Raw genomic sequence first — 57,671 nt, forward strand, 5'->3', positions numbered from 1 at the left:
ATAAAGTTGAAAACGTCGTGACGCTTGGCGGCGCCAACCGTTTGACGACAGGCAAGGCGCTTCCGGGAACAGATCCAAATCAAAAGATTTTATACACATCTATTTACAGCAGTGCCGATATGATTGTCATGAATTATTTATCAAGATTAGATGGTGCGAGAAACGTTCAAATCCATGGCGTTGGACACATCGGCCTTCTGTACAGCAGCCAAGTCAACAGCCTGATTAAAGAAGGGCTGAACGGCGGGGGCCAGAATACAAACTAATGAGATAAATAACCTTGAAGAGTCCTATTCTTCAAGGTTATTCTGCTTTTAGCACAATGGTTTTCGCCGCCATATCATGAACGGTTTGTTTTTTCTTCGTAAATGCGGCTGTCAAATAGATCAGGCGGGAGAATACATGCACCCACGCTATGATGTAACGGACAATCGCCTGTAGGAAAGAAATTTTCTCGTGTGTTTCGTCCCTCACGATTTGCAGCCCGATGATTTTTTTGCCCAGTGTGCCCTTCCAATTTGTCAGCGGCATCAGCAAAGGATACACAATCAGCATCAATATGGCGACAATAATGACACCGGCGGACCCATCGCCAAACGTAAATCCGGCTGCCAAAATCACTGCTGCGGCAATGATTACATCAAGTACAAGAGCGCAGGCGCGCAGCATGAAACCAGCTAGTTCCAATAGAAACACTCCTTAAAATGTTAAATAAATACCTAATGATTGTAAAAAAGAAGGGCCTAAAGTGGGAATAGGTGATAAGCCTTAAATCACAAAAGTTGGTGAAAATGTCATAGGTAAATTGGCATAATCAGCCAGCTTATCACATTACCAAATTCTTTTTTAGCCCGAAACCAAGCCCTCAGAAGTTATTTTTGTTAAAATAGAAAAGTTACAACAGAATTCGGAGGGTTTATTGTGGGAAAAGTGAAACGAAATGCCCCTTGCCCATGCGGCAGCGGCAAGAAATATAAAAAATGCTGCGGAAGTAAAGTTGTCGACTTCCCGGCGGAACTAGCGGCAAAAGAAGCGAAACAAATTCAGGAAGACTTAGTGGAGTATGCCTTCACAGTACATAGAGAAAGCATTTCAGGCTTTATCAACCAGCATGATTTTCTTTCTGCTATGGACAGACAGACGAAAGACATCAGCGTATTTAACTTAGGAATCTGGGGAATCTTCTTCCACCCGCTTGCTGGTGAGAAGACAATCTTCGAAGAGTACCTTCAGAAAAAAGGCGATTCGATCACTCGTCCGAAAACGCGTGAGATCGTAGAATCATGGCAGAGCATGACGCCTGCTTTATTGCTGCTGAAGGACCTGAAGGAAGGCATCATTCACTTTGAAGATGTCATTACGGCAAAACAATTCGAAGTGGAAATGGACGCCAGCAATCAAGACCTTCCTCCAGTGGGAAGCCTGATTCTTGGATACCCAATCCACGAAGCGGAAAAAGCAGAATTCTTCATGCAGTTCACGATCTTCCCGGTGAAGAGAACAGAAGCGCTGATCAGCAAGGTGAAGAAATATGCGGATGCCGCTGTGAAGGAAGGCAAAACGCCGGAGGACTTCATGAAGCAGGAATTCAACAACGTTCTGTTCGCGTTGTTAGCTGAGAAAGATGAAGAGCCACAAGCAGAGAAAGCGGAAGTAAGCACTGTTGAGTGGGCAAACGACTTGGAGAAAGAAACCGCTGCGGCTATTGAAGAAGGCATGAGCGGGGAAGAGTATCCGACTGAATTGATCCCAGCTGTTATTGACATCTGGAAAACATTCTGCGAGAAAAAATCACCTGTCATCAGAAAGCCGGAAGCTTTTGCTGCGGCAGTTGAATATTATGTAAACGCGATTTCTCTTAACGGCGCGTCTGTTTCCCAGGCTAAACTGGCGAAAAAATACGGCGTCAGCGCATCAACGATTTCCAGCCGTTACAAAGAAATTGAAAGCACGCTGCAAGATGAAGCAGATCGTTTTGCACAAGCGTTATCCTCATAATGAAAAAAACCTTGAAAAGCCGGGCTTTTCAAGGTTTTTTTATTTCTGAAACGGAATTTTGATTTCTAACCGGAAGATGGGGTGGCGGTAGGTAAAATCCAGCCTGCCAAAAGCGCTCTTCACCAGTTTTTGAATGATATATGTGCCCATGCCTTCATGAGCGCCGTTTTTCGTTGAGCGGCCAAACGATTGATAAATTGTATCGAGCACTTTTGGGTCCATCCCGGGAGTGCTGTTTTCACAAGTCAGTACATAAAGCCCGCTGCGCAGTGAAGTCTCCAGTTTAATCTCTGCTTTTTCTCGGGTCTCCGCCGCGCTGTCGAGCGCGTTTTCTAATATGTTGCCGACCAAGCTGACCTGATCAGCAGGCGAAAACGGAAGGGAAGAAAGCGGTGTATGTATATGCAGCGAAACACTCACATTCGAGGCGCGGGCTTTTTCTAAAAAATCATAAAGCACCCCTGCAACGTACGCGTTCTCTCCTTTCAAAAAACGGTCATATTGACTGTATTGATCCGCCCAGTTTTGAATATATGCTTGTGTATCTGCCTTGGGCTGAGCTGATTTGATTGCAGTGATATGTTTCATTGTGTCATGATTCCGGCTTCTGACATCAATCAGCATTTGATTGGCGTGCTGTTCAGCCTGAGTCAGCTTATCAATTTGATCAGAAAGCCTTGCCTGCAAAGCAGACTGTCCGATACGGAGCCCTTCACACCCTGCAAATATCGCGATTACACATAATGCCGGCATGATGGTTGTGCCGATCAGCACCACTCCCGCCGACATCACTTGAATCACGGCAATCCATGCACAAAGCCCTGAGGAACAGTGTTTCCACACCCGCTTCGTTTTCCAAATGTACAATCCTGCAGCAGCTGCGCCTAAAACAGCGGTGAGCCAAGAGACGGCTGTGCTGTGTGAAAGAGCAGCAGCTACCTGATAACATATGAAACTAAATAAAATCAGATAAAGACATTGAAAAAGGGTAATCACGTTCTGAACTCCTCAAAAGTAGTAGTTTTGAAAATAATCAAGCTGCTGCTTAGTGATCATCGCTTTTTTAGACGTTCCCTCAAAGGAAACTGTGAATGAATGCTTAGTATAAGCGGAAAAATGCTTTATGTAATGAATGTTGATAATAAAGGAACGATGCGAACGAAGAAAATCTTTTTCGGGCAGGTCGCCTTTAATATCATTTAATGTTTGATACGTTTGCACCTCTTCGGCGGTTGTCACAATCGTCGTCGAACGTCCCGTCCGTTCTGCGAAAATAATATCCTTCTTTTGCAGGACGTGCATTTCAGACTTTTGCTTTATCAATATACGCCCATTCAAACTCGTTTCCGTTTTCTTTTTCAAGTACCGGTCGAAGGAAGCGGCCAGACGGTCGGCATAGTACGGCTTCATAATATAATCATGGACGTTCAGGTCAAAGGCGTGAACCGCATAACCGCCGTGGCCGGTCACAAAAATCACATCCACATCAAGTGAATGGGATTTGATCAAATCAGCAAGCTCGTAGCCAGACATATGGGGCATCTCGATATCGGCAAGAAGCAGATCAATGTCTCCGTTCTTTACCCGCCTGTAGGCTTCCTTCGCTGAATCGGTGGAAAAGACAATTTCGACGTCCTGCATTCTGGACACGATCGCTTCCAGCTTCTCTAAATCTACTCGATAATCATCTACAAGTCCGACTTTTACCATTATCATTCCCCTAGTTACATAGAATCATCTTTATTCTATCCCATTTCGCGACATAAAAAGAACTCTTCGCGACAACTTTATCCAACTAATCCAGCTTTTCGTATATAGTCATTACTAGAAATAAAGATAAGGGAGATTGTGACATGATTACACTGACCGATTGCAGCCGCAGGTTTCAGGATAAGAAAAAAGTAGTCAAAGCGGTGCGAGATGTAAGTTTAACAATTGAAAAAGGAGAAGTCGTCGGCATTCTCGGAGAAAACGGTGCCGGCAAAACCACGATGCTGAGAATGATTGCTTCCTTGCTTGAACCATCACAGGGTGTAATCACAGTAGACGGCTTTGACACGGTCAAGCAGCCGGCTGAAGTCAAAAAAAGAATCGGTGTCTTATTCGGAGGAGAAACCGGGCTTTACGACAGGATGACCGCTAAAGAAAATCTCCAATACTTCGGCAGGCTGTATGGGCTGAACCGCCACGAGATCAAAGCAAGAATAGAAGATTTATCGAAACGGTTCGGCATGCGCGATTATATGAACCGGAGAGTGGGCGGGTTTTCGAAAGGCATGAGGCAGAAAGTCGCCATTGCCAGAGCGCTGATTCACGATCCGGACATCATTTTATTTGATGAGCCGACAACTGGGCTTGATATTACGTCAAGCAACATCTTCCGCGAATTTATACAGCAGCTGAAAAGAGAACAAAAAACGATTCTTTTCTCCAGCCACATTATGGAGGAAGTGCAGGCGCTCTGTGACAGTGTCATCATGATTCACAGCGGAGAGGTGATTTACCGGGGAGCGCTTGAATCATTATACGAGAGCGAGCGCAGTGAGGATTTGAATTACATCTTTATGTCTAAGCTTGTCAGGGGGATTTCTTAAATGCTGGGCCATATTTATAAAAAAGAAATGATCGACGCTTTGCGCGACAGAAAAACGATTTTACTCACAATCTTAGTGCCGATGATTATGATGCTTGGACTTGTCTTCTTTTATGAAAGCATGCTGTCCGACAAAGGGGAGCAGTACACGCTGGCTGTCGGCCATTCGCTTCCGCCCGCACTGGAAAGCAAGATTAATGAGATTGACGAAATCAGCGTAAAAACATTTGCAAAGCCTGAAGAGGCAGTTGATGAAGGAAAAGCAGATGCCTATCTGAACGTCCCGAAAGAGTTCGACTCATATGTCAACAGCATGACACCTTTTAAGGTTGATGTTTACGGCAATTCAATCGATCAAGGGTCGTCAAACGCCATGCAGCTTGTGCAGTCTGCCTTAGATCAGTACAAAAATGAAATTGTGCAGCAACGTTTAACAAATAAGCATATTGATCAATCGGTGATCCAGCCGTTTACGATTCAGCAAAAGGAAGCGGATGAGGAGAAAGGGACTTCCGCTATTATGCTTTCCGCCATTCTGCCCATGCTGATTCTGACTTCCATTGTTTCCGGCGCAATGCCGATCGCTCTTGATATCATGGCCGGTGAAAAGGACCGGAAGTCAATCGAGGCGCTGCTATTAACGCCAGTCAGCAGAAACAAAATGCTGGTCGGCAAGTGGCTTGCGGTTTCCACTTTTGGCGTGGCTTCAGGTGTATTGGCTTTGGTGTTTTTGATTTTGTCCACCGTGTTATTTACCGAAAATTTAAAAACGGCCTTCCAGCTGGGAGATCATATGTGGAGTGTAATCGGCGCTTCAGCCTTAATCATTGTGCTCTCTGCATTGCTGATATCTGCGATGGAGCTTTTCATCAGCATCATGTCCAGCTCGGTAAAAGAAGCGCAAAGTTATATGTCTCTCGTCGTCTTTTTGCCTGTATTCCCGATGTTTTTCATCTTCAGCAAGGCACCGAACCAATTTGACTTATCATACTTTCTCATCCCGTTTCTGAACCTGCATGCGTTATTTAAACAGCTTTTATTCGGGATGGTTGACCCGGCTGCCATTTTGTCTACGTCAGGAACCATCGCCGTGCTTATCGCCATCTTCTTTTTACTAGCCAGAGCCTGCTTCCTGAAAGACAAATGGGTTCTTCCAAAATAAACTTGCGAAAGGAGAAATACACTTTCTCCTTTTTGTATATCCTGAAAAAAGAAGGAAAATAGAAAAAGGATATCTAATACAAAAAGTGACCCTGCACTATTTTTCATCAAAATTGGTTTCAAAGGAGACGGAACAATGGATCAAACACGTACACTCGGCAAAACGAAGCTGAAGGTGAAGCGGATCGGATTCGGCGCGAATGCGGTCGGCGGGCATAATCTATTTCCAAATCTACATGATGAAACAGGGAAGGATTTAGTGCGCACGGCATTGGATGGCGGCGTCAATTTTATCGATACCGCTTTTATATATGGATTGGGGCGATCTGAAGAATTAATCGGCGAAGTCGTACAGGAACGCGGCGTGCGGAATGAGCTCATCATCGCCACCAAAGGAGCTCATAAAGAAGTGGACGGCAGCATTGAATTAGACAATAGCCGGGAGTTTCTTCGCAGCGAGGTCGAGAAGAGCCTGAAGCGGCTGAAAACAGATTACATTGATTTGTATTATGTTCACTTTCCGGATGGAAAAACACCTCTCGCTGAAGTGGCGGGCACTTTGAAAGAGCTGAAGGATGAGGGGAAAATCAAAGCAATCGGCGCTTCGAACCTCGATTATCAGCAATTGCAGGATTTTAATGCTGATGGCTATTTGGAGGTCTTTCAGGCCGAATATTCTCTCATACAGCGTGATGCTGAGAAAGAGCTTCTTCCATACTGTGAAAAACAAGGCATCTCCTTTATTCCTTACTTTCCGCTTGCGTCCGGACTGCTGACAGGAAAATTCACGCAAGACACAGTCTTTGATGATTTCAGAAAGGATAAACCTCAATTTCAGGGTGAAACGTTTATCCACAATCTAAAAAAAGTAGATAAGCTGAAAGCAGTAGCGGAGGAAAAACAAGCGGATACGGCACATGTCGCCTTGGCGTGGCTGTTAACGAGACCGGCGATTGATGCCATTATTCCAGGAGCTAAGCGACCTGAGCAATTACAGGATAACCTGAAAACCTTGAACATTGAACTCACCGAAGATGAAGTGAATTTCATCAGCGACATTTTTAAATAAAAAGGAAATAGCCGTCAAGGCTATTTCCTTTTAGTGTTTTATTCTTTGATGAATGCTTCGACTAATTCTGCTGCTCTGTAATCATCCATATCAAGCTGCCATTGGTCGATGTCATTTTTCTTCATTTTCACTTCAACTGTTTTTTCAGATGAAGCAGGTCCAAGCTTTTTGAATTCCTCAGGATAGACTTGAAGCGCGTATTTCACTGCCTCTTCATAGCTGGCACTAGAGTTTTTACTGTAGTAGTCTTTCACTTTGTCTTCGATACGGTCTGAAAGAGAAGATGCATCTACAGGTTTAACTGTGGCTTCAACAATGGCTTCGTCTTTAGAGATTGAAGTCGTTTTTGCCTGAATGGAAGAGTTTTTGCTTAATCCCTCTTTAATGCCGTTCACGATATTATCAAGCGCTTTGCTGTCCGCATATGTGCTGGAAAGGCCGGAAGCTGAGAGATAACCGTCTTTGGCTGATTCATTGAAATCATTTACAATTTCATTTTTGTTAGCACCAGTGATTTTTTCGAAATCGGCGTTATCTTTGCCGAAAAGAAGGACATCAACATAAGCTGATAACGCTTTTGCAGAATCTTGGAGCTTATCTGCCGTCGCCAGAATTTTTTTGTCTTTTCCGTCAATTTTAAAAGTAACTGATTTTGGCTTTTTATCACCGTAAGATTCCGGCGTATAGTTGAGCTCGTATTGCTTGCCTTTATCTACAACGAAGAAAAGATTTCCTTCAACGGATTTGTCAGCGTTAATCGTGCTGCCTTGAAGTTTTTCGCTATAGTCTTCAGGGTCTGTGTCAGACATTTTGGTATCACCTTGATACAGTGTGAAATCCATACTGTCTACATTCAGCGGGTCTTTTCCTGTGTTTTTCACCGCGACATTGACTTTTAACACAAGCTGGTCATCTGAAGTGGACTTATCATATTTAGACGGAAGCGTATAAGAGACATCCTTGATTTTGACTTGAGCTATATCTGAGCTTTTTTCTGTTTCTGATTCTTTCTTCTCCGCGCTTGTTTTGCTGCCGGAACAAGCAGCTGTAAACATCATCAGCAGAAGAATTAGGAAAACAGCGTACGTTTTTTTCTGAAACATTCATTTTTCCTCCTCAAATGGTTTAGGAAAGGGGAGTCTTTTGTCTTTGAGAAATGGATCTTTTTGAATGGATTAGCATCATATAACCAAAAAAATCAGTTCTTTTCTCACGGTTTTCACCGGATTTTCTGGAAACTCCGCCCTCCTTTGTCATGAATGGACCTATAAAAAGTTACAACGGAATTAATTTTAAGATTATTAGCTTTTATATTGAATAGGTTCATCATCCTATTTTTGGTGAAAAATGTTCTGGTAAAACTGGTAAACTCAGAAAACTGTGTATTTTAGACTATTACTTTTTGATTAGTTGAAGGAACATAAGAAGGATGAAAGGGGCTGCCTTTGTGAAGAAAGAGGGACTGAAACAAAAAGCACTGGAAATCGGCCGGGTGCCGACACACTTAAAACTGGAAATTGAAGATTATGGCGGTGATGATAAAAGAGCTCATTTTTGTTGGGCAGATCCTCAGGATGAGAATACCGGCATTATCGTGGAGCTTGGACCGGACGGGGAGCTGGAATCCCTTTCCCGTGATATTGAACCTGAAAACGGAGAAAGGCTGTCTGAGGAGAAACTAGAGGATATCATGCGCCAATTTGTCGAGACTCATCATCCGGGGGCACTCTCTTCATTTGTTCGTGAAGAAAATGACCGTGCATACGGCGATAAAGTGAGATTTTCATATGTTCAAATGGAGGCTGGGCTTCCTCTCCCCATGAGCGGATTTATGGCTGATGTTTCCTTATCAGGTGAGATCGTCTACTTCCGCTATTACGGCGAAGCGGGCAGCATCATCAAGCCAAAGAGGATCGCGGATGTTGAAGAGGCACTTGCCTTTATCAAGAAGGACGTGGAGTTCGACCTTTTGTTTGAGGTTCTCCATCGTTCTATTTACAAAAATGGAGATGATCAGCCGCATTTGGTGTATGAGCCTGAATGTAGGGCGATTACCGTACCTGCGGATTTGGTTCAAGAAGAACAAGGAGGAGTTGATGATGACGATAATTACAGGGAGCCTGAGAGCTTTCCTCTCCCTTTATTCGAGGGCATTTACGAAAAGGCCGATCCTGACAGCATGATTGGTATTGAAAATGGGTTTGTCAAAGAGCGGGAAGCGGATTTGGGAGATGGGAGAATCGGAATCGTTTGGCGGAATCCGGATGACCCTGTGTATCAGCCGGCGGATAAAAGCATGGACAGCTGGTTTAAGGGACGGACTCATCAAGTGCTGAAAACCATCTATAACAAAGAAACCGGAAAACTCGAAGGCGTCATGTCATTTATGGAGGAAAAAGGGCCGCTGACAGTAACTTTGGCAGAGTGCGAAAAAATCGCGTTTCGCTTTCTGTTTGCTTTATTTGCGAATACCGATCAATATTTTAGGATCAGATACGACGAAAAGGATGAAGAGGAAAACGCAGTCGCTGTTTTTACATTTGAAGCGCATTGTCACGGAGTTCCGATCCGATTTGGGCAGATCAAAATTTGTGTCAGCCGCCAGACAGGGTATATCACCGTTTATATGGGACCGGATATTGACCCAAATGAGCTGGCAACCATTGATCCTGTGCCGGCCATTTCAGTTGAACAAGCCAAGTCTATCTTTTGGCAGCATTTTAAAGTTGAGCTTGGCTGGGAAAGAGAGTACGGGGATAATGAAGAACACAGCTACCGGCTCGTCTATAGGCCGGTGTATCCGCATTTTATCGATGCACATACAGGAGAGGCTGTCTTCAGCATATGGTGAAACAGCCAAAAGTCACGCAATTGCCTCGGATATAGAAGAGAGTATGTGATGAAAGTAACAGAAAGAATCTCGAAAAACAATGACAATAATAGAAAAGGACCTTTCTTCACTTTAAATGAAGAAAGGTCTTTTTATATAATAAACAGGATTCTCTTTGTCGTAGACTCTTTGAAAGGGATGACTTCATTGGTTAATAAACAGCTGAAAAAGAAGGCGCAGGAGATCGGAAATGTACCGACGCATTATGAGCTTGAGATAGAAGATTACGACCAAAAGCAAAAGAAGAACGGGCAGGCATATTTTATCTGGAAGGACCCTAAAGATCCGGAAAAGCACATTACAGTTGAACTTAGAAATGACGGCGCTTTGCTCACCTTTTCAACAACTGTCCGCTCCGAGACAGACAAAAAACTTCCAGATGCCGAGCTGAAGCTGACGGCTCTTCAGTTTGCCGCTGCCAACCATCCCGGCACCTTTATGAATTTTCATTTTCAAGGCAAGGAAGAACGGGGGCAGCACATCCGGTTTGTCTATACCAAAATGGAGCTGGGGCTTCCTATTCCCAATTCAGGCTTTTTAATTGATATGACACGAAGCGGTCAGATTGTCCACTTTCTATATTACGGGGAAGGGCATAAAGCCGAAGTTCCGACAGAATTTGTAGCAAAAGAGAAGGTTGTGTCCCATTACTTAAACACAATGTCTTTTGAGCTGATGTACGATGTCATTGATGGCGAACAGGAACCAAGGCTCGTATATGAACCGATTCTTCCGGGATACAGCTATCCCGCAGATGTAGACGAAATTGTGCCCGACCAGCATATCGCAGATGAAAGAATAGAAAACACGGCGCCACTGCCGCCGCTTCAGAACAAGGAAGAACTTGATATATTTGCCTTGCTGGGTTTTACCTCTGATATGCAGAAAGTCAGTGAAAGAGACTTTGGAGAACAAATTGGAAGCACGTGGCGCAGGGGCGCTGCGCCGGAGCGTAAGGATTTAAGCATAGGAAGCTATTTTGAAACGAGAAATAAAAACACAATCAAAATGAAGACGGATAAAAGAACTGGAAAATTAAAAGCAGCGCTTTCTTTTATGGAGCGGCCGAACAACCGCCAATGCTCCACGGAAGAATGCCAAGAGATAGCGCTTCAATTTTTGTATGCCCTCTATCCGAGAGCGGCTGAGTTTTTCAGGGTGAATCCCGTCCGAATTGATGAAAGAGGGAGAGTCCGCAACCATTTTTCTGTCTGGTATAAAGGAGTGCCGCTGCGGTTCGGCGCTGCCCGCATCATTGTCAATCCGGAAACTGGGTTGATTGACGCTTTTATGGCGCCTGATATTGAACCTGAACAATTGGAAGCGATAAATCACAGGCCGGATGTTTCCGCTGAAGAAGCGAGAGAAGCATTTTTAGCCGCTTTTGATGTGAAGCTGGAATGGCAGCCTGATTTTACAGCAGGCAGTGACCAGCACTACAAACTTGTCTATAAGCCGGTTTACCCTTCCTATATTGATGCGCACATAAGGAAAAAGAAAAGGCTGTGAGGGGTGTCTAGTTAGGAATCATCTCCAAGTGGGGATAGTCCTTGAATCGTTTCCAATCCCCGCCCCATTCGAAACCGAGTGTCTTAGCGATCTCGACAACCTCCAGCCAATCTGATTTTCCGTTTTGATTGCCGTCATATTCCATATCCCATATGATGCTGCCATCCTTTTTTTGAAGGGCGAAATCAATCGCTAAACCATAGTTATGATACGATTCCCCTCCTCTAGCATAGGTGACAATATTCCCTTTTTTTGTACGTCCCTGTTTATATAATTCATCTTGTTCCTTAAAGGACCTGAATCCTTCAGTAATGACGACGTTAATGCCTTTATTCGCTGCAGCGGCTTTGAGTGCATCGGCATTCTGCTTCACAATCGGATGAAGATCCGAGGGGACAGGCATGTCCTGCAAGGCGTTTTGAGAATGCCATTCATGCCGAATATAACTAAAACAAAGATCTAGAAGAAATAGAATACATAAGATAACAAATGTTTTTGCGGGTAACTTCATATCGGTCTCACTTTCTCAAGATGTGCTGAATGTTAACGCTTTTAAGTGATTGACTCTCTCTAAAAGCGAACAGCTATGATAAAATATAACATAAATAGTAGCAGGAGGAAGGAGGCAGACCGATGAGAGCAAAGATTCCATCAGAAGAAGTAGCAGTAAAGCTGAATGAATGGTACAAGCTCATTCGCGCATTTGAAGCAGATCAAGCAGAAGCGTTAAAGCAGGAGATTGAATACGATTTAGAAGATATGGAAGAGAACCAGGACTTGCTTTTATATTTTTCTTTGATGGAATTCCGCCATCGAATCATGCTTGATAAGCTGATGCCGGTGAAAGACAGCGACACCAAGCCTCCGTTCTCTGATATGCTGAACGAAATTGAAAGCAATCAGCAAAAACTCACGGGCTTACTGGAATACTACTTTTATTATTTCAGAGGAATGTACGAATTCAAGCAGAAAAATTTCATATTAGCGATCGACCATTATAAACATGCCGAGGAAAAGCTCGAGTATGTCGAGGATGAGATCGAAAAAGCTGAGTTTCTTTTTAAAGTCGCAGAAGTGTATTATCACATCAAACAAACGTATTTTTCCATGAATTATGCGAGCCAGGCGCTTGATATCTATACGAAATATGAACTGTACGGTCGCCGCCGGGTTCAGTGTGAATTTATCATCGCCGGAAATTTGACCGATGTGTATCATCATGAAAAAGCACTGACCCACTTGTGCAGCGCTTTAGATCATGCCAGGCAGCTTGAAGAAGCATACATGATCGCCGCTGCCTATTATAATGTCGGACACTGTAAGTACAGTCTGGGTGATTACAAAGAAGCGGAGGGCTATTTCAAAACAGCCGCCGCCATTTTTGAGGAGCACAACTTTCAGCAAGCTGTTCAAGCTGTATTTTCACTGACCCATATCTACTGTAAAGAGGGAAAATACGACAAAGCAGTAGAGGCGTATGACCGTGGGATAAAGAGCGCGGCTGAATGGGAGGATGACATGTACTTGACGAAATTCCGCCTCATTCATGAGCTGTATCTTGGAAGCGGCGACCTGAACGTGCTTACAGAATGCTTTGACCTGCTGGAATCCAGGCAGCTTCTTGCCGACGCCGAAGATCTGCTGCATGATACAGCGGAACGTTTCAATCAGCTGGAACATTACGAGTCCGCCGCTTTCTTTTACCGCAGGCTGATGAATATTAAAAAGAAGCTTGCCGAGCAGCGTTTTCAATAGGGAATAGCAGAGAACTACAGGTTCTCTGCTTTTTTTGTGCTGTTTTCAACTCGGAAAAACAGGGTATTTTCCACTGCATAGTGAGAAATCAGAGGAGGATATCAAGTATGTACAAAGATTTAACCGGAAAAACAGCGATTGTGACAGGTTCTTCAAAAGGAATCGGGAAAGCCATTGCGGAACGGTTCGGACAGGAGAAAATGAATGTTGTTGTAAACTACCACAGCGACCCGTCTGGAGCCGATGAAACTCTGGAAATCATTAAGCAGAACGGAGGGAAAGCCGTCGCAGTTGAGGCGGACGTGTCAAAAGAAGAGGGGATTCAGGCGCTCTTGGACACAGCTTTAGAGCATTTCGGCACGCTCGATGTGATGGTAAACAACTCCGGTTTTAACGGCGTTGAGGCGATGCCGCATGAGATGAGTCTTGAAGATTGGCAGAGAGTGATTGATGTTAATGTTACCGGAACCTTTCTGGGAGCGAAAGCAGCACTTAACCACATGATGAAAAACAATATCAAGGGCAATGTGCTGAATATCTCAAGTGTTCATCAGCAGATTCCGCGCCCTGTAAACGTTCAGTATTCCACATCCAAAGGCGGCATCAAGATGATGACGGAAACGCTGGCGCTGAATTATGCGGATAAGGGAATCCGCGTCAATGCGATAGCGCCCGGCACCATTGCCACAGAATCAAATGTTGATACGAAAAAGGAAGAGAGCAGGCAAAAACAATTGAAAAAAATCCCGATGAAAGCCTTCGGAAAGCCTGAAGAAGTGGCGGCAGCAGCAGCTTGGCTCGTATCTGAGGAAGCAAGCTATGTGACCGGCACAACACTTTTCGTCGACGGCGGAATGACACTTTATCCGTCTCAGCTTGAATAGAACACAAAACAGGGGGATTGCGGGATGAAAACGGACTGGTGGAAGGATGCAGTGGTGTACCAAATTTACCCGAGAAGCTTTCAGGACAGCAATGGAGACGGAATTGGGGATTTGCGGGGGATTATTTCCCGTCTTGACTACATAAAGGAACTCGGGGCAGATGTGATTTGGATTTGCCCGATCTATCCTTCTCCGAATGTTGATTACGGGTATGATGTGACAAACCATAAGGCGATTATGGATTCTTACGGAACAATGGACGATTTTCACGAGCTGCTGGACCAGGTGCATCAGCGGGGATTAAAGCTGGTGATGGACTTTGTGTTAAATCACACCTCGGTCGAGCATCCATGGTTTAAAGAAGCGGAGCTGGACAAAAACAGCAAATACCGCAGCTATTATTATTGGCGTCCCGGCACAAAGAACGGCCCGCCGACAGACTGGCTCTCAGACTATGGCTGCCCGGTCTGGCAATACGAGGAGCACACCGGAGAATACTATCTCCATATGAATGCCGTCAAACAAGCTGATTTAAACTGGGAAAATCCCGAAGTTCGCCAGGCGGTGTATGACATGATGAAATTTTGGCTCGATAAAGGGGTCGACGGTTTGCGAATTGATCAGCTCCATCTCATTTCTAAGAAAGAATATCTTCCTTCGTATGAGGACTATATCAATCAGCAGGCAGAGCCGAAGCCTTTTCAGCCAAATGGCGAACGAATCCATGACTATTTAAAAGAAATGACAGATGAAGTGTTTTCCCAATATGATGTCATGTCTGTCGGAGAGGTCGGCAGTGTCACACCGGAAGAAGGCCTGAAATATACGGGAACAGATAAGCATGAGCTGAATATGATTTTTCACTTTCAGCATATGGAGCTTGATCAGCAGCCCGGAAAAGAACATTGGGATTTGAAGCCCCTTGAGCTTTCTGATTTAAAATCGGTTTTGACAAAATGGCAAAAGAAGCTTGAACATCAAGGCTGGAATACATTGTTTTGGTGCAACCACGACCAGCCCCGGATTGTGTCCAGATTTGGAGACGATGGGGAATACCGCAAAGCATCAGCGAAAATGCTGGCAGCCGTACTTTATTTTATGAAGGGCACGCCGTATATTTATCAGGGAGAAGAAATCGGGATGACAAACGCGCCGTTTACCCGGATTGAAGACTACAAAGATATCCAAACGGTCAATATGTATCATAAACGGGTGTTTGAAAAAGGCTATGATCCAAATGATGTAATGAGATCGATCTTAGCCAAAAGCCGGGATCACGCCCGGACCCCGATGCAGTGGAACAGCGGCAAAAATGCCGGATTTACTGACGGCACGCCTTGGTTGAAGGTCAATCCGAACTTCACCGCAATCAATGTGGAGGAAGCGCAGGGAGATCCTGATTCTGTCTTAATCTATTACAAAAAGCTGATCAGCCTGAGAAAGCAGTATGCTGACCTCATGAAAGGGAGCTTTGATCTTTTGCTTCCGGACGATCCGCAGTTGTTTGTATACATGAGAGAAAACAGTAAACAGCAGCTTTTGTCGGTCAATAATTTTTCAAAAGAGCAGGCTGTTTTTCAGTGGCCTAAGAACTGCGGCAAAGCTCAGGCCTCACTGCTTCTCAGAAATTATAACAACGATGATCTTGCTGACGAAATGGTGTTCCGGCCTTATGAGAGCAGGGTCTATCTTCTGGACAAAACAAACTAATGATTGAAGTAGCCCGGCATTCTTAGCCGGGTTTTTTTAGTACATATATTCGCTCTACAGGCGGGAAGAATAAATGAAAATGAAATTTATTCTTGCAAAACGTAATGACTTCGGTTTATTATGATATAGGATTACAAAATCGTTATCATTTTGATTTAAAGTTACTGAAAAAGAGGGGATATACGATATGTTTAAAAAATGGAGCGGTTTGTTTGTGATTGCAGCGTGCTTTTTATTAGTTGCAGCATGCGGCAACTCATCAACAAAAGGGTCGGCGGATTCAAAGGGTGATAAACTGCACGTTGTCACAACGTTCTACCCGATGTATGAATTCACAAAACAAATTGTAAAAGACAAAGGCGATGTGGATCTGTTAATCCCATCTTCCGTTGAACCGCATGATTGGGAACCGACGCCGAAAGACATTGCCAACATTCAGGATGCTGATTTGTTCGTTTATAATAGTGAATACATGGAGACATGGGTTCCATCAACTGAAAAAAGCATGGGCCAAGGCCATGCCGTTTTCGTTAATGCAAGCAAAGGCATTGATTTAATGGAAGGCTCTGAAGAAGAACACGAAGAGCATGATCATGGGGAGCATGAGCACAGTCATGCAATGGACCCTCACGTATGGCTCAGCCCTGTTCTGGCACAGAAGGAAGTTAAAAATATTACGGCGCAAATCGTGAAGCAGGACCCGGATAACAAAGAATACTATGAGAAAAATAGTAAAGAATATATTGCAAAACTGCAGGATCTTGATAAACTATATCGTACAACCGCAAAAAAAGCGGAGAAAAAAGAATTTATCACACAGCATACAGCTTTTAGCTATCTGGCAAAAGAATACGGCTTGAAGCAGGTTCCGATTGCAGGGCTTTCACCTGACCAAGAACCGAGCGCAGCCAGTTTGGCAAAGCTGAAAACATATGCCAAAGAACATAATGTAAAAGTCATTTACTTTGAAGAAATTGCATCCTCAAAGGTCGCAGATACGCTCGCCAGTGAAATCGGCGCGAAGACAGAAGTGCTGAATACACTGGAAGGCTTGAGCAAAGAAGAACAGGATAAAGGTTTAGGGTATATCGACATTATGAAACAAAACCTCGATGCCCTGAAAGATTCACTATTGGTTAAATCATAAGATAGTGTGCGCCGGAGGGTGCACACTATTTCTTTGTGAGAAAGGAAGATTAACATGAATCTCGTCTCATTGAAAGATATCGTTTTCGGCTATTCCCATACGCCTGTTTTAGATAAAGTATCACTTGATATTGAAAGCGGTGAGTTCGTCGGCATCACTGGGCCAAACGGCGCCTCTAAATCGACGCTCATAAAGGTAATGCTCGGCATGCTGAAACCGTGGGAAGGCACAGTGACGATCAGTAAAAGGAATACAGAAGGGAAACGCCTGACCATAGGGTACGTCCCGCAGCAAATTTCTTCATTTAATGCCGGCTTTCCGAGCACGGTGCTGGAGCTTGTTCAGTCAGGCCGCTATACAAAAGGGAAATGGTTTAAACGTTTAAATGAAGAAGATCATCTTGAAGTAGAAAAAGCACTGAAAATGGTGGAAATGTGGGAGCTCCGCCATCGTAAAATCGGTGATTTATCAGGCGGACAGAAACAGAAAATCTGTATCGCCAGAATGCTCGCCAGCAACCCGGATCTGCTGATGCTGGACGAACCGACGACAGCTGTTGATTACGACAGCAGAAAAGGATTTTACGAATTTATGCATCACCTCGTGAAAAATCACAATCGCACAGTTGTGATGGTTACTCACGAACAAAACGAAGTACAGCAATTTTTAGATAAAGTGATTCGATTAGAGAGAGGAGAAAAAGGCGGATGGAAATGTTTGACTTGGAATTCATGCGACGAGCTTTTCTAGCAGGCGGCATGATCGCCGTCATGGCTCCGATACTAGGAGTGTATCTCGTTCTCAGAAGACAGGCCTTAATGGCTGACACACTTTCACATATCTCATTGTCAGGTGTTGCCATCGGCTTTTTTCTCAGCACCAATATAACCGCAGCAAGCATAGTCGTCGTGACCATCGGCGCGATCGGAATTGAATACATGCGGCGGGCGTATCGGACTTATTCAGAAGTGTCCATTGCCATCTTAATGGCAGCTGGTTTGTCCTTCGCGATGTTTTTAATCAGCCTTTCCAAAGGCACAGCCAATATGAGCATCGATCAATACCTATTTGGATCGCTTGTGACAGTAAACCAGCAGCAGGTCTATATTATCAGTATTATCACACTGCTGATCCTGCTTTATTTTATCGTACTGAGAAGGCCGCTCTACCTGCTGACGTTTGATGAAGCAACAGCCAAAACATCGGGAATCAATACAAACGTTCTCTCGTTGTCATTCAGTATTGTCACAGGCCTTGCGATTTCAGTCATTATTCCGATCATCGGGGTCCTTCTTGTATCGGCCCTGCTCGTATTGCCGGCAGCCTTCGCCATCAGAATTGCAAAAGGCTTTAACATGGTTTTCATTACAGCCATACTCATTTCATTATTCAGCGTATTTACGGGACTGACATCATCCTATCAGCTCGGGACGCCGCCAGGTCCGTCTATTACCCTTCTATTGATCGTTTTGCTATTAATCGGATTTGCAGTTCAGGGAGTTTGGACGTTTATCAAAAAAGAAGCTCAGCGCAAAAAAAGGCGCCGATAACATGAAAAGCAGTTTTCCCTAGGGAAAACTGCTTTTTTTATAGAAACAATCCGGCAAGGCGCTCATAAGATTTTTTTTTCGCCTCAAAATCAAACACATTGCACAGAACCATGATTTCATTTGTTTCGTAGCGGCCTGTGAGGTCTAACAGCTGTTGTTTGACAGTGGTTGGAGAACCGATCACCATCCGCTTTCTGTTTTCTTCTATGAGTTTTTTATCGGACGCTGTGTAGGGAAAGGCTTTCGCCTCCTCGATGCTTGGCACGCGGCTGTCCAAGCCTTTTCCGACGCGAAGAAGCCACAAATCCTGGCTTAATGCGAGTTCTTCTGCCTCTTCATCTGTTTTTGCGCAAATGACAAAAATCGTAAACAGTGCGGACGGATTCGAAAAATGGGCTGAGGGCCGAAAGCTTTCCCGGTAGATGCGGAATGCATTTTCTCCTCGCTCGGGATTAATGAAATGCCCAAATACATATCCAATCCCCTGGTGCGCCGCGCGTCTTGCGCTGTTTTCACCAAGACCGAGCACCCATAGCTCGGGTGCCGTACCAATAAGGGGCGCCGCTTTGATTCCGGCATACGGATGGTCTGGAGGAAGGGAATCTGTTAGAAAATAAGAGACATCCTGCAGCTGTCTGTTAAATTCGGTTAAGCTTTTTTTCACCCCGTCCGTTAATGCAAGCCTGGTTTTTGTCGTGCCGCCGGGGGAACGACCGACGCCGAGGTCAATCCGGTTTGGATACAGGGCCTCAAGCTGGCGAAAGGTTTCAGCCACTTTAAATGGGCTGTATTGGGGCAGAAGCACGCCGCCTGATCCGACACGAATGGTGTTTGTCTGTGCTGCGATGCGGGCGATCATGATTTCAGGCGCTGTGCTTGCCAGTCCTTTCGTGCTGTGATGCTCGGCAAACCAATAACGCTTATAGCCCCACTCTTCGCTTAATTGGGCAAGCTCAACCGAATGCTGAAGAGTTGTCACAGGGCTTTCTCCTTTAGAAACAGGTGCCTGATCAAGTATGCTTAAATGAATCAAAAGGCCGCTTCCTTTCTGTCTGTTTTTAGATGGTGACACAAGAATAGGCAAAATGACTTGCCCGCGTCAAATGGTTTGTTTAAGAAGCGCACTTTATAGCATTTGCAAATCATATATCAAATATGGAAGTTTTTTTTCGAGGTTTTTCGTCAATTATTCTTAACTTTTACGAAACTTTGATATAATAACAAACGTATATATTAGTAATTTACGGCTTATTTTCCTTGTGAGCGTAAAAATAAATGTGACTATCTTCACATTTTGATGAGTAGGAGTGAATCGTGTGGCAATTTCTTTAGAAAAAGGTCAACGAATTGATTTAACAAAAGGAAAAGCCGGTCTGTCAAAATTGATGGTCGGTCTCGGCTGGGACCCAGTGTCCTCAGGCGGAGGATTCTTCAGCAAACTGCTTGGCGGAGGCGGTCCGAATATCGACTGTGACGCTTCAGTGCTGATGCTGGAAAACGGAAAATTCACCGATAAGAAAAACCTGATTTATTTCGGCAACCTGAAAAGCCGCTGCGGCGGTGTACAGCATACAGGCGACAACCTGACGGGTGACGGTGCGGGCGATGACGAGCAAATTATGATAGATTTAGATAAAGTGCCTGCAAACATCGATAAGCTTGTATTTGTAGTAAACATTTACGATTGTGTCAGAAGAAAACAAGATTTCGGCATGATTCAAAATGCGTTTATCCGCGTAGTTGATCAATCTCATCATGAAGAAATGCTCAAGTACAATTTGAGAGACAATTACGCCGGCAGAACAAGCCTGATTACAGCAGAAATCTACCGCAGCGGCAGTGAGTGGAAGTTTGCAGCGGTTGGTGAAGGCACGAACGATACGAGATTAGAAGATATTATCAGCAGATACGTATAAAAGAAAAGGAGTGGATGAAACATGACAATTTCATTAGCAAAAGGACAAAAAGTAGATTTAACAAAAACAAATCCGGGTCTTTCAAAGGTTGTTGTCGGTTTAGGCTGGGATACGAACAAGTATGACGGCGGGCACGACTTTGATCTTGACTCAAGTGTGTTTCTGTTAGACGCTGCAGGCAAATGCGCATCTCCAAACGACTTTATTTTCTACAACCAGCTTGAAGGCGGCAACGGTTCAGTCGTTCATTCAGGCGACAACCTGACTGGTGCTGGCGAAGGCGACGATGAGAATGTAAAAGTAAATCTCAGCGCTGTACCGGCAAACATTGATAAAATCTCATTTGTTATCACCATTCACGAAGCAGAGGCGCGCAGCCAAAACTTTGGACAAGTATCAAACGCGTTTGTCCGCATCGTAAATGAAGAAACAAATGAAGAGCTCATCCGTTACGATCTTGCAGAAGATTTCTCTATTGAAACGGCAATCATTGCAGGGGAGCTTTACAGACATAACGGCGAGTGGAAATTCTCCGCAATCGGCTCAGGCTACCAAGGCGGCCTTGCCCGCATTGCAACAGACTACGGTTTGCAAGTCGGTTAAGACAAATACGAAGAGCAGAAAGGAGAGAGGCAGTATGGCCATTCAATTATCAAAAGGACAGCGCATTGATTTAACAAAAACAAATCCGGGACTGACAAAAGCGGTGATCGGCTTAGGCTGGGATACAAACAAGTACTCCGGCGGACACGATTTTGACCTGGATGCTTCGGCCTTTTTAGTTGATGCGCATGATAACTGCGTAAATGATCTCGATTTCGTCTTCTATAATAACCTTGAACATCCGAGCGGCGGTGTCATCCATACGGGTGACAACCGCACGGGTGAGGGCGACGGAGATGATGAGCAGATTATCGTTGATTTCTCAAAAATCCCTGCTCACATTGAGAAAATCGGCATCACAGTGACCATTCACGACGCTGAAGCACGCATCCAAAACTTTGGACAAGTTTCCAATGCATTTGTCCGCGTTGTGGATGAAGAAACGCAGAATGAGCTTCTTCGCTTCGATTTGGGAGAAGACTTCTCCATTGAAACAGCTGTTGTCGTTTGTGAGCTTTACAGACACGGCGGCGAGTGGAAATTCAATGCGATCGGCAGCGGATTTTCCGGCGGGCTGGCTGCATTGTGCCGGAATTACGGTTTGCAAGTGTAAGCGAGTGACAAATAGAGAAGTCACCGTTTCAAATTAATAGGAGGAAAAAACTTGGACTTTTTACATCATATTTTGTCTACGTATGCTTCATTTTTCGATTGGAAAATGTGGGGGGAAGTTCTGACTGATCCTGTTTCCTGGGGTTTGATCGGTTCCCTTGTTGTTTTGGAAGGCCTTTTATCGGCCGATAACGCGCTTGTTCTTGCGGTCATGGTTAAACACCTGCCGGAAAAACAGCGGAAAAAAGCGTTAACGTATGGTTTGTTTGGAGCTTATATTTTCAGGTTTATTTTCATCGGGCTCGGTATGCTTCTCATTAAATTCTGGTGGATCAAGGTGCTTGGCGCGCTTTACCTGGCTTGGCTCGTCATTAAGCACTTCTGGATAGGCGAAAAAGAAGAGGAAGCGGACGGCATGAAGAAAAACTCTTGGATGGTCCGCACGTTCGGGATCTTCTGGGCGACTGTCATTTCAGTAGAATTAATGGATCTTGCCTTCTCTGTGGACAGCATCCTGGCCGCGTTTGCAGTATCTGAAAAAGTATGGGTGCTTCTGATCGGCGGTATGCTTGGTATTTTAATGATGCGTACAGTGGCAAAAGTGTTCCTTGTGCTGATTGATAAAATTCCTGAGCTGGAAAACACAGCATTCGTGTTAATCGGCATTATCGCGTTGAAAATGGCGGGGAGCGCTTTCCATTACGAAATGCCGCACTCTGTATTCTTCATCATCATTATCGCTGCATTTGCGGTAACATTGATCATTCACTACATCAATAAACAAAAGCAGGTGCGCGAACAAACAGCCGCTTCAAAAGAAGAATAAAACAAAACAAGGAGGGAGGTTCAATGTCCTTCCTTTTTTGTTACCGAAATATCGTTCAATGACAAACCGGAAAGGAGGATATGATGAGACAAGAAGAACTAACCATTCATAAAGCACTTCCGGCTGATGGGGATTGGAAAAGCCTGCTGTTTCAGCCATTGCCGGAGCGGGATCACTATGAAACTGCACAAGGCCTTTCTTTTTCTCGTCTTGCCGGTCAGATATTGGGCACGCCTATTGATGAGACGGACTACTATAACGAGCTATATGAGCTGTCTGTAAACGACCGCATAACGATTTTGAGTGAAACGCTTGATAAAACAATCGAACCGGAAACATTTCAAAAGCTTCAGCATATTCATTCCATCAATCAGAAAGAAAAAGGGCTGTCAGTCAGCCGTTTTGTTGCCTTTCTGGACGGGGAAAAGCTGATTGCGAAGCACTCAAATCCCTTGATGCACCGTCATTTAAGAAAAGCGCTGATGACGCTTTTACATACCTTTGCGGACAGTCATGAAAAGGGGCTGAATCATCCTGATTTTCGCAGAGTGCTGCTTGATGTCTCGAAGTTTTCCTTAAACCATCTGAACCCTTGGCTGGAAAAAACCGATATAGAGCGGGAGATGCCGAAGGTTGTTTGGTATGGAGATGCGACGAAAAGCCAGCTCTATTTCTTATATTATCTGATGCTGGTCGGCTGTGATGTACTGCTGTTCCATCCGGCGGGAACCGATCAGCTGGCGCTTGTCGACCCGAAGCAGGAGCTCAGTTTTACGGAAAAGCTCCCGGATGTTTCGGAGCTTCAGCCGTTTCCGAAAGAAAAACCAGACCGGAAATCAACAGTGGCTTACCGCTCAACAAAGGAAATTGAACATGTGCTGAATCACGAGGAATCCATGCTGTATAAGCCGTGGCAGTTCAGAGATCACACACCGGTGTCCGTTACGCTGAAAACGACCTATGATGAATTGTTTTTAATCACGAAAGAACGCGCCTTTATTCGGCCGAATTTCAAAGCAGATAAACATTCCATTGAGATTCCGAATGTATTCGCCAAAATTATGGGCGTGTCGAAAGACAATAAGGAATATTGGAACAGGCTTCATACTCTAGCGGATTATCAGGAAACAGAAATGGTCAGAAGCTTTCCATTTACAGAAGAAATAAAGTCGAACTATCAATTTCACTACAGCCACGCACTTGATCAAGAAGGGAACATTGATCCGGACAAGCTGATGGCAAGCAATGTGTGGCAGTACAAACAGCTGCCGGCGGGCGTTCAGACTGCCATTGCCAAAACGATTTCGAGAATGTGCAGGCACCCGCGGCTTAAAGCTTTGCATCAGGAACAAGTCAAGGATGTTCAAATCTATTTGTTTAAACAAACAACAAACCTGCCTGCTAATCTGCTGAAATTGATTCAAATGTTCGACTATGCGCAAACCGTTCCGAAACTCGTTTTATATCATACGGAAATGAGCGGCGGACTCACGCGTTCGGATGCTGCCGCCCTGCTGTTCCTGAATGAAATCGGAATCGATATTATCATTTATAATCCGCCCGGACACCAGGATATTGAGCAGTTTATTGAAGAGGACCAGTATGATATCCACTGGCTGGATGACATGGTGTTTCAGCAGGACTACAAAGAGCCTTCGCTTGTAAAAAGGCTCTTCAGAACCATTACCCAAAAATAAGGAGATAAGAAAAGCATGACAACAGAAAATCAAAATCCGCTTGTTCTCAATAAAAATGAAGAGATTTCCCAGCAAAAAGCTGACGATATCCGTCTTCAGCTCCGTCAGGAACCAGAAGTGAAGCGGCTTGCTCAACAAATTGACGTCAAAAACCAAATGGAGCTGCTTGAATACGGCAAGGAGCCGGCCGTTGAAATATCCAAGTTCTCTGACCGCATCTTGGGGATGATGAAAACAACAAGCGTGACAGACTCCGGCACAATGCTGACTCAGCTTGGGAAAATCATGGACCGCTTTGACAAAAATGATTTTGATGAGCCAAAGGGATTAATGGCGAAAATTTTCAAACGCGGCGGCAGCATGATTGAAAAAATCTTTAAAAAGTATCAGACGCTTGGCGGAGAGATTGAAAAAATCCACGTTGAGATTTCAAAATACAAAGATGAGATGACGAAGACGAACTACACGCTCGATGAAATGTATGAAAACAATATCAAATACTATATGGAGCTTGAAAAATACGTCGTTGCCGGGCAGATGAAACTGGAAGAGATGCAGTCGATCCTTCCTTCATATGAGGAAAAAGCGGCAAGCGGAAACCAGCTGGCGCAAATGCAGCTCGATACATTGCGCAACGGCATTCAGGCGCTTGAGGAACGGGTGTATGATCTTGACATGGCACGGATGGTGGCGCTTCAAACCGCACCTCAAATCCGTCTCCTGCAGCGAGGAAATGCAAAGCTGATCGGGAAAATCAACTCCGCGTTTATCATTACCATTCCGATTTTCAAAAACGGCATTATTCAGGCTGTTACGGTAAAGCGGCAAAAGCTTGTGGCTGATTCCATGAGCGAGCTTGACCGCCGGACAAACGAGATGCTGAAACGAAATGCTGAAAACATCTCGAGCCAAAGTGTTGAAATTGCCAGAATGGCCGGCAGACCGAGCATAGATATTGAAACGATCGAATCGTCTTGGAACACGATTGTCAGCGGCATGCAGGAAACAAAACAAATCGAGGAAGAAAACAAACGCCTCCGCGAAGACGGCGCGAAACGAATTGCACAGCTTCAGGATAATATTAAAAAAGCAGCATTGCAGCAATAATAAAAACCCCGCTTGTGGAACATAAGCGGGGTTTTTCAATTACATCATTTAGTTAATGACAATGTGTAAAGACAGGTGTAAACTTAAACGGTAATCATTTTGCATATCAGAGGTGTTGGCAATGGGAAAACAACAGCCTATATCCCAGCGTAAACTGCTGGGCGTCGCCGGTTTGGGGTGGCTGTTTGATGCAATGGATGTCGGAATATTATCGTTTATTATCGCCGCGCTCCATGTAGAGTGGAATCTGTCGCCCGAGGAAATGAAATGGATCGGAAGCGTCAATTCCATCGGCATGGCTGCGGGTGCGTTTTTGTTTGGTTTGCTTGCTGATCGAATCGGCCGCAAAAAAGTGTTTATCATCACCCTTTTATGCTTTTCCATCGGAAGCGGCATTTCCGCTTTTGTGACGAGCTTATCGGCATTTCTAATCCTTCGTTTCGTGATTGGTATGGGACTTGGCGGCGAGCTTCCAGTCGCTTCAACACTCGTTTCGGAAGCGGTTGTGCCTGAAAAGCGAGGCAGAGTGATTGTGCTTTTGGAAAGCTTTTGGGCCGTGGGCTGGCTCGCAGCGGCCTTGATTTCTTACTTTGTGATACCAAGCTTCGGCTGGCAGGCTGCCCTTCTGTTAACTGCGCTGACTGCTTTTTATGCGCTGTACCTGCGGACGAGTCTGCCTGATTCGCCGAAATATGAATCGCTTTCTGCCAAAAAGAGGTCGGTGTGGGAGAATGTAAAAAGCGTCTGGGCAAGACAGTATATACGGCCGACCGTAATGCTGTCGATCGTTTGGTTCTGTGTGGTGTTTTCTTATTACGGCATGTTCCTATGGCTCCCGAGTGTCATGCTGCTGAAAGGCTTCAGCATGATTCAAAGCTTTGAATATGTCCTGCTGATGACGCTTGCTCAGCTGCCGGGCTATTTCTCTGCCGCATGGCTGATTGAAAAAGCGGGCCGGAAGTGGATACTCGTCATTTACTTGATTGGCACAGCAGGAAGCGCCTATTTCTTCGGAACAGCGGATTCCTTAAGTCTTCTGCTTACGGCTGGAATGCTGTTATCGTTTTTCAATCTCGGTGCGTGGGGCGTGCTGTATGCTTATACTCCGGAGCAATACCCGACTGCGATTCGAGCAACAGGTTCAGGAACAACAGCGGCGTTTGGAAGAATCGGCGGTATCTTCGGGCCTTTGCTCGTCGGGACGCTCGCAGCCCGTCATATTTCGTTTTCGGTCATCTTTTCAATCTTTTGCATTGCAATCTTACTCGCGGTTGCCTGTATTTTGATTATGGGGAAAGAAACGAAACAAACTGAGCTAGAATAGGAAAAGCACCTCTTAAAAGAGGTGCTTTCAGCGTGTCGACAAACCCTCGCATTCGTTGTCAGGACTGCGCTTCGGTGCTCAATGCGAAGTGGATCAACGGCTAAATTCTCAGGCGTCCTGCCTAAACGCCGTCGTCATCACATCCTGTGAATGTCCGCTCCTATGCTCGTCCTTCCTAGACCTCAAGGGTTTTCAATCACGCTGAAAAGATGACAAAATCCTAAAATGAAAACCATTTTAGGATTTTGTCAACAATCTCAGGCACCTCTTGAATGAGGTGCTTTTTTTACAATTGCGCCCGGGCTGCGGATTGGCGTTTCCCGGTTTTACTGATTGCCTGGTAGAGCGTCATAGAAAGTATGAACAGAATGGCAGTAAATCCTGTGACAGCTCCGAAATGCTGTGTGCTTTGATATAAAAAACCTGCAATACTTGTACCGACAGTGGTTCCGGCATACATAGCGGCATTGGAAAGGGAAGCGATGGTTCCTCGCGTATTTGGTGCAATGGATTGAAAGACACCCATCATTAACGGAAAGATGATGCCAGCTGTAAAAAACGTGAGAAAAAAGCTGGCTTCTACTAAAAACAAGTTTGGAAAGAACGGAAGAGCGAAATAGAGAGCGCCCATTAGCAGCATCCCGCTGATCAGTGTTTTAAACACGCCCAGCTTTTCTGAAACCCGGCTGCCGATAAGGCTCCCGAGCATATTTCCCAGTCCGAGTACAAGCATAGCTGCGCCAATTTGTGACACGGTTAAATGATAATCCGCGGAAAGCCAAGCACCCAGAAAGCTGAACGAAGCGAAGTTTCCGGTTTGAAACAGAAAATAGGCAAGCAGAATAACCGATGTTTTCGGCAATGAAAAAAGCTCCCGATAGGGGTTGACAATTGATGGGCGCGCCAATGGTTCAGAAGGCCGGATATCAGGCATGACCGCCGCCAGGATCAATAGAAGAATAAGCGAGCACGCTGACAAAATGAAAAATGGCGTATGCCATGTAAAGGAAGCGAGAAACCCTCCAATAGGAAGTCCGAGCATTTGTGAAGCGGCCAAACCTGCTGTCGCAATCCCCATGCCTTTTATGATCTGAGAAGGGTGGACAATGACTGGGATGGACGCCCAAATTTGAGGCGTCACAAACGCAGCGCTAACGCCTGCGGCAAAACGGAACAGGCACATGGCGGCAAAAGAGGGAGCGATGCCGCATAAAAACGTGGATACGATAAAGCCTGCAAGTCCCCACAGCATGACTGTTTTCCTGTTCAGCCGGTCTGAGATTGGGCCTGCAATGAAAGCGAAGAGCGCATAACCGAGTGCATAAGCACTGACCATCCAGCCTGACAAATCAGTAGAGACATGAAACTGATTCTGTAAAAGGGGGAGAAGCGGCGAAAGCAAAAAGGTATCCGTGCCAATGACAAACATGACACTGAAGAAAAGCCAAATGCGATTCAAATTTTATCACTCCTATTGTTTTATAACTTTGAAACTATGAAACAGATATGTATAGAGAAAACCCTTTGTTAGAGGGTTTCCAAAAAGCCAGGCAGGTAAGTTTGAAATGTGTCTTCACGCAGACTGACGTATTTTGTCCGCGAATCTTTCCGGGTTGCCGTCAACCCCGCTTCACGCAGCGTTTTAAAATGATAAGATGCCGTGGTTTTGACAATATTGCACTTTTCACCTACTTCACCGCAGCTGAGTTCTTTTCCGCTGACATAAAGCGTACGAATAATGGCAAGCCTTGATTCATCAGACAGTGCTTTAAAAATTTGCGCTCTGATTTGATCATCTGTTTGTTTCATAGTCATGAAACTATAATACATAATGGGTGTTGGAAAAGCAACTTATTTTTCCAGTAAAGGAGCAGGAAGTCATAAGAGGAAGGAGGAATTCAATTCCAATAAAAGCGTTTTCAACTAAAGATAGGCGAAAAATCACCCGTAAAATACAATCATATAGGAGGATTACAGAGCATTTAGAAGCATAAATAAGATCATGTGGTCACATGGATGTTTATAAAGAAATGGTACAGAATAAAAGAGAATATGCTGTTTGTGTGGGAAGTTACATAAATGTTACGGTAATAAAGATTGCTTAATATGGAGGGAAAATATGAGTGTAGATGAGAAACCAATTAAGATAAAAGTCGAGAAAGTCTCTAAGATTTTTGGGAAACAAACAAAGAAGGCAGTTCAAATGCTTGCCAACGGAAAGACAAAAAAAGAGATCCTGAAAGCAACCGGATCAACCGTTGGTGTTAATCAGGCAGATTTTGAAGTATATGATGGTGAGATATTTGTCATCATGGGTCTATCAGGGAGCGGTAAATCAACTTTAGTACGGATGTTAAACCGGCTTATTGAACCGACTGCCGGAAATATTTACATTGATGGTGACATGATAACAAATATGTCTAAAGACCAGCTCCGGGAAGTCCGCCGGAAGAAAATCAGCATGGTCTTCCAAAAGTTCGCTCTGTTCCCGCACAGAACGATACTTGAAAACACAGAATACGGACTGGAACTTCAAGGTGTAGACAAACAAGAGCGGCAGCAAAAAGCGCTTGAGTCTCTTAAGCTCGTTGGACTGGAAGGATTTGAACACCAATATCCAGACCAGCTTTCCGGCGGGATGCAGCAGCGTGTCGGCCTTGCCCGCGCGTTGACAAATGATCCGGACATCCTTCTGATGGACGAAGCGTTCAGTGCGCTCGATCCATTGATTCGTAAAGATATGCAGGATGAGCTTCTTGATCTTCACGATAATGTCGGAAAAACAATTATCTTTATTACGCACGACTTGGACGAAGCGTTGCGGATCGGCGACAGAATTGTCCTAATGAAGGACGGCAACATCGTTCAAATCGGCACGCCTGAAGAAATCCTGATGAATCCATCTAACGAATATGTTGAGAAATTCGTCGAAGATGTTGATTTGTCTAAAGTCCTCACAGCAGGCCACATTATGAAACGCGCTGAAACAGTGCGGATTGATAAAGGGCCTCGTGTAGCATTGACACTGATGAAAAACCTTGGAATTTCTTCAATTTATGCAGTGGATAAACAAAAGAAATTATTAGGTGTTATCTATGCGTCTGATGCGAAAAAAGCGGCCGAGTCTGATTTGTCACTTCAAGACATCTTGAATACAGAATTTACGACTGTACCAGAGAATACGTATCTGACTGAGATTTTTGACGTTGTGTCCGATGCGAATATTCCAATTGCGGTTGTGGATGAGAAGCAAAGAATGAAAGGGATTGTCGTAAGAGGCGCGCTGATTGGCGCACTTGCCGGCAATAACGAGTATATCAATGCTGAAGGCACTGACGAACAAACACAAGATCCTTCTGCACAGGAGGTGAAGTAAGATGGATAGACTGCCTAGAATACCTTTAGCAGATATCATTGACCATTTTGTTGACTGGATTACGATGACGTTTGGCGGATTTTTCGACGGAATTGCAAACGGATTGGCCGCTTTTGTAAATGGAATTGTCACCGGTCTTGGATTTATTCCATCTATTTTGTTAACGATTATTTTCGCCGCACTTGCGTGGTGGATCAGTACAAGGGGAATTGCGTTATTTACATTGATTGGATTCCTCCTGATCGATTATTTGGGATATTGGGACCCAATGCTGCAAACATTGGCGCTTGTTTTGACATCTGTGATTATTTCGATTGTGGTCGGGGTTCCGATCGGAATTTGGGCGTCCCAGAAAGAAACGGTTCGCCGTATTGTAACGCCAATTCTTGATTTAATGCAGACAATGCCTGCTTTCGTATATCTATTGCCGGCGATTTTCTTCTTTAACATCGGTGTTGTACCGGGTGTTGTTGCATCTGTTATCTTCGCGATGCCGCCGACAATCCGCATGACTGTTCTCGGTATTAAACAAGTGCCGGCGGATCTGATTGAAGCGACTGAGGCATTCGGTTCTACAACAGCTCAGCGTTTGTTTAAAGTTCAGCTTCCGCTTGCGACAAAAACGATTTTGGCCGGAATTAACCAGAGCATCATGCTTGCGTTATCAATGGTTGTTATCGCCGCAATGGTCGGTGCACCGGGACTTGGTTCTGAAGTATACAGTGCCGTTACACAGCTGAAAACCGGGGTCGGAGTAGAGGCCGGTATCGCCATCGTTATCGTTGCCATTACCCTGGACCGTATTACTCAAAATATTAAAGTGAAGAAGAAAACCAGGGGGAATGCCTGATGCTTAAAAAAATCATCGGCATCGGCGTTTCCGCCATGCTGGCGCTCTCACTTGCGGCTTGCGGTTCAGAAAACGATGAAAATGCATCCGCAGCAGAACAAGTGAATAAGACCATCATCGGGATTGACCCGGGTTCAGGGATTATGTCCCTGACTGACAAAGCGATGAAGGATTATGACCTGAATGACTGGACATTGATTTCAGCGTCAAGTGCTGCGATGACCGCTACGCTTAAAAAGTCATACGACCGTAAGAAACCGATTATCATTACAGGATGGACACCGCACTGGATGTTCTCCAGATATAAGCTGAAATATCTCGATGATCCGAAACAATCTTATGGCAGCGCAGAGGAAATCCATACGATCACACGCAAAGGCTTCAGCAAAGAACAGCCGAATGCCGCAAAGCTTCTGAGCCAGTTTAAATGGACGCAAGACGAAATGGGCGAAATCATGATCAAGGTGGAAGAAGGCGAGAAACCTGCCAAAGTTGCTGCTGAGTACGTCAATAAACACAAGGATCAGATTGCCGAATGGACAAAAGGCGTTCAAAAGGTGAAGGGAGACAAAATCAACCTTGCCTATGTGGCGTGGGACAGTGAGATTGCAAGTACAAACGTCATAGGCAAAGTCTTAGAAGACTTGGGCTATGAGGTAACACTTACTCAGGTAGAGGCTGGGCCGATGTGGACTGCAATTGCAACGGGAAGTGCGGATGCATCCCTTTCCGCATGGCTGCCGAATACCCATAAAGCATACGCCGCTAAATATAAAGGCAAATATGATGATATTGGCACCAGTATGACTGGTGTGAAGATGGGGCTTGTTGTTCCTCAATATATGAAAAATGTCAACTCAATTGAAGATTTGAAGAAGTAATCAAAAAAGCAGCCTGTGTCAGGCTGCTTTTTTTGCGTTATTTTACGTAAGCGGCAGCGGGTGAATCAGCCTTTTGAAAAGTTTTTAATACGGCATTCGCTAAAATGTGAATGCCGTTGAACATCGCATTTCTGTCAAAGGTCATGTGCGGATGGTGGAGCCCCGGCTGGAGCCCGCAGCCTAGTCCGAGCATCGTTGTTTTCAGATTCGGCACCTTCACGGCGTAAAAATGAAAATCCTCGCCACCGGTGGTGACAAGCGGGTCATCAAGCCGCTCAGCCCCGATGATATCTGTTATGGCTTCTGCCATGATCGCTTCAGCTTCTTTGTTTTGTGTTGCCGCAGGAAGGCTGTGCTCCTTTTGCAGTTCGATCTTCGCGCCGAATGCCGCGGCAGCCGCTTCACAGGCTCTTTCTGTTTCGGCGATTAACGCCTCCATGGCTTCATTGGTCTGTGCGCGCAAATCAAGGCTGAACGATGCTTTTCCTGGAATGATGTTAGAGCTTTCACCGCCGGCTTGAAGCTTTGTCATTTTGACGGTATGCGGGATTTGCGGGTCAATATGAATGAGTCCGAGCTTATGTACAAGAAATGCCGCAATTTCAATGCTGTTTTTCCCGAGGTGCGGACGGGCGCCATGAGCCTCTTCCCCGATGATCGTTCCCTCAATGTGCTGGCTTGATCCGTGCAGAATAGACGGAGCGCAGCGGCCGTTCTGTGTTTCCTGGATCGGACGGACGTGAACGCCATACAAATAGTCGATATCATCAAGCACGCCTTCTTCTATCATTTTCAAGGCGCCGCCGCCTTTTTCTTCTGCCGGCTGAAAGATAAAACGGATTGTGCCCTTCGGAAGCTCAGGTTGTTTTTTGAGCAGCATTAACGTGCCCAATGCCATTGTCATATGTGAATCGTGTCCGCAGGAATGGTTGGCGCGAAATGTGCCGTTAACCTCCTGCCACAGCGCGTCAATATCAGCGCGTACCGCTACAACAGGTGAGCCTGAGCCGATTTCGCCGACAACCCCGGTGCAGTCCGAAAACGTGCGCGTCCGGCACCCTAAATCCTCAAGCTTTTGTTTCAAAAATGAAGTTGTCTCATATTCCTTCCAGCTGACTTCAGGGTTCGCGTGCAGATGCTCGAAGATGTCCATAATGGTTTGTTTCATGTCTTCTGAAAGCTTTTGCATGGTAAGAAATACCTCCTTCTATCAGAATGAATTTTTACCTTCTTTACTTTATTTATATTGAAACAGGTAGATAGGCTGTATATAATATAGCACATATTGCTACTATTCAGAATAATGAATATTTTCAAACAGAGGGGATGGATCGAAATATGAGTATGCCAGCAGCCGAAACACAGCCTAAGAAAAAACGTATGACATTTAAAATGCCTGACGCCTATGTCCTCTTATTTATGATTGCTTTCATTTGCGCAATCGCTTCATATATTGTGCCGGCGGGTGAATTTGACCGCGTGACAAAGGGGGATGTCACGACCGCTGTTCCGGGAAGCTATCATTCAATTGAACAGTCTCCGGTCAGCTTGATCAGCTTTTTTACTTCTCTACAGGATGGAATGGTTGGATCAGCACCCATCATCTTTCTGATCTTATTCACAGGCGGCACCATTGCTATTCTAGAAAAAACGGGTGCCATCAATGGCCTGATTTACAATGTCATCAGCAAATTCCGCACAAAGCAATTATTATTTATTTGTATTGTCGGCGCATTGTTCTCCATTCTCGGAACAACCGGGATTGTCGTGAATTCAGTTATCGGTTTTATCCCCATCGGCCTCATTGTGGCACGATCCTTAAAATGGGACGCAGTCGCAGGAGCCGCTGTTATTTACATCGGCTGCTACGCTGGATTTAACTCCACCATATTATCACCATCACCGCTCGGTTTATCACAATCAATCGCGGAACTCCCTCTTTTCTCAGGAATCGGCCTGCGAGTTGTGATATACATATGTTTTTTGCTGTCTTCTATTATTTATATCTATTTGTATACGAGAAAATTAAAAAAATCAAAAGATGCCAGTGTGTTAGGAACAGATTGGTTCCCTGCGGCAGGAATGGGCGAAGCCGGTAAAGAAGAAGATCAGTCAGTGCCGTTTACCGTTCGCCATAAGCTGATTTTGGCTGTGGCGGGACTCTCACTTGTCGGCTTTTTATACGGCGCTTTGAAGCTTGGCTGGTCAGATTCCCAAATGGCTGCGACATTTATTTTTATTTCTGTCCTTGCCGGTTTAATAGGCGGGCTTGCGGCGAACGATATTGCCAAAACCTTCATTACGGGCTGCCAAAGTCTTGTATACGGGGCGCTGATTGTCGGGATGGCACGAAGCATTTCCGTTATCCTTGAAAATGGAAAGCTTCTCGATACTGTCGTCAATGCTTTGGCTTCACTTTTGGATGGATTTTGCCCGATTGCCGGGGCAATCGGCATGTATATCGCCAGTGCGCTGCTTCATTTTCTCATCTCTTCAGGTTCTGGCGAAGCCGTTGTATTTATTCCAATCCTGGCGCCGCTCGCTGATTTGATGGGAATCACGAGACAGGTTGCGGTTGAGGCGGTTATGCTTGGAGAAGGGGTCGTCAACTGTGTGAACCCGACATCCGGCGTTCTCATGGCGGTGCTTGCCGCCAGCGGTATTCCGTATGTCAAGTGGCTGCGGTTTATGGTGCCGCTTGCTCTGATTTGGTTCTTGATCGGGCTTGTCTTTATCGTGATCGGCGTCATGATCAATTGGGGGCCGTTTTAACGATTGCTGCCCGCCGGCTTGTACGGCGGGCTTTTGAGTTATTCATTGCAGAAGCGCAGGCTGTTATTGTAACATGTAAGCCATAAGCCATTCGTAAAAGTGCGGGAGGAAGGTCATGAATAATCTGCGTAATAGACTTTCAGGCGTGAATGGGAAAAATAAGAGAGTAAAAGAGAAAGAACAAAAAATCTGGTCGGAGATTGGGATGATAGCGGGAGCATTTGCGCTGCTTGATGTGATCATCCGCGGCATTATGTTTGCATTTCCGTTTAAAGAATGGGCTGCAAGCCTCGTGTTTTTGTTCATCATTATCTTATATTACTGCATCAGGGCTGCGGCATCCGGAATGCTCATGCCGAGAATAGACACCAAAGAAGAACTGCAAAAACGGGTGAAGCAGCAGCGAATAGAATCAATTGCGGTCGCCTTTGCGGTAGTGGTGCTTACGATGTACGACAGGGGGATTCCCCATACATTCTTCGCTTGGCTGAAAATGATTCTTCTTTTTATCGTCTGCGGCGGCGTTCTGTTTCTGCTTCGGTATGTGATTGTGAAGCTGGCTTACAGAAGATCGGTAAAAGAAGAAATAAAAAAGAAATCATCTTGAAAAATAGATGGTTTCTTTTTTGTTTGGAAAGCGAGGGAAGCATTCACAGTTTCGGTCAGCTTTTTTATAGGAACATTGATTTGTATTCACTGCCAAGTTGTTTTGATAGAGTGATTGTGATAATTTAAAATGTAAGCGTTAACAAAATTCTCCAGTCTTCACATCAGTTTGAAAGGAGGAAGCGGAAGAATGAAGTAAGAGGGATTTTTGACTCCGAAGTAATTCTTCAAAAAATCAAATAAGGAGTGTCAAGAATGTTTGCAAAACGATTCAAAACCTCTTTACTGCCGTTATTCGCTGGATTTTTATTGCTGTTTCATTTGGTTCTGGCAGGACCGGCGGCTGCGAGTGCTGAAACGGCGAACAAATCGAATGAGCTGACAGCACCGTCGATCAAAAGCGGAACCATTCTTCATGCATGGAATTGGTCGTTCAATACGTTAAAACATAATATGAAGGATATTCATGATGCAGGATATACAGCCATTCAGACATCTCCGATTAACCAAGTCAAGGAAGGGAATCAAGGAGATAAAAGCATGTCGAACTGGTACTGGCTGTATCAGCCGACATCGTACCAAATTGGCAACCGTTACTTAGGAACTGAACAAGAATTTAAAGAAATGTGTGCAGCCGCTGAAGAATATGGCATAAAGGTCATTGTTGACGCGGTCATCAATCATACCACCAGTGACTATGCCGCGATTTCCAATGAGATTAAGAGTATTCCAAACTGGACACATGGAAACACACAAATTAAAAACTGGTCTGATCGATGGGATGTCACGCAGAATTCATTGCTCGGGCTGTATGACTGGAATACACAAAATACACAAGTACAGTCCTATTTGAAACGGTTCTTAGAAAGAGCATTGAATGACGGGGCAGACGGTTTTCGATTTGATGCCGCCAAACATATAGAGCTTCCGGATGATGGGAGTTACGGCAGTCAATTTTGGCCGAATATCACAAATACATCTGCAGAGTTCCAATACGGAGAAATCCTGCAGGATAGTGCCTCCAGAGATGCTGCATATGCGAATTATATGAATGTGACAGCGTCTAACTATGGGCATTCCATAAGGTCCGCTTTAAAGAATCGTAATCTGGGCGTGTCGAATATCTCCCACTATGCATCAGATGTGTCTGCGGACAAGCTAGTGACATGGGTAGAATCGCATGATACGTATGCCAATGATGATGAAGAGTCGACATGGATGAGCGATGATGATATCCGTTTAGGCTGGGCGGTGATAGCTTCTCGTTCAGGCAGTACGCCTCTTTTCTTTTCCAGACCTGAGGGAGGCGGAAATGGTGTGAGATTCCCGGGGAAAAGCCAAATAGGCGATCGCGGGAGTGCTTTATTTGAAGATCAGGCTATCACTGCGGTCAATAGATTTCACAATGTGATGGCTGGACAGCCTGAGGAACTCTCGAACCCGAATGGAAACAACCAGATATTTATGAATCAGCGCGGCTCACATGGCGTTGTGCTGGCAAATGCAGGTTCTTCCTCTGTTTCTATCAATACGCCAACAAAATTGCCTAATGGCAGGTATGATAATAAAGCTGGGGCGGGTTCATTTCAAGTGAATGATGGTAAACTGACAGGCACGATCAATGCCAGATCTGTGGCTGTGCTTTATCCTGATGATATTGCAAAAGCGCCTCATGTTTTCCTTGAGAATTACAAAACAGGTGTAACACATTCTTTCAATGATCAACTGACGATTACCCTGCGTGCAGATGCGAATACAACAAAAGCCGTTTATCAAATCAATAATGGACCAGAGACAGCGTTTAAGGATGGAGATCAATTCACAATCGGAAAAGGAGATCCATTTGGCAAAACATACACCATCATGTTAAAAGGAACGAACAGTGATGGTGTAACGAGGGCCGAGGAATACAGCTTTGTTAAAAGAGATCCAGCTTCGGCCAAAACCATCGGCTATCAAAATCCGAATCATTGGAGCCAGGTAAATGCTTATATCTATAAACATGATGGGGGCCGGGCAATTGAATTGACCGGATCTTGGCCTGGAAAACCAATGACTAAAAATGCAGATGGAATTTACACGCTGACGCTGCCTGCGGACACGGATACAACCAACGCCAAAGTGATTTTTAATAATGGCAGCGCCCAAGTGCCCGGTCAGAATCAGCCTGGCTTTGATTACGTGCAAAATGGTTTATATAATGACTCGGGTTTAAGCGGTTCTCTTCCTCATTGAGGGCAATGCTAGACGGGACTTACCGAAAGAAACCATCTATGATGGTTTCTTTTTTGTTCATAAATCAGACAAAACTTTTCTCTTGCAAAAGTTTGTGAAGTATTGCACAATATAAATGTGAAATACTTCACAAATAAAAAGACATCAAAGAGAAACATACCCTGGAAGGATGATTAATGATGAACAAACATGTAAATAAAGTAGCTTTAATCGGAGCGGGTTTTGTTGGAAGCAGTTATGCATTTGCGTTAATTAACCAAGGGATCACAGATGAGCTTGTGGTCATTGATGTAAATAAAGAAAAAGCAATGGGCGATGTGATGGATTTAAACCACGGAAAGGCGTTTGCGCCACAACCGGTCAAAACATCTTACGGAACATATGAAGACTGCAAGGATGCTGATATTGTCTGCATTTGCGCCGGAGCAAACCAAAAACCTGGTGAGACACGCCTTGAATTAGTAGAAAAGAACTTGAAGATTTTCAAAGGCATCGTCAGTGAAGTCATGGCGAGCGGATTTGACGGCATTTTCTTAATCGCGACAAATCCGGTTGATATCCTGACTTACGCAACATGGAAATTCAGCGGCCTGCCAAAAGAGCGGGTGATCGGAAGCGGCACAACACTAGATTCTGCGAGATTCCGTTTCATGCTGAGCGAATACTTTGGCGCAGCGCCTCAAAACGTGCACGCGCATATTATCGGAGAGCACGGCGACACAGAGCTTCCTGTTTGGAGCCGCGCGAATGTCGGCGGTGTGCCGGTCAGTGAACTCGTTGAGAAAAACGATGCGTACAAACAAGAGGAGCTGGACCAAATTGTAGATGATGTGAAAAACGCAGCTTACCATATCATTGAGAAAAAAGGAGCGACTTATTATGGGGTTGCGATGAGTCTTGCTCGCATTACAAAAGCCATTCTTCATAATGAAAACAGCATATTAACTGTCAGCACATATTTGGACGGGCAATACGGTGCAGATGACGTGTACATCGGTGTACCGGCTGTCGTGAACCGCGGAGGGATCGCAGGTATCACTGAGCTGAACTTAAATGAGAAAGAAAAAGAACAGTTCCTTCACAGCGCCGGCGTCCTTAAAAACATTTTAAAACCTCATTTTGCAGAACAAAAAGTCAACTAACCGCAACTTTAGAGTAAAGGGCTGATTGTCAATGTGGGAGCAGTTGTATGATCCGTTTGGAAACGAGTATGTGAGCGCACTTGTGGCGCTCACTCCGATTCTCTTTTTTCTTTTGGCTTTAACTGTTTTGAAAATGAAAGGCATTCTTGCGGCATTTCTTACCCTAGCCGTCAGTTTCTTCGTCTCCGTTTTGGCATTTCATATGCCGGTTGAAAAAGCGATTTCTTCTGTTTTGTTAGGAATTGGGAGCGGGCTGTGGCCTATTGGCTACATCGTCCTGATGGCGGTGTGGCTGTATAAAATCGCAGTGAAAACCGGGAAATTTACCATTATTCGGTCCAGCATTGCCGGCATTTCGCCTGACCAACGATTACAGCTATTATTAATTGGTTTTTGTTTTAACGCGTTTTTAGAAGGCGCGGCCGGTTTTGGTGTTCCGATTGCGATTAGTGCGGCGCTGCTCGTCGAACTTGGTTTTAAACCGTTAAAAGCGGCAGCGCTCTGCTTGATTGCAAACGCCGCCTCCGGAGCCTTTGGGGCGATCGGGATTCCTGTCATCACAGGGGCGCAGATTGGTGATTTGTCTGCTCTTGAGCTGTCACGGACATTAATGTGGACACTGCCGATGATCTCATTTTTCATACCTTTCCTGCTTGTATTCTTATTAGACCGAATGAAAGGAATCAAACAGACATGGCCCGCTCTTCTGGTTGTGAGCGGTGGGTATACAGCGGTTCAGACACTGACAATGGCGGTGCTCGGGCCGGAATTAGCAAACATTTTGGCGGCCTTATTCAGCATGGGCGGGCTTGCCCTCTTCCTCCGCAAATGGCAGCCGAAAGAGATTTACCGCGAGGAAGGGGCCGGCGATGCTGGTGAGAAAAAGGCATACCGTGCCGCTGATATTGCGAAAGCGTGGTCTCCTTTCTACATTTTAACTGCGGCGATCACCATCTGGAGCCTTCCTGCCTTCAAAGCGCTTTTCCAAGAAGGCGGACTGTTATATCAATCAACGCTCCTGTTCAAAATGCCTTTTCTGCATCAGCAAATTATGAAAATGCCACCGATCGCGCCATCTGCCATGCCGTTAGATGCAGTCTTTAAAGTTGATCTGCTGTCAGCGACTGGTACAGCGATTTTAGCGGCGGTCATCGTGACAGGGCTGTTCAGCAAAAAGTTCTCCTCCCGGGATGCCTTTGCTTCCCTGAAGGAGACAGGAAAAGAGCTGTGGGTGCCGATTATGACGATCTGCTTCGTGATGGGTTTTGCCAATCTGGCCAACTTCGCAGGGCTCAGCTCTTCAATTGGGTTAGCATTGGCGAACACAGGAGACCTGTTCCCGTTTGTCAGTCCTGTTCTTGGCTGGATTGGCGTGTTCATCACAGGTTCTGTTGTCAGCAATAACGCTTTGTTCGGCCATTTGCAGGTTGTCACCGGAGCGCAAATCGGTGCGGGTTCAGACTTGCTGTTAGCCGCAAATACGGCGGGCGGTGTCATGGCGAAACTTGTTTCTCCTCAATCTATCGCCATCGCTGCCGCAGCGGTCGGCCAAACAGGCAAGGAATCTAAACTGTTTAAAAGGACAGTGGCGTACAGCCTGATTCTGTTATTGATCATTTGTATATGGACGTTCATTCTTGCAAGATTAGGAGTGTAATAGAAAAAAGCAGTACATGCCCAGCATGTACTGCTTTTTTATGTTAATTTGCTTTCTTTGTCATTTCGGCTGTTGTTTTCACTCTGGCTTTTCCCATAAATAAAATGGTAACCGCCGCGAGGACAATTGGAATCAAAGCGAGCAAAAAGACATACGTGATACTTGATGACATCGCGTCAATAATGCGATTCAGGATCGCATCAGGAATCTGGGAACGTGTTCCCGCTTGGAATATCTCCTGCGGGTCGCCAATATTTTGCGCAGCGCCTGATCCCGCTGAGCCTTTCATACCGCTGAAGGCGTCGGTCAGCTTGTTCGTGAATACGTTTGTTTGCACCGTTCCGAAAATGGTGACGCCTAAGGTCATGCCAAATGATCGCAAAAATGAATTTGTAGAGTTTGCCGTTCCCCGAAAGCGAGGTTCAAGATCATTCATCGATGCCGCCGGCAGCAGGGAGAAGTTAAAGCCTACACCAAAACCTGAAATCATCATAAAGACTGTCAGCCATACACGTGCTGTGTCAGGCGTCATATTGGAAAGAAGCAGCATGCCGATAAAGAAAGCTATAACAGATATCAGCATCAAATTGCGGAAACTTGCCTTCGTTTGGAAGATCCCGCCGATCATGCTTCCGATGACTGATCCAATCATCATCGGCGTCAGAATGAAGCCCGCGCTTGTCGCCGAGCTGCCGTAGACCGCCTGAACGAAAATCGGAATAAATACCGCTAAAATAATAAATGTTCCGCCATACAGAAAAGCGAGAATCTGTGCTGTGGCAAACAAGCGGTTCTTAAACATCCAGAAAGAAATAATCGGCTCCTCCGCTTTTCTCTCCACAATAAAAAAGGCAATGAAGAAAACGGCGAATACAATAAACAGCCCAATGATCTGAATGGAGTTCCAATCGTATGTTTTGCCGCCAAGCTCAAGGGCGAACATCAGGCATACAATGGATACGACTAAGGTAATCGCGCCGCCCCAGTCTATTTTCTGCTTTCTGTGCTCCAGAGATTCTTTGTAGTAGCGAATAATGAAAAACAATGACAATGCGCCGATCGGCACATTGATGTAAAACACCCAGTGCCAGCTGACCGAATCTGTAATGATCGCGCCTAAGAGCGGACCAAGAACACTGGATAATCCAAATACAGCACCGAACATGCCGGACATTTTTCCGCGTTTTTCCGGCGGAAACAAATCAAAGATAATGGTAAAGGCAATCGGCAGGAGCGCGCCGCCTCCGATCCCTTGAATGGCCCGGAAGATGATCAGCTGATTCATCGTCTGGGCAATCCCGCATAAAGCAGAACCGATTAAGAAAAAAATAAGTCCAAACAGGAAAAAACGTTTTCGGCCGTACATATCGGAAAGCTTGCCGTAAATCGGCATGCCAGCCATAACCGCCACCATATAGGATGCCGTCACCCAGGCAAATTTATCGAAGCTTCCAAGATCGGCTACGATATTGCCCATCGCGGTGGCAACAATCGTATTGTCCATTGCAGACATCAAGATGCCCAGCAGGAGACCGAGGACCACAAATTTGGTGGAAGCCTGTTTTGCTGTTGTTGTGTCCATTTGTTCTACCTCCTCTTACTTTTCTATGTAAGTTCTGATATCATGATAATAGTTTGATTGTTGAATATCTCGATTATCAAGATAAACTCGATTTTATAGGGAGGACTGTCAGTTGTCAACAAGAAATTCCAGAAGTGAGTTGGAAAAGACTGCTGTTCAGCTTTTTCGAAAACTGGGCACAAGAACGGTCCTGTTTCATCAGGCAGCCGCTCAAGCTCTCGGTCTGTTTCCCACCGATTTGAAATCAGCTGACATTTTAAATGAAGCAGGGCCGATGACGGCCGGAGAGCTGGGAAAAAAAACCGGCCTCAGCACGGGTTCAGTCACGGCGCTTGTTGACCGGCTGGAAAAAGCGGGGTATGTGGCTCGTGAAAAGGACCCGAACGATCGCAGGAGAGTCGTAATCATCCCTTTGACTGCTTCGAAAAAACATATAAAGGATTTGTTCCGTCCTCTGTCTGAGTCGACGATGGATTTGTGCCGCGAATATACGGAAGAGGAGCTGGAACTCATTTTCAGTTTTGTAGGCAAAGCAGCCGATATTATGGAGGAAGAGCTTGAACGTCTGAAACAGTAAGTGAATTTGTGCATAGCTTGGCCCGTTCCCGAATAAATTGTACAAGTTACATAAGAGAAGGGAGTACGGGCCGGTGAACATTTTTTTGAGCTATATTGTGCTGGGACTGTCCTTGTCTGCGCCTGTGGGGCCAGTGAATGCGGCGCAAATAGACAAAGGAATTAAAAACGGTTTTTGGCATGCATGGATTTTCGGTTTAGGCGCCATGACAGCGGATGGGCTGTACATGCTTTTTATCTATTTCGGGCTGTCGCAGTTCTTGACCGCTCCATTTGTGAAAACGTTTTTGTGGCTGTTCGGCTTTTTTGTCCTGACCTATACCGGAATTGAAACGCTGAAAAACGTCAGAGAACCAATGGATGTGCGAAGCTCGCGGGGGAAACCGTCATACAGGAAAACATTCGCATCGGGTTTTCTCATTTCATTGTCAAACCCATTGAGCATCCTTTTTTGGCTTGGAATTTACGGAAGCATTCTTGCGAAAACAGCTGAGGCCTACAATATGAATCAGCTTCTAATCTATAGCTCCGGCATCATGATCGGCATTTTAATCTGGGATTTCTGCATGGCTATCACAGCCAGTACGTTCAGAAACCTGCTTCATGAAAAGCTATTGAGAGGATTGACCGGAATCGCCGGTGTATCCCTCCTCGTGTTTGGCTTTTACTTTGGTTATCAGGGCATCAAACAGTTATTGGGCTGATTCATGAAGGACAGTCACCTGCCGCTTCCAGTTTTAATATAGTATCCAGATGATACTGGAGGTGGATCAATGGTGAATGGGATTTACACCAAAAGTTTTCTGGAACGTATTCAGGAAGAGCTTCCTGAATGGCAAAGAATCGCTTTTGAGCTGCTGGCAGAAACTCTGGCGGACGACGCGGATACGTTTCCGTGCATTCCCGGACGCCAGGCGTTTCTGACTGATCAGCTTCGGATTGCTTTTGCCGGAGATCCGCGGGAAAACCGTACAGCGGAGGAACTGGCTCCGTTGCTTGCGGAGTACGGCAAGATATCGCGGGACACGGGAAAATACGCATCCCTCGTTGTGTTGTTTGATACACCGGAAGATTTGGCGGAGCATTATTCGATTGAAGCGTATGAAGAGCTGTTTTGGCGCTTTTTAAATAGATTGAGTCATCAAGACGAAAAAGAATGGCCGGAAGACATTCCGGCCGATCCTGAGCATTATAAATGGGAGTTTTGTTTTGACGGCGAGCCGTATTTCATTCTGTGCGCTACACCGGGGCACGAGGCAAGAAGAAGCCGGAGCTTTCCTTTTTTTATGATCACGTTTCAGCCAAGGTGGGTTTTTGAGGACCTAAATGGATCAACTGCATTTGGCCGTAACATGAGCAGGCTGATCCGATCTCGTTTAGAGGCCTATGATCAGGCTCCGATTCACTCGCAATTAGGCTGGTACGGAGGAAAGGATAATCGTGAATGGAAGCAGTATTTCCTCCGTGATGACGAAAAACAGGTATCGAAGTGCCCGTTTTCTTATTTAAAGAACATGTTCAACAAAATGAAATAAATCAAGGACTGGCAGGGCGATCTTTATGACCCTGCTTTTTTTGATAGATCAAGGTAACGATGGCGATGATCACGAGAAAACCTATGCTGACGAAAAAACCGGGCCGGCTTGATTTTTCAAACAATGTACCGGACACAGCCGCAGCAATCAGAACCATCGCTAAATAAATTTGCGTTTTTCCCATGCCCTCGGGATCAGTCAGCTTTTTGCTGGAGAACAGGATAAACAGCCAAGTGTATAAAAGCATAAGCCCCGCAGCTGTTGTCATATGCTCATAAATGTTTTTAGGCAGCACTAACGACAGAATAATGGAGAGGACAAGCCCCGCAAACGTCAGCCCAAGTGCCGGCCAGCATATTTTTTTGCCTTCCTTTAGAGTAAAGCATTTCGGCGCGTCGCCGTCATCGGCCATTGTACAAAGCAATGTCGTAACGGCAAAAAGCGAAGCGACAAGGGTCGAGAACCCGGCAATGATGAAAATCCCGTTAAATATATCAAGGATGATCTCAAGGTTATATCCTTTTAATGATGTAATGAACGGGCTGTCCTGTTCAGTAAACGCGTGTAACGGAACCAAAAGCAAAGCAAGCCCGATTGAAATGATATAAATAATCGCCAGCGTCGCCAGCATCAGTTTCCCTGATTTAGATGCTTCCTCAGGTTTTTTTAAGTGAACCGCCATCAGCCCCATGACCTCAATTCCGCCAAAAGCGTAAAACGCGTAGATTAAACCTGTCCACAGCCCCATGGCGCCGTATGGGAAAAACTCTCTCGTCTTATTTGGAACATGTATGCCATGATTTCCTCCGGACAGGATACCGCATAATGCCAGGATGGCAATGACAATAAACATAAAAATAGCAGCTGTTTTAATGACTGCCAGCACGTTTTCTGTTTTTTCAAAGACGGACAGGCCGGTGAAAATAATAAGGAGCCCCAGTACCGCGTAGATTGAGGCAAACACCCAAAGCGGCACTTGAGGAAACCAATGCTTCGTAAATAGCGAAATGGCTGTCAGCTGGCTTCCGGTAATCAGCATTTCTGATGACCAGTACACCCAGCCGTTGCTGAAGCCTGCCCATTTGCCGAATGCTTTTCGGGCATACGCACAAAACGAACCTTTTTCCGGCTGCTTCGCCGACAGCTTGGCGAGCTGTTCAAAGACAAAATACGTACCGATTCCTGCGATCAGAAATGAAAGGAGAACGGAAAAACCGCTTTTTACAATTGCGATGCTGGAACCGAGAAAGAAGCCTGTTCCAATCGTGCAGCCGACTCCGATCAGTGACAGCTGCCACCAAGCCAGATTCCCTTTTGGCTGGTCTTTTTTTGTTTGGCTCATTATTTATTCAACCCCTTTTATCTAAGGTTAGATTGTGATCTGTCCGAAGCTTATATACATCGGATTTTTGCCTCTTTTTACATGGAGAAGGAAGCGGACGCTCATACTAATGAAAAAAGGAGCAAACCAATGACACAGCAATATATTGTGGAGCCGAAAAAAGGGCTTGGGCTGAAGCTGAAAAAGGGGCAGATTTTAAAGGTGGTTGATGTAGAAGGGCAGCAGGTGGCTGATTTTGTCGCATACCATGCCAAGGATTTTTATGAACACCTTGATCAGGGAGCGACGATAGATGCCAATCACTCCATTCATGTGAAGGTCAACGACCATCTCTACTCCAACCTGTATAAGCCGATGTTAACCCTGATTGAAGATACGGTCGGCAAGCATGATCTGCTGCTGCCCGCCTGCCGTCCTGATATGAACAGGCTCTTATATGGGAAGCAAAAGGATGAGTTTCAGGATACGTGCTATGACAATATGAACCGTGCGCTTGAGCAGTTTGGCGTACCGAAGCCTCACATGCATTACCCATTTGCGATTTTTATGAATACTGTCCTTGATGAGAAAGGGAATCTGTCTGTGGAAACGCCGCTTTCGAATGCTGGAGATTATGTAAGGCTCAGGGCGGAGATGGATTTAATTGTCGCGTTTTCTTCCTGCCCGATTGAAAAAGGGAAATGCAATGGCGACAGTGTGACATCCATACGGGTTGAAGTCAGCTGATCTCTCTTGTTCACTGTGAATGAAGACCTGTGCTATATTTAATAGGGATACATAACAGTCATGATTCATTTTCATTGATTTGGGGAAATGATCAGTAACAAGGGAAAATGTACAGGAGGAATGATTGGGATGAGCATGCAGGAAAAGATTATGCGTGAGTTACATGTGAAGCCCTCAATTGATCCAAAGCAAGAAATTGAGGACCGAGTCAATTTTTTAAAACAATATGTAAAGAAAACCGGTGCTAAAGGCTTTGTATTGGGAATCAGCGGAGGCCAGGATTCAACACTTGCGGGAAGACTCGCTCAGCTTGCGGTGGAGAGCATTCGCGAGGAGGGCGGAGACGCTCAATTTATCGCGGTCCGTCTTCCGCATGGCACACAGCAGGATGAAGACGATGCCCAGCTTGCTTTAAAGTTTATTAAGCCGGATAAATCATGGAAGTTTGATATTAAATCAACAGTCAGCGCTTTTTCTGATCAGTATCAGCAGGAAACAGGCGATCAGCTGACTGACTTTAATAAAGGAAACGTAAAAGCAAGAACAAGAATGATCGCGCAATACGCGATCGGCGGCCAGGAAGGCCTTCTTGTGTTAGGAACAGACCATGCTGCTGAAGCAGTGACTGGTTTCTTTACGAAGTACGGTGACGGCGGAGCAGACCTCCTGCCGCTGACAGGCTTGACGAAGCGCCAGGGAAGAACCCTGCTGAAAGAGCTGGGTGCACCGGAACGCTTATACTTAAAAGAACCGACTGCCGATCTGCTCGACGAAAAACCGCAGCAGTCGGATGAAACAGAGCTTGGCATTTCCTACGACGAGATTGACGATTATCTCGAAGGAAAAGAAGTATCTGCGAAAGTATCAGAAGCGCTGGAAAAACGCTACAGCATGACTGAACATAAACGCCAGGTTCCGGCGTCTATGTTTGATGACTGGTGGAAATAAGTTGAAGAAAGCCCGCTCTCGGAGCGGGCTTTTGTCGTGTACAGAAGCTTTATTTGATGCGGATATGATTCAGCTTTACCATTAATCTGTCGGTGAACCTTCGGAGGCTGCCTCTCATATCAGGATCTAATGGGAGTTCGGCTCTCGCGGCAATGTTCTCTGCCACATCCTGAATCGACAGGTGGTCTGTTTGAATGTGGTCCTCAAAAATGGGTGATGATAAACCTTCAACGCAGCGGTCAATTTGTTTGGCGGCCCATGAGTTTTTTCCTTCTGCTCTGGTGCGCAGCCTTTTTAATAAGGTTTCCTTTGAAGCCATTAGTGTAAAGTGGTGAACGATCCTGCCTTCATGTCTGAGTCTGCCGATGATCTCATTGAAGTATTCAGGATGTACAATCGTCATAGGCACAATAATGATGCCGCGGTATGTATCTGTCAGAGAAGCTAGCAAACTGTAATTGAACGCCCGCCATAAGGGATAGCTTTGAAAATCGTCCTTTGCGATCTCCTGCGGCACCATGGAGCGCAGCGCAAAACCCATTTTCTCGGGATCATACACGTAAGATGGGTTCAGCCTTCTGTGCAATTCGAAGGCTGTTTGTGTTTTTCCGGAACCGAATGCCCCGTTTATCCAAATGATCATCGCCATTTCTCCCTTCCTATTCATCATACAGAAAAAGACCCTTCCATCGAAGAGTCAGCTGGAAAAACAATAAAGGCGGAAGGTTTTAATGCTTTTTTGCGTCGAAGTATTAAAATACCTGCAGAAATGTTGTACAATGAATGTCATTCAGGCAAAAATGGATAAACAACAAAGCGCACTATAAGCTTGACCGGTAAAGCCTGTATCTATATAAATATTCGCTAAATAAGCATATAATGAATATAAAATTTCATTCCTTAGGAGGATTTCGCCGAAGATGAACGCTAAACGAGCCATCCCAGTAAGAGAAAGAAATATCGTCCTGATCGGATTCATGGGTGTAGGAAAAACAACAATCGGCCAATTGGTCGCTAAAAAATTATATAGAGATTTTATTGATATTGACCAACAGATCGAAAAGGATTTCAATATGTCAATTCCTGAGATATTTGAGAAAAAGGGAGAAGCCTTTTTCCGGAAAACGGAGAAGGAATATATTTTAGACATCTGCCATCATAAACGATTCAAAATCGTATCTCTGGGCGGGGGATCTTTTAAACAAGAAGAAATCAGAAATTGCTGTCTGGAAAACTGTCTCGTGCTTCATCTGGACCTGTCATGGGAGAACTGGAAGCAGCGCGCGGATTTATTGATCGAAAGCCGCCCTGTACTGCATAACCGTTCAATGGATGAAATGGAACAGCTGTTTAACGAAAGAAAAGTCATTTATGACAAGCACAATTCAAAAGTGGCAACAGACAACCTTTCCCCGGAAGAGGTTGCCGATTACATTGTTGAGACATTAAAAATTGGCTGGGATCTTTATCAGCCGATGTAAAAAGCCGTGCGCAGCGCACGGCTTTTTTTATCGTTTTATCCCTTGTATCAAAATCGCTTTTAAACAAAAGGAGATGGGCTGTCCGTTTTGGTTCAATGTAATACAGAACGTGTCGCGTGCTTCGTCTGATGCGTGGTTCAAGTGGGCAATGATTTGTTTTTCTCGGTCAGCGGGGGTTCCGCCTCGTTTGATCCAGCTATCGTATTGAATCGGCAAGTTCCACTTTTGGATATCTTGATAGGCCAGTTGATTGGCGCTGAACATCGACTGCCATTCTGATAATGAGCTTTCTCGAACATGGGAAGGGTCTCGAAGCCGGTTCAAATGATTGACAAACTCATCAAGAATGGGATCATCAGGCGCGTAATGATCAACTAAGAGAAAACGTCCGTCCTGTTTTAGTACGCGTGCAACCTCTCTGACAGCTTTGCGGACATCTGAAAAATGGTGGGCTGCGTATCGGCAGGTGATGATGTCAAATGAATCGTCGGGGAAGGGGAGTGACTCTGCCGTTCCTTGCTGAAAGCGTACGTTTTCAACTCCTTTTTCTTGCGCGAAGGAGGACGCAACCTCTACCATCTCTTTCGTCGCATCAACACCGATGCATTCCTGTACATAAGGAGAAAATGCTAGGGCCGTATGGCCGGCGCCCGCTCCGATATCCAGCACCCGATGATCCGCACGGCATTCCGCTGTTTTGATCATCAACCCCAAATCTTCCCCCTCGGCAAATACCTTTTCATCCCGATACATCTCGGCGTTTTTAGAAAACGGTGTTTCATTTGTCATTTGAACCAGCTCCTTCTTTTCGTAAATGATGATATGGATTATGTTAGCAATTTCTGTTATGATTCGTCCAAGATATAAAAATGATGAAAACGATAGGTTCAACCTATGGGGGCTGAAATGGATATTAAAGTGATGGAATATGCAGCGGAAATTGCCCGGCGCCAAAGCTTTACAAAGGCGGCGGAACATCTTCATATCGCACAGCCGTCTCTCAGCCAGCAAATCAAAAAGCTTGAGGCTGAGCTGGGGCTTACCCTTTTTCACAGATCTCATGGCTCTGTTACACTGACACCCCACGGCAGGCGTTTCATTGAAAAAGCCGAGGACATCATTCGTTCCAGAGATGATTTGCTTCGGGAAATGCAGGAGCGATCACAGGGAATCGGTCATAAATTATCCATCGGGATTCCTGCTGTAACAGGGAGATATCTCTTTCCTCCGCTGCTGAAGCAGTTTTTGGCGCGCTATCCTCATGTGGAGGTTCAGCTTGTTGAAAAAGATCCGGTTTCATTAGAGGAGATGACGGCAAAGGGAGAAGTTGACCTTTCTGTTTTATCCTTGCCGATCGAGGATGAACGGCTCTCCATTACACCCTTGCTCACGGAACCGGTTGTTCTCGCGGTGCCGAAGGAAAAACAAAGGTGGATGCCGCCGGAAATGGTCACGCTGATTGAGAAAGCGCTGGAAGAAGATGGGGGCCGCCAGCCGTGTGTGCCGCTTGACATGGTAAGGAACGTGCCCTTTATTCTGTTAAAAGAAGGCTTCGGCTTTCGCAGGACAGTTCTCGATCTCTGTGCGGAAAGCGGCTTTAAGCCGAATGCTGCCTTTAAGACAAGCCATATTGAAACCGCCCAATCTCTTGTGGCTAACGGATTAGGTGTGACAATGGCGCCGAATATGGTCAGAAGGGATAAAGATCCGGGTGTGATCTATTTATCGATTCAATCCGCGCCATCACGAACCCTCGTCTTTGTCTTTTTAAAGAACCGCTATGTCAGTCTGACCGCCCAGGCCTTTATGGAACTAACCCGGGAAAGTCTTAAACAAACGTTTGATGAAGGCTGTCTGGGAAACAAAGATGAAAATATTTAGAAAACAAAGCCGAAACGTGGTAGTATAGGAATACAAACTAAATCTTATAAAACAAAGGGGAATAATCGGAAATGCAACTATTCGATCTGCCGCTCGACCAATTGCAAACATATAAGCCTGAAAAAACAGCACCGAAAGATTTTTCTGAGTTTTGGAAATTGTCTTTGGAGGAACTTGCAAAAGTCCAAGCAGAACCTGATTTACAGCCGGTTGACTATCCTGCTGACGGAGTAAAAGTGTACCGTCTCACATATAAAAGCTTCGGAAACGCCCGCATTACCGGATGGTACGCGGTGCCTGACAAGGAAGGCCCGCATCCGGCGATCGTGAAATATCATGGCTACAATGCAAGCTATGATGGTGAGATTCATGAAATGGTAAACTGGGCACTCCATGGCTACGCCGCATTCGGCATGCTTGTCCGCGGCCAACAGAGCAGCGAGGATACGAGTATTTCACCGCACGGTCACGCTTTGGGCTGGATGACGAAAGGAATTCTTGATAAAGATACATACTATTACCGCGGTGTTTATTTGGACGCCGTCCGCGCGCTTGAGGTCATCAGCAGCTTTGACGAGGTTGATGAAACAAGGATCGGTGTGACAGGAGGAAGCCAAGGCGGAGGTTTAACCATTGCCGCAGCAGCGCTGTCAGACATTCCAAAAGCCGCGGTTGCCGATTATCCTTATTTAAGCAACTTCGAAAGGGCCATTGATGTGGCGCTTGAACAGCCGTACCTTGAAATCAATTCCTTCTTCAGAAGAAATGGCAGCCCGGAAACAGAAGTGCAGGCGATGAAGACACTTTCATATTTCGATATTATGAATCTCGCTGACCGAGTGAAGGTGCCTGTCCTGATGTCAATCGGCCTGATTGACAAGGTCACGCCGCCGTCCACCGTGTTTGCCGCCTACAATCATTTGGAAACAGAGAAAGAGCTGAAGGTGTACCGCTACTTCGGACATGAGTATATCCCTGCTTTTCAAACGGAAAAACTTGCTTTCTTTAAGCAGCATCTTAAAGGCTGATAAATGTGAAAAGCCGCCGCATATCATCAGGCGGTTTTTTTCTGCGAACTGCCGGAATGAGAACAGACTGGAGACGAATAGATATGAAACAAAGAATCATTGATGAATTAAAACGGATCGAGCAGTCATACGGAGTCAAAATTGTGTATGCCGTCGAGTCAGGAAGCCGCGCATGGGGATTTCCCTCGCAGGATAGTGATTACGACGTCCGCTTTATTTATGTGCCGAAAAAGGAGTGGTATTTTTCAATTGAGCAGGAGCGGGATGTGATTGAGGAACCGATTCACGATTTACTGGATATCAGCGGCTGGGAGCTGAGAAAGACGCTGCGCCTCTTCAAAAAATCAAACCCGCCGCTCCTTGAATGGCTGTCCTCAGACATTGTATATTACGAAGCATTTACGACCGCAGAGCAGTTAAGAAAACTGCGCACGGAGGCATTTAAGCCTGAAGCAAGCGTGTATCACTATATCAATATGGCGAGAAGGAACGTCAAGGATTATCTACAAGGACAAGAGGTCAAAATTAAAAAGTACTTCTACGTTCTTCGGCCTATTTTGGCCTGCCAATGGATTGAAAAGCACGGAACCATTCCGCCAATGGACTTTACTGTTTTGATGAATGAACTTATTGCTGAACCCGAGCTGAAGGCTGAAATGGAAACTTTGCTTGAACGGAAAAGAAGAGGAGAAGAGCTTGACCTCGAAGCAAGAATCGATGTGATTCACCAATTCATTGAAACGGAAATTGAAAGAATCATGGAAGCGGCAAAAGAACTGAAGGCAGAGAAAAAAGATATGACACCTGAGTTGAACCGTTTGCTTTTGAATACGGTTGAAGAAGTGTGGAAGGATGGAGGAAGCTGATGTTTTTTGTCGCTTCCTTTTCTCCTTTATTCGACAGAATCCCCCCCGACTTTCTAACTATCTGATTGTGGCAAACCCACAAAAATAATCAGAATCTTTGTATTTTGAGAATATTGTGAACGTCGGTTTTGTCCATTTACAATAAACTCATACAAATACTTCTTAGATTGCGGGGTGTTGAGGTTGGAAGTGATCACAAGAGATTTTTTCTTATTTTTATCCAAAAGCGGCTTTCTCAATAAAATGGCGAGGAACTGGGGAAGCCGGGTAGCAGCGGGTAAAATTATCGGCGGGAATGACTTTAACAGTTCAATCCCGACCATTCGACAGCTTAACAGCCAAGGTTTGTCAGTTACTGTCGATCATTTAGGCGAGTTTGTGAACAGCGCCGAGGTCGCACGGGAGCGTACGGAAGAGTGCATTCAAACCATTGCGACCATCGCGGATCAGGAGCTGAACTCACACGTTTCTTTAAAAATGACGTCTTTAGGTTTGGATATAGATATGGATTTGGTGTATGAAAATATGACAAAAATCCTTCAGACGGCCGAGAAACATAAAATCATGGTCACCATTGACATGGAGGACGAAGTCAGATGCCAGAAAACGCTTGATATTTTCAAAGATTTCAGAAAGAAATACGAGCATGTGAGCACAGTGCTGCAAGCCTATCTGTACCGGACGGAAAAAGACATTGACGATTTGGATTCTTTAAACCCGTTCCTTCGCCTTGTAAAAGGAGCTTATAAAGAATCAGAAAAAGTAGCTTTCCCGGAGAAAAGCGATGTCGATGAAAATTACAAAAAAATCATCCGAAAGCAGCTCTTAAACGGTCACTATACAGCGATTGCCACACATGACGACAAAATGATCGACTTTACAAAGCAGCTTGCCAAGGAACATGGCATTGCCCATGACAAGTTTGAATTTCAGATGCTGTACGGCATGCGGTCGCAAACCCAGCTCAGCCTCGTAAAAGAAGGTTATAACATGAGAGTCTACCTGCCATACGGCGAGGATTGGTACGGCTACTTTATGAGACGCCTTGCAGAACGTCCGTCTAACATTGCATTTGCTTTCAAAGGAATGACAAAGAAGTAAAAAAGGAGAGATTATCATGACAACACCTTACAAACACGAGCCATTCACAAATTTCCAAGATCAAAACAACGTGGAAGCGTTTAAAAAAGCGCTTGCGACAGTAAGCGAATATTTAGGAAAAGACTATCCGCTTGTCATTAACGGCGAGAGAGTGGAAACAGAAGCGAAAATCGTTTCAATCAACCCGGCTGATAAAGAAGAAGTCGTCGGCCGAGTGTCAAAAGCTTCTCAAGAGCACGCTGAGCAAGCGATTCAAGCGGCTGCAAAAGCATTTGAAGAGTGGAGATACACGTCTCCTGAAGAGAGAGCGGCTGTCCTGTTCCGCGCTGCTGCCAAAGTCCGCAGAAGAAAACATGAATTCTCAGCTTTGCTTGTGAAAGAAGCAGGAAAGCCTTGGAACGAGGCGGATGCCGATACGGCTGAAGCGATTGACTTCATGGAGTATTATGCACGCCAAATGATCGAACTGGCAAAAGGCAAACCGGTCAACAGCCGTGAAGGCGAGAAAAACCAATATGTATACACGCCGACTGGAGTGACAGTCGTTATCCCGCCTTGGAACTTCTTGTTTGCGATCATGGCAGGCACAACAGTGGCGCCGATCGTTACTGGAAACACAGTGGTTCTGAAACCTGCGAGTGCTACACCTGTTATTGCAGCAAAATTTGTTGAGGTGCTTGAAGAGTCCGGATTGCCAAAAGGCGTAGTCAACTTTGTTCCGGGAAGCGGAGCGGAAGTAGGCGACTATCTTGTTGACCATCCGAAAACAAGCCTTATCACATTTACGGGATCAAGAGAAGTTGGTACGAGAATTTTCGAACGCGCTGCGAAAGTACAGCCGGGCCAGCAGCATTTAAAGCGTGTCATCGCTGAAATGGGCGGGAAAGATACGGTTGTTGTTGATGAGGATGCGGACATTGAATTAGCGGCTCAATCGATCTTTACTTCAGCATTCGGCTTTGCGGGACAAAAATGCTCTGCAGGTTCACGTGCAGTAGTTCATGAAAAAGTGTATGATCAAGTATTAGAGCGTGTCATTGAAATTACGGAATCAAAAGTAACAGCTAAACCTGACAGTGCAGATGTTTATATGGGACCTGTCATTGACCAAGGTTCTTATGATAAAATTATGAGCTATATTGAGATCGGAAAACAGGAAGGGCGTTTAGTAAGCGGCGGTACTGGTGATGATTCGAAAGGATACTTCATCAAACCGACGATCTTCGCTGACCTTGATCCGAAAGCAAGACTCATGCAGGAAGAAATTTTCGGACCTGTCGTTGCATTTTGTAAAGTGTCAGACTTTGATGAAGCTTTAGAAGTGGCAAACAATACTGAATATGGTTTGACAGGCGCGGTTATCACAAACAACCGCAAGCACATCGAGCGTGCGAAACAGGAATTCCATGTCGGAAACCTATACTTCAACCGCAACTGTACAGGTGCTATCGTCGGCTACCATCCGTTTGGCGGCTTCAAAATGTCGGGAACGGATTCAAAAGCAGGCGGGCCGGATTACTTGGCTCTGCATATGCAAGCAAAAACAATCAGTGAAATGTTCTAAGCGGGACTAAATGGGCATCCTCCCTGCGGGGGTGTCCATTTCATCCATATACTATAAAAAAGAGGAGGAAGTGCCATAGAAAACACACAGCTGATTATTTCGATTTGTATTTATATGGCGGGAATGCTGCTAATCGGCTACTTTGCTTACAAGCGTACGTCGAATCTGACGGATTACATGCTGGGAGGACGCTCTTTGGGTCCGGCAGTAACCGCTCTCAGTGCCGGCGCTGCCGATATGAGCGGCTGGCTGCTAATGGGGCTTCCGGGCGCCATGTTTTCTACTGGTCTGAGCGGCGCTTGGATCGTCATCGGACTCTGCCTTGGAGCGTGGGCGAACTGGCTTTACGTCGCACCGCGGCTGAGAACCTATACTGAAAAAGCGGGGAATTCCATTACAATTCCCGGATTCCTGGAAAATCGCTTCGGAGATCAAACAAAGCTTCTCAGACTGTTTTCGGGAATTGTCATTTTAGTCTTTTTCACGTTTTATGTATCGTCCGGAATGGTGTCCGGCGGTGTCTTATTCAACAGCATCTTGGGGATGGATTATCACACCGGCCTGTGGATTGTGACAGGTGTTGTTGTGGCATATACCCTGTTTGGCGGCTTTTTGGCAGTCAGCTGGACAGATTTTGTTCAGGGGATCATTATGTTTGCCGCACTCATTCTTGTGCCGATCGTTACGTTTTTCCACACGGGAGGAGCAGGTGATACAGTTGCTGAAATCCGCTCTGTAGATCCTGATATGTTTAATATTTTCAAAGGAACGAGCGTCCTTGGCATTATTTCTTTGTTTGCCTGGGGGCTGGGATACTTTGGCCAGCCGCATATTATTGTGCGTTTTATGGCGATCACGTCTGTCAAAGAGATCAAAAGAGCGCGCAGAATCGGGATGGGCTGGATGATTTTGTCTGCAGTAGGCGCAGTGCTGACCGGTTTGGGCGGAATCGCTTATTACCATCAGCGCGGCATGACACTGAAGGACCCAGAGACGATTTTTATTCAATTAGGGAATATCTTGTTCCATCCGCTTATCACGGGTTTTCTGATTTCAGCGATTTTGGCTGCGATTATGAGTACAATTTCTTCTCAGCTGCTTGTGACATCAAGCTCTCTGGTAGAAGATTTGTATAAGTCGATGTTCAGACGCTCAGCTTCAGATAAAGAACTGGTGTTTTTAGGCCGTCTGGCTGTTCTGGCTGTTTCAATTGTCGCGTTGGTTCTGGCTTGGGAGAAAAATAACACCATCCTTGGATTGGTCAGCTACGCGTGGGCGGGCTTTGGTGCATCATTCGGGCCGGTTGTACTGCTCAGTCTGTTTTGGAAACGAATGACCAAATGGGGGGCACTCGCCGGCATGATTGTGGGAGCAGCGACTGTAATCATTTGGGCGAATGCCGGTCTTTCGGACTTTCTGTATGAAATGATACCTGGTTTTGCTGCGAGTCTATTATCTGTCTTTTTTGTCAGCATATTGACGCAGGCTCCGTCACAAGCTGTCACAGACCAGTTCAACGACTACCAAGATACAATGTCACAATAAAGATCGAAAGGAGGAGGAAGGGGCTGTCCCTTTTTCCTCTTTTCTCCTTTTAAGCGGCATTTTTTTCTTTTGGAAACAAACGTATTTTTTTCTATACAAAAAGACCCCGTATGGATATGATTAAAGTAAAAAAAGTATAGGAGAAAAAGGTATGGAAGAGCTTTTAGAGAGAGTTTTTTCATTTTCAGATGTTGATAAGCTGATTGATTTTATTAGCTATGAACTGCAAAAACCAGTGATACTGGAAAGCGCGGATTTCTTTTTGTTAGCCTATAATTCTTACTATATTAACCATTTTGATTCTGCCAACCAGCAGACTATTTTTTCGAAAAAGTGTCCGGTCCAGATTTTTGAGAGGTTTCTGAAGGACGGAATTATTGAAAAATTGAAAACGGAGCCTGAGCCTTTTCGCGTCAATAAAATTGAAAGCATTGGGTTAAACCAGAGGGTGGTCGTGAGTGCTAAGCACAAAGGGGAAGTCATGGGCTACATCTGGATTCAGGAGCTGGACCAAAATCTGACGGATGAAGAGCTCGACTTTTTGTACGAGACCTCCTTCCATGTCGGGAAAATCATTTATAAAACGAATAAATTGAAACAGGAAAAGGAAGAAAAAGCAGAGGATCTCATCAAACGGGCGATCTATCAGCAATTTACCTCTGAGAAGGAACTCAGACGGGAAGCTGAAAGGATCAACACCGTGCTGCCTTCCATGTTTTCAGTTGTTATCCTGCACGCCGCAAATGGGGATGGGGAAGCGGTTGAGGATTTAAAGGAAAATATCAGGTCGTACCTGAATTTACGGGATAAGGTCAGTCATGTCTTAACGATCGAATCAAACATTGTCATCGTCGTAGCGAGTTTTTCCCAAAAAAGCTCCGTCTCCTCAGCAGCTTCTGAATTTATTAACAAGCTGTTAACACATTTTCACTTTCAAAAAATACCTACCCCTATTTATATCGGTATCGGAAACGAATATAATCACCTATTAAAACTTGGCAAGAGCTACACAGAAGCACTTGAAGTCATCAAAGCCGCAGAAATCACCGGCAATCAGGAAAACATTCCATATGAATATGCCAAACTCGGCATTTACCGCTATTTAGAAAGCATCGAACAGAAAAATGAATTTTTAGAATACGAGAATAAAGATTTAGCCTTATTAAAAGCAAAAGACGAAGAAAGCAGCACTGAGCTGCTCAAAACCTTGGAAATCTATCTCCTCAACAACTGCAAAACAAAACCAGCGGCAGAACAGCTGTTTATTCACCAAAATACATTGAATTACCGCATCAAACAGATTACTGAGATGACGTCGATCGATTTAAGCGATTTCAGAACGCGGTGCCAGCTCTATCTCGATTTGATGCTGATGAAAAAGAAATAAAAAAGAAACCAGTACTTGTACTGGTTTCGTCTTCACTTAAAATCCTCTGTAAACATACGGATCATCAGGTTTTTTAATGGTATTCCAGTCAGTTACTTTGACGACAGGGAGAGTTGACTTGAATGGCTGGTAATATTCTGAGGCCAGAGTGCCCTTAATGTGAATCCATTCATCATCCTTGATGTCCATGTCCTTCGGAAATTCCACAAGCATCCCGTACACGCCGGAATCAGCGATAC

The 57,671-nt window shown here is 45.2% G+C and carries 55 protein-coding genes and 1 pseudogene (2 of these 56 only partly in view); 41 read left to right on the forward strand and 15 right to left on the reverse strand.

All coding sequences use genetic code 11. The features are described from left to right. On the forward strand, positions 1-266 hold the end of the coding sequence (lipA, locus tag NYE56_RS01070) for a lipase LipA (protein WP_341283337.1). It extends 373 nt beyond the left edge of the window; only the last 266 of its 639 coding nucleotides appear in the window; its start codon lies off the left edge, out of view; the stop codon is at positions 264-266. A gap of 37 nt (positions 267-303) precedes the next feature. On the opposite strand, the gene NYE56_RS01075 is transcribed toward lipA, so the two are convergent. Further along, on the reverse strand, positions 304-687 hold the full coding sequence (locus NYE56_RS01075) for an RDD family protein (RefSeq protein ID WP_015482755.1): 384 nt from the start codon (positions 685-687) through the stop codon (positions 304-306). Between the two features lie 234 nt (positions 688-921). On the opposite strand from NYE56_RS01075, the gene NYE56_RS01080 reads away from it, so the two are divergent. After that, on the forward strand, positions 922-1,998 hold the full coding sequence (locus tag NYE56_RS01080) for a helix-turn-helix domain-containing protein (RefSeq protein WP_003234762.1): 1,077 nt from the start codon (positions 922-924) through the stop codon (positions 1,996-1,998). A gap of 39 nt (positions 1,999-2,037) precedes the next feature. Here the strand turns inward: NYE56_RS01080 and natK are convergent, their stop codons facing one another. Then, the gene (natK, locus tag NYE56_RS01085; RefSeq protein ID WP_341283338.1) at positions 2,038-2,994 is read right to left on the reverse strand and encodes a two-component system sensor histidine kinase NatK; all 957 of its coding nucleotides are present in this window, start codon (positions 2,992-2,994) and stop codon (positions 2,038-2,040) included. Positions 2,995-3,006: 12 nt separating this feature from the next. After that, a complete protein-coding gene (gene natR / locus NYE56_RS01090) occupies positions 3,007-3,708 on the reverse strand; it encodes a two-component system response regulator NatR (RefSeq protein ID WP_003234759.1) in 702 nt (233 codons plus the stop codon). A 143-nt stretch (positions 3,709-3,851) separates the two neighbouring features. Here natR and natA point away from each other — a divergent pair, with 143 nt between their 5' ends. The 3 genes from natA (at position 3,852) to NYE56_RS01105 (ending at position 6,821) form a co-directional block, all read left to right on the forward strand. Beyond that, on the forward strand, positions 3,852-4,592 hold the full coding sequence (gene natA / locus NYE56_RS01095) for a sodium ABC transporter ATP-binding protein NatA (RefSeq protein ID WP_015252894.1): 741 nt from the start codon (positions 3,852-3,854) through the stop codon (positions 4,590-4,592). Then, positions 4,593-5,753: a sodium ABC transporter permease NatB gene (natB, locus tag NYE56_RS01100; RefSeq protein ID WP_341283339.1), complete on the forward strand. Its 1,161-nt coding sequence runs from the start codon at positions 4,593-4,595 to the stop codon at positions 5,751-5,753. A 135-nt stretch (positions 5,754-5,888) separates the two neighbouring features. Continuing rightward, on the forward strand, positions 5,889-6,821 hold the full coding sequence (locus NYE56_RS01105; RefSeq protein ID WP_129134165.1) for an aldo/keto reductase: 933 nt from the start codon (positions 5,889-5,891) through the stop codon (positions 6,819-6,821). A 38-nt stretch (positions 6,822-6,859) separates the two neighbouring features. Here the strand turns inward: NYE56_RS01105 and NYE56_RS01110 are convergent, their stop codons facing one another. Both NYE56_RS01110 and NYE56_RS01115 read right to left on the reverse strand, forming a co-directional pair. After that, positions 6,860-7,924 (reverse strand): DUF4352 domain-containing protein, encoded by a 1,065-nt coding sequence (locus NYE56_RS01110; protein WP_003234750.1) that lies wholly within the window; start codon positions 7,922-7,924, stop codon positions 6,860-6,862. A gap of 22 nt (positions 7,925-7,946) precedes the next feature. Beyond that, a complete protein-coding gene (locus NYE56_RS01115; RefSeq protein ID WP_003246334.1) occupies positions 7,947-8,078 on the reverse strand; it encodes a hypothetical protein in 132 nt (43 codons plus the stop codon). Between the two features lie 172 nt (positions 8,079-8,250). Here NYE56_RS01115 and NYE56_RS01120 point away from each other — a divergent pair, with 172 nt between their 5' ends. Beyond that, a complete protein-coding gene (locus NYE56_RS01120) occupies positions 8,251-9,672 on the forward strand; it encodes a YcdB/YcdC domain-containing protein (RefSeq protein WP_341283340.1) in 1,422 nt (473 codons plus the stop codon). A 186-nt stretch (positions 9,673-9,858) separates the two neighbouring features. Then, on the forward strand, positions 9,859-11,220 hold the full coding sequence (locus NYE56_RS01125; RefSeq protein WP_341283341.1) for a YcdB/YcdC domain-containing protein: 1,362 nt from the start codon (positions 9,859-9,861) through the stop codon (positions 11,218-11,220). Positions 11,221-11,227: 7 nt separating this feature from the next. Here the strand turns inward: NYE56_RS01125 and cwlK are convergent, their stop codons facing one another. Beyond that, on the reverse strand, positions 11,228-11,731 hold the full coding sequence (gene cwlK / locus NYE56_RS01130) for a peptidoglycan L-alanyl-D-glutamate endopeptidase CwlK (RefSeq protein WP_041519067.1): 504 nt from the start codon (positions 11,729-11,731) through the stop codon (positions 11,228-11,230). Between the two features lie 122 nt (positions 11,732-11,853). Here cwlK and rapJ point away from each other — a divergent pair, with 122 nt between their 5' ends. The 6 genes from rapJ (at position 11,854) to znuB (ending at position 18,266) form a co-directional block, all read left to right on the forward strand. Beyond that, the gene (gene rapJ, locus NYE56_RS01135) at positions 11,854-12,975 is read left to right on the forward strand and encodes a response regulator aspartate phosphatase RapJ (RefSeq protein WP_015715201.1); all 1,122 of its coding nucleotides are present in this window, start codon (positions 11,854-11,856) and stop codon (positions 12,973-12,975) included. A 107-nt stretch (positions 12,976-13,082) separates the two neighbouring features. Next, positions 13,083-13,859: an SDR family oxidoreductase gene (locus tag NYE56_RS01140; protein WP_015382686.1), complete on the forward strand. Its 777-nt coding sequence runs from the start codon at positions 13,083-13,085 to the stop codon at positions 13,857-13,859. A 24-nt stretch (positions 13,860-13,883) separates the two neighbouring features. After that, the gene (locus NYE56_RS01145) at positions 13,884-15,569 is read left to right on the forward strand and encodes a glycoside hydrolase family 13 protein (protein ID WP_341283342.1); all 1,686 of its coding nucleotides are present in this window, start codon (positions 13,884-13,886) and stop codon (positions 15,567-15,569) included. 187 nt (positions 15,570-15,756) lie between these two features. Next, complete coding sequence (locus tag NYE56_RS01150) at positions 15,757-16,716, forward strand: metal ABC transporter substrate-binding protein (RefSeq protein ID WP_335451320.1); 960 nt, start codon at positions 15,757-15,759, stop codon at positions 16,714-16,716. Positions 16,717-16,770: 54 nt separating this feature from the next. Next, positions 16,771-17,466 carry a zinc ABC transporter ATP-binding protein ZnuC gene (znuC, locus tag NYE56_RS01155; protein WP_014475714.1) on the forward strand — a complete coding sequence of 232 codons (696 nt, stop codon included), beginning with the start codon at positions 16,771-16,773 and terminating at the stop codon, positions 17,464-17,466. After that, positions 17,424-18,266: a zinc ABC transporter permease ZnuB gene (gene znuB / locus NYE56_RS01160; protein ID WP_041053073.1), complete on the forward strand. Its 843-nt coding sequence runs from the start codon at positions 17,424-17,426 to the stop codon at positions 18,264-18,266. Before znuC ends, znuB begins: the two co-directional genes overlap by 43 nt. Before the next feature lie 37 nt (positions 18,267-18,303). Here the strand turns inward: znuB and NYE56_RS01165 are convergent, their stop codons facing one another. Next, positions 18,304-19,299, reverse strand: coding sequence for an LLM class flavin-dependent oxidoreductase (locus NYE56_RS01165; protein ID WP_341283343.1), 996 nt, complete (start codon positions 19,297-19,299; stop codon positions 18,304-18,306). A gap of 283 nt (positions 19,300-19,582) precedes the next feature. On the opposite strand from NYE56_RS01165, the gene NYE56_RS01170 reads away from it, so the two are divergent. From NYE56_RS01170 to niaP, 7 genes are all read left to right on the forward strand, one after another. After that, the gene (locus NYE56_RS01170) at positions 19,583-20,182 is read left to right on the forward strand and encodes a TerD family protein (protein WP_014475717.1); all 600 of its coding nucleotides are present in this window, start codon (positions 19,583-19,585) and stop codon (positions 20,180-20,182) included. A gap of 21 nt (positions 20,183-20,203) precedes the next feature. Next, a complete protein-coding gene (locus NYE56_RS01175; protein WP_014475718.1) occupies positions 20,204-20,785 on the forward strand; it encodes a TerD family protein in 582 nt (193 codons plus the stop codon). Between the two features lie 34 nt (positions 20,786-20,819). After that, a complete protein-coding gene (locus NYE56_RS01180; protein ID WP_341283344.1) occupies positions 20,820-21,398 on the forward strand; it encodes a TerD family protein in 579 nt (192 codons plus the stop codon). 51 nt (positions 21,399-21,449) lie between these two features. Then, a complete protein-coding gene (locus NYE56_RS01185) occupies positions 21,450-22,223 on the forward strand; it encodes a TerC family protein (protein ID WP_003246458.1) in 774 nt (257 codons plus the stop codon). Positions 22,224-22,306: 83 nt separating this feature from the next. Then, positions 22,307-23,920 (forward strand): YceG family protein, encoded by a 1,614-nt coding sequence (locus NYE56_RS01190; RefSeq protein ID WP_064672035.1) that lies wholly within the window; start codon positions 22,307-22,309, stop codon positions 23,918-23,920. 15 nt (positions 23,921-23,935) lie between these two features. Then, the gene (locus NYE56_RS01195; protein ID WP_133953735.1) at positions 23,936-25,027 is read left to right on the forward strand and encodes a toxic anion resistance protein; all 1,092 of its coding nucleotides are present in this window, start codon (positions 23,936-23,938) and stop codon (positions 25,025-25,027) included. A gap of 121 nt (positions 25,028-25,148) precedes the next feature. Next, entirely contained in the window at positions 25,149-26,351 is a 1,203-nt protein-coding gene (niaP, locus tag NYE56_RS01200) for a niacin permease NiaP (protein ID WP_015252880.1), read from the forward strand. Positions 26,352-26,637: 286 nt separating this feature from the next. On the opposite strand, the gene NYE56_RS01205 is transcribed toward niaP, so the two are convergent. Together NYE56_RS01205 and NYE56_RS01210 are read right to left on the reverse strand one after the other, a co-directional pair. Beyond that, complete coding sequence (locus NYE56_RS01205) at positions 26,638-27,810, reverse strand: MFS transporter (RefSeq protein ID WP_341283345.1); 1,173 nt, start codon at positions 27,808-27,810, stop codon at positions 26,638-26,640. Positions 27,811-27,878: 68 nt separating this feature from the next. Then, positions 27,879-28,181, reverse strand: a complete 303-nt coding sequence (locus tag NYE56_RS01210; RefSeq protein WP_268555828.1) for an ArsR/SmtB family transcription factor — start codon at positions 28,179-28,181, stop codon at positions 27,879-27,881. Positions 28,182-28,470: 289 nt separating this feature from the next. Here NYE56_RS01210 and opuAA point away from each other — a divergent pair, with 289 nt between their 5' ends. Genes opuAA through opuAC form a run of 3 tightly spaced genes read left to right on the forward strand, consistent with a single transcriptional unit; the run spans position 28,471 to position 31,458 of the window. Next, complete coding sequence (gene opuAA, locus NYE56_RS01215) at positions 28,471-29,727, forward strand: glycine/proline betaine ABC transporter ATP-binding protein OpuAA (protein WP_268555829.1); 1,257 nt, start codon at positions 28,471-28,473, stop codon at positions 29,725-29,727. A gap of 1 nt (position 29,728) precedes the next feature. Continuing rightward, on the forward strand, positions 29,729-30,577 hold the full coding sequence (gene opuAB / locus NYE56_RS01220; RefSeq protein WP_326210724.1) for a glycine/proline betaine ABC transporter permease subunit OpuAB: 849 nt from the start codon (positions 29,729-29,731) through the stop codon (positions 30,575-30,577). Continuing rightward, positions 30,577-31,458: a glycine/proline betaine ABC transporter substrate-binding protein OpuAC gene (gene opuAC / locus NYE56_RS01225; protein WP_003246462.1), complete on the forward strand. Its 882-nt coding sequence runs from the start codon at positions 30,577-30,579 to the stop codon at positions 31,456-31,458. The genes opuAB and opuAC overlap by 1 nt, the downstream gene beginning before the upstream one ends. Positions 31,459-31,495: 37 nt before the next feature. Here opuAC and NYE56_RS01230 read toward each other — a convergent pair whose 3' ends face one another. After that, a complete protein-coding gene (locus tag NYE56_RS01230) occupies positions 31,496-32,647 on the reverse strand; it encodes a M20 peptidase aminoacylase family protein (protein ID WP_032724871.1) in 1,152 nt (383 codons plus the stop codon). Positions 32,648-32,796: 149 nt separating this feature from the next. On the opposite strand from NYE56_RS01230, the gene NYE56_RS01235 reads away from it, so the two are divergent. The 5 genes and pseudogenes from NYE56_RS01235 to NYE56_RS01255 all read left to right on the forward strand — a co-directional run bounded on the left by NYE56_RS01235 (position 32,797) and on the right by NYE56_RS01255 (position 39,870). Then, positions 32,797-34,230, forward strand: coding sequence for a YfcC family protein (locus tag NYE56_RS01235; RefSeq protein ID WP_341283346.1), 1,434 nt, complete (start codon positions 32,797-32,799; stop codon positions 34,228-34,230). Positions 34,231-34,345: 115 nt separating this feature from the next. Further along, a pseudogene (locus NYE56_RS01240) lies at positions 34,346-34,951 on the forward strand (DUF6773 family protein). Between the two features lie 140 nt (positions 34,952-35,091). Further along, a complete protein-coding gene (gene amyE / locus NYE56_RS01245; protein WP_326210721.1) occupies positions 35,092-37,071 on the forward strand; it encodes an alpha-amylase in 1,980 nt (659 codons plus the stop codon). A 176-nt stretch (positions 37,072-37,247) separates the two neighbouring features. Next, positions 37,248-38,213, forward strand: coding sequence for an L-lactate dehydrogenase (locus NYE56_RS01250; protein WP_047182046.1), 966 nt, complete (start codon positions 37,248-37,250; stop codon positions 38,211-38,213). Between the two features lie 31 nt (positions 38,214-38,244). Beyond that, on the forward strand, positions 38,245-39,870 hold the full coding sequence (locus NYE56_RS01255; protein ID WP_341283347.1) for an L-lactate permease: 1,626 nt from the start codon (positions 38,245-38,247) through the stop codon (positions 39,868-39,870). 43 nt (positions 39,871-39,913) lie between these two features. Here NYE56_RS01255 and bmr3 read toward each other — a convergent pair whose 3' ends face one another. Further along, positions 39,914-41,452: a multidrug efflux MFS transporter Bmr3 gene (gene bmr3, locus NYE56_RS01260; protein WP_268555834.1), complete on the reverse strand. Its 1,539-nt coding sequence runs from the start codon at positions 41,450-41,452 to the stop codon at positions 39,914-39,916. 112 nt (positions 41,453-41,564) lie between these two features. On the opposite strand from bmr3, the gene NYE56_RS01265 reads away from it, so the two are divergent. The 3 genes from NYE56_RS01265 (at position 41,565) to NYE56_RS01275 (ending at position 43,563) form a co-directional block, all read left to right on the forward strand. Continuing rightward, entirely contained in the window at positions 41,565-42,029 is a 465-nt protein-coding gene (locus tag NYE56_RS01265) for a MarR family transcriptional regulator (RefSeq protein ID WP_268555835.1), read from the forward strand. Between the two features lie 73 nt (positions 42,030-42,102). Further along, positions 42,103-42,732, forward strand: coding sequence for a LysE family translocator (locus tag NYE56_RS01270; RefSeq protein ID WP_003246469.1), 630 nt, complete (start codon positions 42,103-42,105; stop codon positions 42,730-42,732). 69 nt (positions 42,733-42,801) lie between these two features. Beyond that, complete coding sequence (locus NYE56_RS01275) at positions 42,802-43,563, forward strand: YqcI/YcgG family protein (protein WP_123373951.1); 762 nt, start codon at positions 42,802-42,804, stop codon at positions 43,561-43,563. A gap of 1 nt (position 43,564) precedes the next feature. On the opposite strand, the gene NYE56_RS01280 is transcribed toward NYE56_RS01275, so the two are convergent. Then, positions 43,565-44,905, reverse strand: coding sequence for an amino acid permease (locus NYE56_RS01280; protein ID WP_335451341.1), 1,341 nt, complete (start codon positions 44,903-44,905; stop codon positions 43,565-43,567). Between the two features lie 129 nt (positions 44,906-45,034). Between NYE56_RS01280 and NYE56_RS01285 the strand changes: the two genes are divergently transcribed. Both NYE56_RS01285 and nadE read left to right on the forward strand, forming a co-directional pair. Continuing rightward, positions 45,035-45,631: a DUF1989 domain-containing protein gene (locus NYE56_RS01285; RefSeq protein WP_003246345.1), complete on the forward strand. Its 597-nt coding sequence runs from the start codon at positions 45,035-45,037 to the stop codon at positions 45,629-45,631. A gap of 129 nt (positions 45,632-45,760) precedes the next feature. Next, the gene (nadE, locus tag NYE56_RS01290; RefSeq protein ID WP_003246440.1) at positions 45,761-46,579 is read left to right on the forward strand and encodes an ammonia-dependent NAD(+) synthetase; all 819 of its coding nucleotides are present in this window, start codon (positions 45,761-45,763) and stop codon (positions 46,577-46,579) included. A 49-nt stretch (positions 46,580-46,628) separates the two neighbouring features. On the opposite strand, the gene tmrB is transcribed toward nadE, so the two are convergent. Then, positions 46,629-47,222, reverse strand: a complete 594-nt coding sequence (tmrB, locus tag NYE56_RS01295; RefSeq protein ID WP_268555874.1) for a tunicamycin resistance ATP-binding TmrB — start codon at positions 47,220-47,222, stop codon at positions 46,629-46,631. Between the two features lie 277 nt (positions 47,223-47,499). Between tmrB and NYE56_RS01300 the strand changes: the two genes are divergently transcribed. Beyond that, positions 47,500-48,060: a shikimate kinase gene (locus tag NYE56_RS01300; RefSeq protein ID WP_340034944.1), complete on the forward strand. Its 561-nt coding sequence runs from the start codon at positions 47,500-47,502 to the stop codon at positions 48,058-48,060. A gap of 27 nt (positions 48,061-48,087) precedes the next feature. On the opposite strand, the gene NYE56_RS01305 is transcribed toward NYE56_RS01300, so the two are convergent. Further along, positions 48,088-48,891, reverse strand: coding sequence for a class I SAM-dependent methyltransferase (locus NYE56_RS01305; protein ID WP_340035145.1), 804 nt, complete (start codon positions 48,889-48,891; stop codon positions 48,088-48,090). 75 nt (positions 48,892-48,966) lie between these two features. Here NYE56_RS01305 and NYE56_RS01310 point away from each other — a divergent pair, with 75 nt between their 5' ends. The 7 genes from NYE56_RS01310 to putR all read left to right on the forward strand — a co-directional run bounded on the left by NYE56_RS01310 (position 48,967) and on the right by putR (position 57,432). Beyond that, positions 48,967-49,941, forward strand: coding sequence for a LysR family transcriptional regulator (locus tag NYE56_RS01310; RefSeq protein ID WP_341283348.1), 975 nt, complete (start codon positions 48,967-48,969; stop codon positions 49,939-49,941). A gap of 71 nt (positions 49,942-50,012) precedes the next feature. Next, positions 50,013-50,969, forward strand: a complete 957-nt coding sequence (gene cah / locus NYE56_RS01315; RefSeq protein ID WP_015715213.1) for a cephalosporin C deacetylase — start codon at positions 50,013-50,015, stop codon at positions 50,967-50,969. Between the two features lie 83 nt (positions 50,970-51,052). After that, complete coding sequence (locus tag NYE56_RS01320) at positions 51,053-51,835, forward strand: nucleotidyltransferase domain-containing protein (protein ID WP_047183530.1); 783 nt, start codon at positions 51,053-51,055, stop codon at positions 51,833-51,835. A gap of 189 nt (positions 51,836-52,024) precedes the next feature. Further along, positions 52,025-52,936 carry a proline dehydrogenase PutB gene (putB, locus tag NYE56_RS01325; protein WP_080030710.1) on the forward strand — a complete coding sequence of 304 codons (912 nt, stop codon included), beginning with the start codon at positions 52,025-52,027 and terminating at the stop codon, positions 52,934-52,936. A 16-nt stretch (positions 52,937-52,952) separates the two neighbouring features. Further along, positions 52,953-54,500 carry an L-glutamate gamma-semialdehyde dehydrogenase gene (gene pruA / locus NYE56_RS01330; RefSeq protein WP_003234655.1) on the forward strand — a complete coding sequence of 516 codons (1,548 nt, stop codon included), beginning with the start codon at positions 52,953-52,955 and terminating at the stop codon, positions 54,498-54,500. A gap of 90 nt (positions 54,501-54,590) precedes the next feature. Then, positions 54,591-56,045, forward strand: coding sequence for a sodium/proline symporter PutP (gene putP / locus NYE56_RS01335; RefSeq protein ID WP_144483806.1), 1,455 nt, complete (start codon positions 54,591-54,593; stop codon positions 56,043-56,045). Positions 56,046-56,196: 151 nt separating this feature from the next. Next, entirely contained in the window at positions 56,197-57,432 is a 1,236-nt protein-coding gene (putR, locus tag NYE56_RS01340) for a proline utilization transcriptional regulator PutR (RefSeq protein WP_003234651.1), read from the forward strand. 36 nt (positions 57,433-57,468) lie between these two features. Here putR and NYE56_RS01345 read toward each other — a convergent pair whose 3' ends face one another. Continuing rightward, positions 57,469-57,671, reverse strand: partial view of a TIGR03943 family putative permease subunit gene (locus tag NYE56_RS01345; RefSeq protein WP_268555841.1) — the 3' portion only. 655 nt of this gene lie beyond the right edge of the window; only the last 203 of its 858 coding nucleotides appear in the window; its start codon lies beyond the right edge, outside the window; its stop codon occupies positions 57,469-57,471.

The organism is Bacillus sp. FSL R5-0603, from assembly GCF_038050295.1.
GTDB lineage: Bacteria > Bacillota > Bacilli > Bacillales > Bacillaceae > Bacillus > Bacillus subtilis.

Coding starts and splice junctions, on each gene's coding strand:
- natR (WP_003234759.1), bottom strand. CDS start 3,708: ATGGTAAAAGTCGGACTTGTAGATGATTATCGAGTAGATTTAGAGAAG.
- natA (WP_015252894.1), top strand. CDS start 3,852: ATGATTACACTGACCGATTGCAGCCGCAGGTTTCAGGATAAGAAAAAA.
- natB (WP_341283339.1), top strand. CDS start 4,593: ATGCTGGGCCATATTTATAAAAAAGAAATGATCGACGCTTTGCGCGAC.
- NYE56_RS01105 (WP_129134165.1), top strand. CDS start 5,889: ATGGATCAAACACGTACACTCGGCAAAACGAAGCTGAAGGTGAAGCGG.
- NYE56_RS01110 (WP_003234750.1), bottom strand. CDS start 7,924: ATGTTTCAGAAAAAAACGTACGCTGTTTTCCTAATTCTTCTGCTGATG.
- NYE56_RS01115 (WP_003246334.1), bottom strand. CDS start 8,078: ATGACAAAGGAGGGCGGAGTTTCCAGAAAATCCGGTGAAAACCGTGAG.
- NYE56_RS01120 (WP_341283340.1), top strand. CDS start 8,251: ATGAAAGGGGCTGCCTTTGTGAAGAAAGAGGGACTGAAACAAAAAGCA.
- cwlK (WP_041519067.1), bottom strand. CDS start 11,731: ATGAAGTTACCCGCAAAAACATTTGTTATCTTATGTATTCTATTTCTT.
- rapJ (WP_015715201.1), top strand. CDS start 11,854: ATGAGAGCAAAGATTCCATCAGAAGAAGTAGCAGTAAAGCTGAATGAA.
- NYE56_RS01140 (WP_015382686.1), top strand. CDS start 13,083: ATGTACAAAGATTTAACCGGAAAAACAGCGATTGTGACAGGTTCTTCA.
- NYE56_RS01145 (WP_341283342.1), top strand. CDS start 13,884: ATGAAAACGGACTGGTGGAAGGATGCAGTGGTGTACCAAATTTACCCG.
- NYE56_RS01150 (WP_335451320.1), top strand. CDS start 15,757: ATGTTTAAAAAATGGAGCGGTTTGTTTGTGATTGCAGCGTGCTTTTTA.
- znuC (WP_014475714.1), top strand. CDS start 16,771: ATGAATCTCGTCTCATTGAAAGATATCGTTTTCGGCTATTCCCATACG.
- znuB (WP_041053073.1), top strand. CDS start 17,424: ATGGAAATGTTTGACTTGGAATTCATGCGACGAGCTTTTCTAGCAGGC.
- NYE56_RS01175 (WP_014475718.1), top strand. CDS start 20,204: ATGACAATTTCATTAGCAAAAGGACAAAAAGTAGATTTAACAAAAACA.
- NYE56_RS01180 (WP_341283344.1), top strand. CDS start 20,820: ATGGCCATTCAATTATCAAAAGGACAGCGCATTGATTTAACAAAAACA.
- NYE56_RS01190 (WP_064672035.1), top strand. CDS start 22,307: ATGAGACAAGAAGAACTAACCATTCATAAAGCACTTCCGGCTGATGGG.
- NYE56_RS01195 (WP_133953735.1), top strand. CDS start 23,936: ATGACAACAGAAAATCAAAATCCGCTTGTTCTCAATAAAAATGAAGAG.
- niaP (WP_015252880.1), top strand. CDS start 25,149: ATGGGAAAACAACAGCCTATATCCCAGCGTAAACTGCTGGGCGTCGCC.
- NYE56_RS01210 (WP_268555828.1), bottom strand. CDS start 28,181: ATGTATTATAGTTTCATGACTATGAAACAAACAGATGATCAAATCAGA.
- opuAA (WP_268555829.1), top strand. CDS start 28,471: ATGAGTGTAGATGAGAAACCAATTAAGATAAAAGTCGAGAAAGTCTCT.
- opuAB (WP_326210724.1), top strand. CDS start 29,729: ATGGATAGACTGCCTAGAATACCTTTAGCAGATATCATTGACCATTTT.
- opuAC (WP_003246462.1), top strand. CDS start 30,577: ATGCTTAAAAAAATCATCGGCATCGGCGTTTCCGCCATGCTGGCGCTC.
- NYE56_RS01230 (WP_032724871.1), bottom strand. CDS start 32,647: ATGCAAAAGCTTTCAGAAGACATGAAACAAACCATTATGGACATCTTC.
- NYE56_RS01235 (WP_341283346.1), top strand. CDS start 32,797: ATGAGTATGCCAGCAGCCGAAACACAGCCTAAGAAAAAACGTATGACA.
- amyE (WP_326210721.1), top strand. CDS start 35,092: ATGTTTGCAAAACGATTCAAAACCTCTTTACTGCCGTTATTCGCTGGA.
- NYE56_RS01250 (WP_047182046.1), top strand. CDS start 37,248: ATGATGAACAAACATGTAAATAAAGTAGCTTTAATCGGAGCGGGTTTT.
- NYE56_RS01255 (WP_341283347.1), top strand. CDS start 38,245: ATGTGGGAGCAGTTGTATGATCCGTTTGGAAACGAGTATGTGAGCGCA.
- bmr3 (WP_268555834.1), bottom strand. CDS start 41,452: ATGGACACAACAACAGCAAAACAGGCTTCCACCAAATTTGTGGTCCTC.
- NYE56_RS01275 (WP_123373951.1), top strand. CDS start 42,802: ATGGTGAATGGGATTTACACCAAAAGTTTTCTGGAACGTATTCAGGAA.
- NYE56_RS01280 (WP_335451341.1), bottom strand. CDS start 44,905: ATGAGCCAAACAAAAAAAGACCAGCCAAAAGGGAATCTGGCTTGGTGG.
- NYE56_RS01285 (WP_003246345.1), top strand. CDS start 45,035: ATGACACAGCAATATATTGTGGAGCCGAAAAAAGGGCTTGGGCTGAAG.
- nadE (WP_003246440.1), top strand. CDS start 45,761: ATGAGCATGCAGGAAAAGATTATGCGTGAGTTACATGTGAAGCCCTCA.
- tmrB (WP_268555874.1), bottom strand. CDS start 47,222: ATGATCATTTGGATAAACGGGGCATTCGGTTCCGGAAAAACACAAACA.
- NYE56_RS01300 (WP_340034944.1), top strand. CDS start 47,500: ATGAACGCTAAACGAGCCATCCCAGTAAGAGAAAGAAATATCGTCCTG.
- NYE56_RS01310 (WP_341283348.1), top strand. CDS start 48,967: ATGGATATTAAAGTGATGGAATATGCAGCGGAAATTGCCCGGCGCCAA.
- cah (WP_015715213.1), top strand. CDS start 50,013: ATGCAACTATTCGATCTGCCGCTCGACCAATTGCAAACATATAAGCCT.
- NYE56_RS01320 (WP_047183530.1), top strand. CDS start 51,053: ATGAAACAAAGAATCATTGATGAATTAAAACGGATCGAGCAGTCATAC.
- pruA (WP_003234655.1), top strand. CDS start 52,953: ATGACAACACCTTACAAACACGAGCCATTCACAAATTTCCAAGATCAA.
- putR (WP_003234651.1), top strand. CDS start 56,197: ATGGAAGAGCTTTTAGAGAGAGTTTTTTCATTTTCAGATGTTGATAAG.